At 58.1% G+C, this 55,901-nt stretch carries 58 protein-coding genes (1 of these 58 only partly in view); 26 read left to right on the top strand and 32 right to left on the bottom strand.

From position 1 onward, the window contains the following. The 6 genes from MED193_RS10150 to MED193_RS10125 all read right to left on the bottom strand — a co-directional run. Positions 1 to 77, bottom strand: the 5' end (the start) of a protein-coding gene (locus MED193_RS10150) for a 2-oxoglutarate dehydrogenase E1 component (protein ID WP_009809626.1). The gene continues 2,875 nt to the left of window position 1, outside the view; the window shows 77 of its 2,952 coding nt (coding positions 1–77); the start codon lies at positions 75 to 77; its stop codon lies beyond the left edge, outside the window. Positions 78 to 351: 274 nt separating this feature from the next. Continuing rightward, the gene (gene sucD, locus MED193_RS10145; protein WP_009809625.1) at positions 352 to 1,236 is read right to left on the bottom strand and encodes a succinate--CoA ligase subunit alpha; all 885 of its coding nucleotides are present in this window, start codon (positions 1,234 to 1,236) and stop codon (positions 352 to 354) included. A gap of 76 nt (positions 1,237 to 1,312) precedes the next feature. Then, positions 1,313 to 1,783, bottom strand: a complete 471-nt coding sequence (locus MED193_RS10140; RefSeq protein ID WP_157041327.1) for a hypothetical protein — start codon at positions 1,781 to 1,783, stop codon at positions 1,313 to 1,315. 6 nt (positions 1,784 to 1,789) lie between these two features. Further along, complete coding sequence (sucC, locus tag MED193_RS10135) at positions 1,790 to 2,983, bottom strand: ADP-forming succinate--CoA ligase subunit beta (protein WP_009809623.1); 1,194 nt, start codon at positions 2,981 to 2,983, stop codon at positions 1,790 to 1,792. Positions 2,984 to 3,337: 354 nt separating this feature from the next. After that, a complete protein-coding gene (gene mdh, locus MED193_RS10130; protein WP_009809622.1) occupies positions 3,338 to 4,300 on the bottom strand; it encodes a malate dehydrogenase in 963 nt (320 codons plus the stop codon). 574 nt (positions 4,301 to 4,874) lie between these two features. After that, a complete protein-coding gene (locus tag MED193_RS10125) occupies positions 4,875 to 5,192 on the bottom strand; it encodes a hypothetical protein (protein WP_009809621.1) in 318 nt (105 codons plus the stop codon). A 464-nt stretch (positions 5,193 to 5,656) separates the two neighbouring features. On the opposite strand from MED193_RS10125, the gene MED193_RS10120 reads away from it, so the two are divergent. From MED193_RS10120 to MED193_RS10060, 13 genes are all read left to right on the top strand, one after another. Continuing rightward, positions 5,657 to 6,511, top strand: a complete 855-nt coding sequence (locus tag MED193_RS10120) for a CoA ester lyase (protein ID WP_009809619.1) — start codon at positions 5,657 to 5,659, stop codon at positions 6,509 to 6,511. Positions 6,512 to 6,545: 34 nt separating this feature from the next. Beyond that, on the top strand, positions 6,546 to 7,094 hold the full coding sequence (locus MED193_RS10115) for an NnrU family protein (protein ID WP_009809618.1): 549 nt from the start codon (positions 6,546 to 6,548) through the stop codon (positions 7,092 to 7,094). Between the two features lie 3 nt (positions 7,095 to 7,097). Next, entirely contained in the window at positions 7,098 to 7,301 is a 204-nt protein-coding gene (locus MED193_RS10110) for a DUF1737 domain-containing protein (protein WP_009809617.1), read from the top strand. Beyond that, positions 7,301 to 8,347, top strand: coding sequence for a MaoC family dehydratase (locus tag MED193_RS10105; RefSeq protein ID WP_009809616.1), 1,047 nt, complete (start codon positions 7,301 to 7,303; stop codon positions 8,345 to 8,347). Before MED193_RS10110 ends, MED193_RS10105 begins: the two co-directional genes overlap by 1 nt. 142 nt (positions 8,348 to 8,489) lie before the next feature. Beyond that, positions 8,490 to 9,278: a DUF1194 domain-containing protein gene (locus MED193_RS10100; RefSeq protein ID WP_009809615.1), complete on the top strand. Its 789-nt coding sequence runs from the start codon at positions 8,490 to 8,492 to the stop codon at positions 9,276 to 9,278. Between the two features lie 155 nt (positions 9,279 to 9,433). Then, entirely contained in the window at positions 9,434 to 9,817 is a 384-nt protein-coding gene (sdhC, locus tag MED193_RS10095) for a succinate dehydrogenase, cytochrome b556 subunit (protein WP_009809614.1), read from the top strand. Between the two features lie 10 nt (positions 9,818 to 9,827). Then, complete coding sequence (gene sdhD / locus MED193_RS10090) at positions 9,828 to 10,199, top strand: succinate dehydrogenase, hydrophobic membrane anchor protein (protein WP_009809613.1); 372 nt, start codon at positions 9,828 to 9,830, stop codon at positions 10,197 to 10,199. A 12-nt stretch (positions 10,200 to 10,211) separates the two neighbouring features. Continuing rightward, complete coding sequence (sdhA, locus tag MED193_RS10085; RefSeq protein ID WP_009809612.1) at positions 10,212 to 12,017, top strand: succinate dehydrogenase flavoprotein subunit; 1,806 nt, start codon at positions 10,212 to 10,214, stop codon at positions 12,015 to 12,017. Between the two features lies 1 nt (position 12,018). Beyond that, positions 12,019 to 12,246: a hypothetical protein gene (locus tag MED193_RS10080; RefSeq protein ID WP_009809611.1), complete on the top strand. Its 228-nt coding sequence runs from the start codon at positions 12,019 to 12,021 to the stop codon at positions 12,244 to 12,246. A 25-nt stretch (positions 12,247 to 12,271) separates the two neighbouring features. After that, entirely contained in the window at positions 12,272 to 13,132 is an 861-nt protein-coding gene (locus MED193_RS10075) for a hypothetical protein (protein WP_254655449.1), read from the top strand. Between the two features lie 156 nt (positions 13,133 to 13,288). After that, positions 13,289 to 14,068 carry a succinate dehydrogenase iron-sulfur subunit gene (locus MED193_RS10070; RefSeq protein ID WP_009809609.1) on the top strand — a complete coding sequence of 260 codons (780 nt, stop codon included), beginning with the start codon at positions 13,289 to 13,291 and terminating at the stop codon, positions 14,066 to 14,068. 210 nt (positions 14,069 to 14,278) lie between these two features. Further along, positions 14,279 to 14,443, top strand: coding sequence for a hypothetical protein (locus MED193_RS23070; protein ID WP_198133862.1), 165 nt, complete (start codon positions 14,279 to 14,281; stop codon positions 14,441 to 14,443). 402 nt (positions 14,444 to 14,845) lie between these two features. After that, the gene (locus MED193_RS10060) at positions 14,846 to 15,730 is read left to right on the top strand and encodes a DUF1989 domain-containing protein (protein ID WP_254655448.1); all 885 of its coding nucleotides are present in this window, start codon (positions 14,846 to 14,848) and stop codon (positions 15,728 to 15,730) included. Positions 15,731 to 15,971: 241 nt separating this feature from the next. Here the strand turns inward: MED193_RS10060 and deoD are convergent, their stop codons facing one another. The 4 genes from deoD to MED193_RS10040 form a co-directional block, all read right to left on the bottom strand. Next, a complete protein-coding gene (gene deoD, locus MED193_RS10055; RefSeq protein WP_009809606.1) occupies positions 15,972 to 16,676 on the bottom strand; it encodes a purine-nucleoside phosphorylase in 705 nt (234 codons plus the stop codon). Positions 16,677 to 16,696: 20 nt separating this feature from the next. Further along, on the bottom strand, positions 16,697 to 17,014 hold the full coding sequence (locus MED193_RS10050; RefSeq protein WP_009809605.1) for an H-NS family nucleoid-associated regulatory protein: 318 nt from the start codon (positions 17,012 to 17,014) through the stop codon (positions 16,697 to 16,699). Positions 17,015 to 17,146: 132 nt separating this feature from the next. After that, positions 17,147 to 19,111 (bottom strand): protein meaA, encoded by a 1,965-nt coding sequence (locus tag MED193_RS10045; protein WP_009809604.1) that lies wholly within the window; start codon positions 19,109 to 19,111, stop codon positions 17,147 to 17,149. A gap of 196 nt (positions 19,112 to 19,307) precedes the next feature. Then, complete coding sequence (locus MED193_RS10040; RefSeq protein ID WP_157041325.1) at positions 19,308 to 19,640, bottom strand: hypothetical protein; 333 nt, start codon at positions 19,638 to 19,640, stop codon at positions 19,308 to 19,310. Between the two features lie 176 nt (positions 19,641 to 19,816). On the opposite strand from MED193_RS10040, the gene MED193_RS10035 reads away from it, so the two are divergent. The 6 genes from MED193_RS10035 to MED193_RS10010 all read left to right on the top strand — a co-directional run bounded on the left by MED193_RS10035 (position 19,817) and on the right by MED193_RS10010 (position 26,948). Continuing rightward, a complete protein-coding gene (locus MED193_RS10035; RefSeq protein ID WP_009809602.1) occupies positions 19,817 to 21,319 on the top strand; it encodes a 1-acyl-sn-glycerol-3-phosphate acyltransferase in 1,503 nt (500 codons plus the stop codon). Positions 21,320 to 21,429: 110 nt separating this feature from the next. Beyond that, positions 21,430 to 22,716 (top strand): crotonyl-CoA carboxylase/reductase, encoded by a 1,287-nt coding sequence (gene ccrA, locus MED193_RS10030; protein ID WP_009809601.1) that lies wholly within the window; start codon positions 21,430 to 21,432, stop codon positions 22,714 to 22,716. A gap of 369 nt (positions 22,717 to 23,085) precedes the next feature. Further along, entirely contained in the window at positions 23,086 to 23,805 is a 720-nt protein-coding gene (locus MED193_RS10025) for an autoinducer binding domain-containing protein (RefSeq protein ID WP_039966813.1), read from the top strand. Positions 23,806 to 23,933: 128 nt separating this feature from the next. Then, positions 23,934 to 24,575 (top strand): acyl-homoserine-lactone synthase, encoded by a 642-nt coding sequence (locus tag MED193_RS10020; RefSeq protein ID WP_009809599.1) that lies wholly within the window; start codon positions 23,934 to 23,936, stop codon positions 24,573 to 24,575. 85 nt (positions 24,576 to 24,660) lie between these two features. Beyond that, a complete protein-coding gene (locus tag MED193_RS10015) occupies positions 24,661 to 26,199 on the top strand; it encodes an ATP-dependent RecD-like DNA helicase (protein ID WP_009809598.1) in 1,539 nt (512 codons plus the stop codon). After that, a complete protein-coding gene (locus MED193_RS10010) occupies positions 26,196 to 26,948 on the top strand; it encodes an SDR family oxidoreductase (RefSeq protein WP_009809597.1) in 753 nt (250 codons plus the stop codon). Before MED193_RS10015 ends, MED193_RS10010 begins: the two co-directional genes overlap by 4 nt. A 103-nt stretch (positions 26,949 to 27,051) precedes the next feature. Here the strand turns inward: MED193_RS10010 and MED193_RS10005 are convergent, their stop codons facing one another. From MED193_RS10005 to pcaF, 21 genes are all read right to left on the bottom strand, one after another. Then, on the bottom strand, positions 27,052 to 27,837 hold the full coding sequence (locus MED193_RS10005) for a TIGR02186 family protein (RefSeq protein ID WP_009809596.1): 786 nt from the start codon (positions 27,835 to 27,837) through the stop codon (positions 27,052 to 27,054). A 2-nt stretch (positions 27,838 to 27,839) separates the two neighbouring features. Further along, positions 27,840 to 28,760: a sulfite exporter TauE/SafE family protein gene (locus tag MED193_RS10000; RefSeq protein ID WP_009809595.1), complete on the bottom strand. Its 921-nt coding sequence runs from the start codon at positions 28,758 to 28,760 to the stop codon at positions 27,840 to 27,842. 177 nt (positions 28,761 to 28,937) lie between these two features. Then, the gene (locus tag MED193_RS09995) at positions 28,938 to 29,945 is read right to left on the bottom strand and encodes an ABC transporter permease (protein WP_009809594.1); all 1,008 of its coding nucleotides are present in this window, start codon (positions 29,943 to 29,945) and stop codon (positions 28,938 to 28,940) included. Beyond that, positions 29,945 to 31,039 carry an ABC transporter permease gene (locus tag MED193_RS09990; protein WP_009809593.1) on the bottom strand — a complete coding sequence of 365 codons (1,095 nt, stop codon included), beginning with the start codon at positions 31,037 to 31,039 and terminating at the stop codon, positions 29,945 to 29,947. The genes MED193_RS09995 and MED193_RS09990 overlap by 1 nt, the downstream gene beginning before the upstream one ends. Further along, positions 31,040 to 32,569, bottom strand: coding sequence for an ABC transporter ATP-binding protein (locus tag MED193_RS09985; protein WP_009809592.1), 1,530 nt, complete (start codon positions 32,567 to 32,569; stop codon positions 31,040 to 31,042). Further along, positions 32,566 to 32,919, bottom strand: a complete 354-nt coding sequence (locus tag MED193_RS09980) for a nuclear transport factor 2 family protein (protein ID WP_039966091.1) — start codon at positions 32,917 to 32,919, stop codon at positions 32,566 to 32,568. Before MED193_RS09980 ends, MED193_RS09985 begins: the two co-directional genes overlap by 4 nt. An 18-nt stretch (positions 32,920 to 32,937) precedes the next feature. Next, positions 32,938 to 33,936, bottom strand: coding sequence for a BMP family protein (locus tag MED193_RS09975; RefSeq protein WP_009809590.1), 999 nt, complete (start codon positions 33,934 to 33,936; stop codon positions 32,938 to 32,940). 169 nt (positions 33,937 to 34,105) lie between these two features. Further along, positions 34,106 to 34,531, bottom strand: coding sequence for a ribosomal protein S18-alanine N-acetyltransferase (gene rimI / locus MED193_RS09970; RefSeq protein WP_254655447.1), 426 nt, complete (start codon positions 34,529 to 34,531; stop codon positions 34,106 to 34,108). Next, positions 34,524 to 35,129 (bottom strand): tRNA (adenosine(37)-N6)-threonylcarbamoyltransferase complex dimerization subunit type 1 TsaB, encoded by a 606-nt coding sequence (gene tsaB, locus MED193_RS09965; RefSeq protein WP_009809588.1) that lies wholly within the window; start codon positions 35,127 to 35,129, stop codon positions 34,524 to 34,526. The genes rimI and tsaB overlap by 8 nt, the downstream gene beginning before the upstream one ends. 1 nt (position 35,130) lies before the next feature. Next, positions 35,131 to 35,496 (bottom strand): GFA family protein, encoded by a 366-nt coding sequence (locus tag MED193_RS09960; RefSeq protein WP_254655446.1) that lies wholly within the window; start codon positions 35,494 to 35,496, stop codon positions 35,131 to 35,133. 70 nt (positions 35,497 to 35,566) lie between these two features. Further along, entirely contained in the window at positions 35,567 to 36,130 is a 564-nt protein-coding gene (locus MED193_RS09955; RefSeq protein WP_009809586.1) for a NifU family protein, read from the bottom strand. A 233-nt stretch (positions 36,131 to 36,363) separates the two neighbouring features. Continuing rightward, on the bottom strand, positions 36,364 to 36,819 hold the full coding sequence (locus MED193_RS09950; RefSeq protein ID WP_009809585.1) for a universal stress protein: 456 nt from the start codon (positions 36,817 to 36,819) through the stop codon (positions 36,364 to 36,366). A gap of 451 nt (positions 36,820 to 37,270) precedes the next feature. Then, positions 37,271 to 38,131, bottom strand: coding sequence for a branched-chain amino acid aminotransferase (locus MED193_RS09945; protein ID WP_039966811.1), 861 nt, complete (start codon positions 38,129 to 38,131; stop codon positions 37,271 to 37,273). A 230-nt stretch (positions 38,132 to 38,361) separates the two neighbouring features. Then, on the bottom strand, positions 38,362 to 39,123 hold the full coding sequence (locus tag MED193_RS09940) for a Phenylacetic acid catabolic protein (protein ID WP_009809582.1): 762 nt from the start codon (positions 39,121 to 39,123) through the stop codon (positions 38,362 to 38,364). A 24-nt stretch (positions 39,124 to 39,147) separates the two neighbouring features. Next, the gene (locus MED193_RS09935) at positions 39,148 to 40,221 is read right to left on the bottom strand and encodes a 2Fe-2S iron-sulfur cluster-binding protein (RefSeq protein WP_009809581.1); all 1,074 of its coding nucleotides are present in this window, start codon (positions 40,219 to 40,221) and stop codon (positions 39,148 to 39,150) included. 10 nt (positions 40,222 to 40,231) lie between these two features. Continuing rightward, positions 40,232 to 40,705: a 1,2-phenylacetyl-CoA epoxidase subunit PaaD gene (paaD, locus tag MED193_RS09930; protein WP_009809580.1), complete on the bottom strand. Its 474-nt coding sequence runs from the start codon at positions 40,703 to 40,705 to the stop codon at positions 40,232 to 40,234. Positions 40,706 to 40,836: 131 nt separating this feature from the next. Next, positions 40,837 to 41,610: a 1,2-phenylacetyl-CoA epoxidase subunit PaaC gene (gene paaC, locus MED193_RS09925; protein ID WP_009809579.1), complete on the bottom strand. Its 774-nt coding sequence runs from the start codon at positions 41,608 to 41,610 to the stop codon at positions 40,837 to 40,839. Next, positions 41,610 to 41,894: a 1,2-phenylacetyl-CoA epoxidase subunit PaaB gene (paaB, locus tag MED193_RS09920; RefSeq protein ID WP_009809578.1), complete on the bottom strand. Its 285-nt coding sequence runs from the start codon at positions 41,892 to 41,894 to the stop codon at positions 41,610 to 41,612. The genes paaC and paaB overlap by 1 nt, the downstream gene beginning before the upstream one ends. Positions 41,895 to 41,898: 4 nt before the next feature. Beyond that, positions 41,899 to 42,378: a DUF3291 domain-containing protein gene (locus MED193_RS09915; RefSeq protein ID WP_009809577.1), complete on the bottom strand. Its 480-nt coding sequence runs from the start codon at positions 42,376 to 42,378 to the stop codon at positions 41,899 to 41,901. Beyond that, entirely contained in the window at positions 42,375 to 43,352 is a 978-nt protein-coding gene (paaA, locus tag MED193_RS09910) for a 1,2-phenylacetyl-CoA epoxidase subunit PaaA (RefSeq protein WP_009809576.1), read from the bottom strand. The genes MED193_RS09915 and paaA overlap by 4 nt, the downstream gene beginning before the upstream one ends. 30 nt (positions 43,353 to 43,382) lie before the next feature. Beyond that, complete coding sequence (gene pcaF, locus MED193_RS09905) at positions 43,383 to 44,585, bottom strand: 3-oxoadipyl-CoA thiolase (protein WP_009809575.1); 1,203 nt, start codon at positions 44,583 to 44,585, stop codon at positions 43,383 to 43,385. 289 nt (positions 44,586 to 44,874) lie between these two features. On the opposite strand from pcaF, the gene MED193_RS09900 reads away from it, so the two are divergent. The 5 genes from MED193_RS09900 (at position 44,875) to MED193_RS09880 (ending at position 52,257) form a co-directional block, all read left to right on the top strand. Further along, a complete protein-coding gene (locus tag MED193_RS09900; protein ID WP_009809574.1) occupies positions 44,875 to 46,695 on the top strand; it encodes an acyclic terpene utilization AtuA family protein in 1,821 nt (606 codons plus the stop codon). A gap of 81 nt (positions 46,696 to 46,776) precedes the next feature. Next, complete coding sequence (locus tag MED193_RS09895; RefSeq protein WP_009809573.1) at positions 46,777 to 48,393, top strand: acyl-CoA carboxylase subunit beta; 1,617 nt, start codon at positions 46,777 to 46,779, stop codon at positions 48,391 to 48,393. Positions 48,394 to 48,410: 17 nt separating this feature from the next. After that, the gene (locus tag MED193_RS09890) at positions 48,411 to 50,393 is read left to right on the top strand and encodes an acetyl-CoA carboxylase biotin carboxylase subunit (RefSeq protein ID WP_009809572.1); all 1,983 of its coding nucleotides are present in this window, start codon (positions 48,411 to 48,413) and stop codon (positions 50,391 to 50,393) included. Further along, the gene (locus MED193_RS09885; protein WP_009809571.1) at positions 50,390 to 51,526 is read left to right on the top strand and encodes a nitronate monooxygenase; all 1,137 of its coding nucleotides are present in this window, start codon (positions 50,390 to 50,392) and stop codon (positions 51,524 to 51,526) included. The genes MED193_RS09890 and MED193_RS09885 overlap by 4 nt, the downstream gene beginning before the upstream one ends. An 80-nt stretch (positions 51,527 to 51,606) precedes the next feature. Further along, positions 51,607 to 52,257: a GntR family transcriptional regulator gene (locus MED193_RS09880; protein ID WP_009809570.1), complete on the top strand. Its 651-nt coding sequence runs from the start codon at positions 51,607 to 51,609 to the stop codon at positions 52,255 to 52,257. Positions 52,258 to 52,315: 58 nt separating this feature from the next. Here MED193_RS09880 and MED193_RS09875 read toward each other — a convergent pair whose 3' ends face one another. Further along, on the bottom strand, positions 52,316 to 53,032 hold the full coding sequence (locus tag MED193_RS09875; protein ID WP_009809569.1) for a type 1 glutamine amidotransferase: 717 nt from the start codon (positions 53,030 to 53,032) through the stop codon (positions 52,316 to 52,318). 79 nt (positions 53,033 to 53,111) lie between these two features. Between MED193_RS09875 and MED193_RS09870 the strand changes: the two genes are divergently transcribed. Together MED193_RS09870 and MED193_RS09865 are read left to right on the top strand one after the other, a co-directional pair. After that, positions 53,112 to 54,371 (top strand): cytochrome P450, encoded by a 1,260-nt coding sequence (locus MED193_RS09870; protein WP_009809568.1) that lies wholly within the window; start codon positions 53,112 to 53,114, stop codon positions 54,369 to 54,371. A 137-nt stretch (positions 54,372 to 54,508) separates the two neighbouring features. Next, the gene (locus MED193_RS09865; protein ID WP_009809567.1) at positions 54,509 to 55,798 is read left to right on the top strand and encodes a glutamine synthetase family protein; all 1,290 of its coding nucleotides are present in this window, start codon (positions 54,509 to 54,511) and stop codon (positions 55,796 to 55,798) included. Positions 55,799 to 55,901: the final 103 nt, after the last annotated feature.

Below are 55,901 nucleotides of genomic sequence, written 5' to 3'. Positions count from 1 at the left end.
TGCTCCAGATATTCGGCATTGTGCCCCTGCATGAAAGAGGAGGCGTGGAACAGGTCGTTGGGGGAGTTGTCTGTCATGGATGTTCTCACTGCAGAGGATCAGAGACTGGGTTGTGAAATAGAGCAGGTTTGGTTGGTCAAATGGCTTTGACCAATGGGTATAGGGCAGATGTGTTTCGCAATGCTTACGGAGTTTTTTGCAGATGGCGGGCGCGTAGCTCCACCGGTCGACAGGCCTGCAGTTACCTGTTGTTTGTATCGAAAGCCCAGAATTTTGGGTGCCTGCGTCATGTCTGCCTGCCGTTTTCGAGTGGGTAGGCCGGGGCGCGCTCTGCGCCCCGGCGGGTAGTCATTAGCCTTTGATCGCTTTCAGCACGGCTTCGCCCAGGCCCGCGGGGCTTTCGGCGACAACGATGCCAGCGGAACGCATGGCTTCGATCTTGTCCTCGGCTCCACCTTTGCCACCGGCAACAATCGCGCCAGCGTGGCCCATACGGCGGCCGGGAGGGGCTGTACGGCCGGCGATAAAGCCAGCGACAGGCTTCCAACGGCCTTTCTTCTTCTGCTCGGCGAGGAACTCAGCGGCTTCTTCTTCTGCTGAGCCACCGATCTCACCGATCATGATGATGGATTCTGTTTCATCATCATCCAGGAACAGGTCCAGCACGTCGATGTGTTCGGTGCCTTTGATGGGGTCGCCACCAATGCCCACGGCCGAAGACTGGCCCAAACCAATGTCAGAAGTCTGTTTCACAGCTTCATAGGTTAGGGTGCCGGAGCGCGATACAACACCCACGCTCCCGCGTTTGTGAATGTGGCCGGGCATGATGCCGATCTTGCAGGCGTCAGGGGTGATCACGCCGGGGCAGTTGGGGCCGATCAGGCGCGATTTGGAACCTTCCAGTGCGCGCTGCACCTTCATCATGTCCAGAACCGGGATGCCTTCGGTGATGCAGACGATCAGTTCCATCTCGGCGTCGATCGCTTCGAGGATCGAGTCGGCGGCAAAGGGGGGCGGCACGTAGATCACAGAGGCATTGGCCTCGGTCACGTGCTTGGCTTCGTGCACGGAGTTGAAGACCGGCAGGTTCAGGTGGCTCTGGCCGCCTTTGCCTGGGGTTACACCGCCAACCATTTTGGTGCCATAGGCGATGGCCTGTTCAGAATGAAAGGTGCCCTGCGAGCCGGTGAAGCCCTGACAGATGACCTTGGTGTTTTCGTCGATGAGGACTGCCATTTGGCGTTCTCCTTGTTTGTTCGTTTAGCGGAGCAAGCCGCAAATTGAGTTAGCGCCTTTACAAATCGAGGTTTGGTCAGCGCTTGCCTCGGATTACGATGATCGATGTCGGTCCCAAGCTGTCGGTAAAAAGCTCACCTAGAACACCGCTTTTCTCCAATTCAGCGGTTAGTCTTACGCCCTTTCTTTGGGCGCGAATGACGTGCACCCCCATTGAAACAAGGGCAGCTTGTGCTGCGTCAGAAAGTTCGCGGGTGCTTGATTTCAAACGAAGGTTGGCGTGGCAAAAAGGGACTGTCTCATTGCCGTCACCATTCTGAGCCTTCACAAACACTTGCTCGCTCACCCAATTCCCATCGCTGGTTGGTTCAAAGCCCAATGATACCAGTTCGTCCTGAATTTTGCTGAAGTCAGGAAATGCGGCAACACAAGTCTTTTGAAACACATCCAACAGATGCGCATACTCTGCTTTCTGCGCAGAACCCGCCAAGGCGGCGGAGGTGCACATTGCAAAAGTCAGAGCGAAACAGAGCGAGCGACGAACCAACAGTCTTTACCCTTTTACCGCTTTCACGATCTTCTCGGCGCCGTCAGACAGGTTGTCGGCTGCGATCACGTCAAGACCAGAGGTGTTGATGATCTCTTTACCGGCTTCCACATTGGTGCCTTCAAGACGGACAACCAGCGGAACCTGCAGGCCGACTTCCTTCACCGCGGCAACCACGCCCTCGGCAATCACATCACAGCGCATGATGCCGCCGAAGATGTTGACCAGGATGCCTTTGACGTTGGGGTCAGAGGTGATGATCTTGAAGGCCTCGGTGACTTTCTCTTTGGTGGCGCCGCCACCCACGTCGAGGAAGTTTGCAGGCTCAGCGCCGTAAAGCTTGATGATGTCCATTGTGGCCATCGCGAGGCCGGCACCGTTCACCATGCAGCCGATCTCACCGTCGAGCGCGATGTAGTTCAGGTCATACTTGGAGGCTTCCAGCTCTTTGGGGTCTTCTTCGGTGGTGTCGCGCAGCTCTGCCACATCAGGGTGACGGTAGATGGCGTTGCCGTCAAAGCTGACCTTGGCGTCGAGCACCTTGATGTCGCCGGAGTCGGAAACGATCAGCGGGTTGATCTCCAGCATCTCCATGTCTTTTTCGACAAAGGCCTGGTAGAGCTGACCCATCAGTTTGACGCATTGCTTGATCTGCGCGCCCTCAAGGCCGAGCGAGAAGGCGATGCGGCGGCCGTGATAGGCCTGATAGCCGGTGGCCGGATCAACGCTGAAGGAAAGAATTTTTTCAGGGGTTGCTGCCGCCACTTCCTCGATGTCCATGCCGCCCTCGGTGGAGCAGACAAAGGAGATGCGCGAGGTTTGACGATCAACCAGCAGCGCCAGGTAGAGTTCGGTCTGAATGCCGGAGCCCGCTTCGATATAGATGCGGTTCACCTGTTTGCCCACTGGGCCGGTCTGATGTGTGACCAGGGTGCGGCCCAACATCTTTTTGGCTTCTTCCGAGGCTTCCTCGACCGATTTGGTCAGGCGGACACCGCCTTTTTCACCGGCATCGGCTTCTTTGAAGGAGCCCTTGCCGCGACCGCCGGCATGGATCTGCGCCTTTACCACCCAAAGCGGGCCGTCAAGCTCGCCTGCTGCGGTTTTGGCTTCGTCGGCCTTCAGCACGACGCGGCCGTCTGAAACAGGCGCTCCGTAGCTGCGAAGGAGGGCCTTGGCCTGATATTCGTGGATGTTCATGAGAAACTGTCCCGTCTGGCTTCAATAATCTCTGTCATAACGCCGTCATATGCCAAATGTTTAAAGGCTTTTTTGACGTCTCACAGGGAAATGATGAAGATTTTCGGGTTTTGTGATCACGGCTTTCGAGCGTGTGATCACAAATTTACAAATGCCTAATTCATTTGATTCGTACCGTATCGTCCGGCCAAAAACGACATGTGCAAGAAGGCAACGACGCAGGCGACGGAGCGCGGCCGTCCTGGCCTATGCCCAAAGTCGGCCCAAGGTGGGGTCGGGGCAAATGAAAATGCACGCCCCAACTGGAGCGTGCACGATTATTTTTGGCTGCGGCGCATACCGCTGCTGGATGGGTTAGGCCAATGAACCGTCGATACCTTTGCAGGCGTCAACCAGTCCCTGAACCGCGGCAACAGAGGTGTCGAACATTTCCTGCTCTTCTTTGTTGAGCTTGATGTTGACAACCTTTTCAACGCCGCCGGCGCCAATCACGGTGGGCACGCCGACATACATGTCGTTGACGCCAAGGTCGCCGTCACAGTAGGCGGCGCAGGGCAGAACGCGTTTCTGGTCTTTCAGATAGGCTTCGGCCATTTCAATCGCCGAGGCCGCAGGCGCATAGAAGGCGGAGCCGGTTTTCAGCAGGCCAACGATTTCGGCGCCACCGTCACGGGTACGCTGAACCATAGCGTCCAGTTTCTCCTGGGTAGTCCAGCCCATGTCGATCAGATCGGGCAGCGGGATACCGGCAACGGTGGAATAACGCACTGACGGCACCATGGTGTCACCGTGGCCGCCCAGAACAAAGGCGGTTACGTCACGCATGGAGACGTTGAATTCTTCGGCCAGGAAGTGGCGGAAACGCGCAGAATCGAGCACACCAGCCATGCCGCAGACCTTGTTGGTGGGCAGGCCAGAGAATTTCTGCAGCGCCCAGACCATCGCGTCCAGCGGGTTGGTGATACAGATGACAAAGGCGTCTGGTGCGTGGGCCGCGATGCCTTCACCAACAGATTTCATCACCTTCAGGTTGATACCCAGCAGGTCATCCCGGCTCATGCCAGGCTTACGTGCGACACCGGCGGTAACGATGCAGACATCGGCGCCAGCAATGGCAGAGTAATCGCTGGAGCCAGACATGGCCGCATCGATTTTCTCAACAGGGCCGGATTGGGCGATGTCGAGCGCTTTGCCCTGGGGAAGGCCGTCCGCGATGTCAAACAGGACGACGTCGCCGAGTTCTTTGATTGCTGCGAGATGGGCGAGCGTGCCGCCGATGTTGCCTGCGCCAATTAGCGCGATCTTGGGTCTGGCCATGGGGATTTCTCTCCGGTCCGGTTGAAATTGGGGGGATGCCTACGCCCTCACGCGCGCCCGCGCAAGGGTTCTGCGCTGCGGCATATCGCAAGAGGAGAGCGAATCTCCGGGGTGGAGGAGGTCAAAAAGGCTTGCAAATAAGGGGGATGGGGCCATCAGTTTTGGCTACAGTTGTTGCTATGTTTTTCGCATTTAGCAGCAAAGGAGGCGCATTTGGGAGATGTCACCGCGGTTTCGCAGGGCAACAAAATGCGCCGCTATCCCATAGCAAGTGTCGATTCTGGGTCTGTCAGGAGGGAGGTCAGCCGCTGTTGCGGCCGCGCCACTTGTGGGGCAATGGCGGGCCATAACAGGGCATGATGAGGAATTGTGGTGAGCGTACGGTGCCTTCCTCTGGATGCACCTCTGCAAACAGGTCACAAGATCTTAGACCATGTAATCTTAGACCATGTATATGGGGGGGGATTCACCTATCGCGCCGCCCCAACTTTCGAAGGGGCATGCGAAGGTTTTAGGCCTACATTAGAGGTTGCGGCACATGTGCAGAAGGGGGGCGCCCTGTTGGAAACGGGGGTCAGGCGTCGTTATCCGTGGTGGGCACTGCTTCAGCCAGGGCTTCAAAGGATTGCCCTGATGCCATCAAGCAGGTCATGCCGGTGGGCATGGTGACAGTGATGGTCCAGCTGCCGCTTTCGGCAGAGGCGAAGGTCTCCATGACCATGCCTTGTTGGCCTATGCCGATGGCCTGACGGCTTTCGCCATATTTCTCGGCGAGACGTTCAACGACAACCTCGCGGGGGGCGCAATTGCGGCCCTGTGCAAGTGCAGGGGAGGTGGCCATGAGGCTCGCGGTAAAGCCCAGTGCAGATAGGCCAAGTACAGTTTTAAACATCGTCTTCTCCTTGGGTTTTACCCTTTGCGGAACGGCTGACCTGAGAGAGAGCGGTCTCGTGACCTCTCTTTCGAACCGACCAGATCAGGACCGGATTCAATTGACGTAATGGTTATGCAGGCCTTTGGCCCAGTCTTTCCAAAAGGGCATTTTGCCCGCGCCGAGACCTATCACTTTGTGAACCTAGGCCCTAAAAATAAGGGCTTTGATCCCGATGGGGTCTCCGGCCAACACGGCCGCTGCGATACATAAACTGTGCCAAGGACACTTTGAAAAAGAGTTAATCCGCCGGGCCTGGCTGACTGAAGTCAATGCTTAAGAAAAATATCCTTCTTTCGAGGCGGCTTAGCACTGTGTCTAATATGTGTCGCAGGGTCGATTCTGCGATGCGGCATGAATGCTCTTGAAAGTTTTCGCCCGAATCTATACCCGTTTGCGCAACAAAATAACCTGGAGGCTTCCTGATGGATCCGCGCACACGCCCTTATCGTTCGGTACTCTACATCCCTGGCTCCAAGCCTCGCGCCCTTGAAAAGGCCAAGACCCTGCCAGTGGATGCTGTGATCTTTGATCTTGAGGACGCGGTCTCGGTTGAAGAAAAGGAAAATGCGCGCGATACACTGGCCGCGGCTCTGGCCGAGGGTGGATATGGCGCGCGTGTTCGGATCGTGCGGATCAATGGCTTTGACACGCCCTGGGGCAAGGATGACGCCCGGGCGGCCGCAGCGATGGACTGTGATGCGATCCTGCTGCCAAAGGTATCGAGCCCGGCAGACCTGGACGCGCTGGCCGAAGTCACCGGCGACAAGCCTCTTTGGGCGATGATGGAGACGCCGCGCGGTATGCTGAATGCAGCTGAGATCGCGGCCCATCCCAAGTTGCAGGGGATGGTCATGGGCACCAATGACTTGGCGAAGGAGCTGCAGACACGGTTCCGTGCGGACCGTTTGCCGATGATGGCAGGCCTCGGTCTGTGCCTGTTGGCCGCCAAGGCTGAAGGGCTGATCATTGTGGATGGTGTCTATAATGCCTTCAAGGATGATGAGGGGCTGCGCCTGGAGAGCACCCAGGGCCGTGACATGGGATTCGATGGTAAGACTCTGATCCACCCGGCGCAGGTTGCAGTCGCGAATGAAGCCTTTGCCCCGAGCCAGGCAGAAATTGATCTGGCCCGCCGCCAGATTACTGCGTTCGAAGAGACCGAGGCATCGGGGCAGGGCGTGGCTGTGGTGGACGGCAAAATCGTCGAAAACCTGCATGTGGCGACCGCCCGAGAAATTCTCGCAAAAGCGGATGCAATTGCCGCGATTTCCGCCTAGGTGTTAACCAAGTTAACATCTTAGGGAGACTGACATGACACTTCTGGTTCTAGGCATCCTGCTGTGGTGGGGGGCGCATCTGTTTAAGCGCTTGTCCCCTGGTATGCGCGCATCCATGGGCGATAGGGGAAAGGGTGTGGTCGCCATTGCTATTGTGGCGAGCATCGTTTTGATGGTGCTGGGCTACCGGTCGGCTGAAAGTTTCGAGCTGGGGCTATATCCGCCGTTTTTTAAGCATATCAACAATCTTTTGGTGCTGCTGGCGCTCTATTTCACCAGCCCTGGCCCCTCCAAGGGCGCGATCTTTTACAAGATGCGCCACCCAATGTTGTTTGGTTTTTCGCTTTGGGCGATCGCTCACCTGCTGGTCAACTGGGATCCGGCCTCCTTTGTACTGTTTGGCGGTTTGCTGATCTGGGCCCTGGTCGAAATGGTGGTGATCAACCGCGCCGAGCCTGACTGGACACCGAATCCCAAGGGCAGCATTGCAAAGGATGGCATGTTCTTTGTGGCCTCTGTGGTGCTGCTGGCGGTGATTGGCTATGTGCATGGGCTGGTTGGCCCGTCGCCATTTGGGAGCTGACCTATGAAGCTTTATCGTTTCCTCAGCGAAGACGACACGTCCGCCTTTTGCCACAAGGTGACCGATGCGCTGAACAAAGGGTGGGAGCTGCATGGCGGCCCTACCCAGACCTTTGATCCTGTCAAAGGCATCATGCGCTGCGGTCAATCTGTGGTGAAGGAGGTGGATGGCACCTACACACCTGAGACAAAACTGGGAGAACACTGATGGCCAAGACCAGCGCGGCAAAGACCAATTCCGGTCGCTTTTTCGAAGACTACGCCCTGGGGGATGTAATCACCCATGCGGTGCCCCGCACCGTTTCGGGAGGAGAGCGTGCCCTGTATCACGCGCTCTACCCGGCGCGGCATGCGCTCTATTCTTCGGATGAATTTGCCCGCCGCTCTGGTCTGCCAAAAGCGCCACTGGATGATCTGGCGGCTTTCCACATCGTGTTTGGCAAAACCGTTCCTGATGTTTCGCTGAACGCGGTGGCCAACCTTGGTTATGCCGAGGGGCGCTGGCTCCTGCCGGTCTATGAGGGAGACACGCTGCGCTCGGAAAGCGAAGTGATCGGTGTCAAGCAGAACTCCAATGGCAAATCCGGCGTTGTCTATGTGCGTACCAAGGGTCTGAACCAGCGCGACGAGACGGTGATGGAATATGTCCGCTGGGTCATGGTGCGCAAAGGCAATCTGGACGCGCCCGCTCCCGAAACCGTGCTGCCGGATCTGGCAAAGGTCATTCCTGCCGATCAACTGGTGGTCCCTGCGGGTCTGGATTTCAGCGGCTATGACTTTGATCTCGCGGGGGAGGCCCACAGTTGGGGTGACTACGCAGTTGGCGAGACCATCAACCACGTGGATGGTGTCACCATCGAGGAGGCCGAGCATATGCTCGCCACGCGTCTATGGCAGAACACCGCCAAGGTGCATTTCGACAATACCGCCCGCCCTGATGGCACGCGGCTGATTTATGGTGGTCATGTGATTTCGATGGCGCGGGCGCTCTCCTTTAATGGGCTGGCCAATGCGCAGATAATTGTTGGCCTCAACGGTGGCGCCCATGCCAACCCATGCCTGTCCGGCACCACCATCCGGGCCTGGTCAGAGGTGTTGGATAAGGCCGAGACCGATGCCCCTGGCGTTGGTGCCATTCGCCTGCGTCTCGTGGCCACCAAAGGTGGCGAACCCTTTGCGTTGAAAGGCGAGGATGGCAAATACCTGCCCGAGGTCCTGCTGGATCTGGACTATTGGGCCTTGATGCCAAAGTAACGCCCATGGGGCTGAACCAGGTTTTTTAAGCAGGCCAGGCAGACAGCTGCCTGGCCTGTGGTTTTTTCGAAGGTGATCACAGCTCTGTGTTTGTCCTACATCAGGGGTGACGACAGGGCATCTTCTTGCCTAGAGTTTTTGGATGAGGTTCAAAGCCAGACTCTTTGCTGCTGTTTTACTTGCCTTGCCCTTGCCAGGTTGGGCCTGTGATCTGGCGCTGGTGCTGGCGGTGGATGTTTCGGGTTCGGTAGATGCGACTGAATACCGTATCCAGATGGACGGTCTGGCAGCGGGTCTGCGTGACGGGGTGGTGTCTGAGGCCCTGGTAAATGCCCAGGCGCAGGTGACTCTGATCCAATGGTCCGGACGGGCGCGGCAAGAGATTTCCATCCCCTGGACGCCAACCCGAACCTTTGATGAGGTCGAGGCACTGGCCAGGGCGGTGGAAACTGTCCCACGACCCTGGCGCAATTTTTCCACTGCCTTGGGTGAGGCGCTGTTACTGGGCCTGACCCAGATCACCGAGGGGCCAGACTGCAAACGCCGAGTGATTGATCTGTCCGGCGACGGACCCTCAAACGAGGGGGTGGAACCCGGCACGCTCAAACGCTTGATGCGGCAGGCGGAGGTCACGGTGAATGCCATCGCCATTGAGCAAAGCGAGCCGGAACTCACGGCCTATTTCTATGAACATGTGATCCAGGGCGAGGGCGCTTTTGTCGAAACCGCTCGCAGTTTTAGCGATTACCCAGAGAAAATTCGTCGCAAGCTGGTCCGTGAGGTAGCGCGCAAAACGGCGCAAATCCAACCCGCCCCTGAGCCGGTTAATCGCGCATCGCTTTTGCCGCTAAACCGGCCTCTAAACCGCGCGTTTCAGGGGGAAGCACAGGAAATTCGGCTAGGGAGGGCTGATTCTGCAAAACAATTTTAGTAAGACATTTTTGTGATCACTGGGTGGTTACCTGTGATCACGAAATGTGTTTTTTTGCAAAACAGGTCAAATAACCGCAGAAATTTACCCGCTGTTTGCGTGACAGGACGTAAAAATCCGCTAAAACGTCGTCAGCTAACTGGAAAGGAGCCAACATGGCCGATGTAAATCGGGGCAATCGCCCGCTTTCGCCGCATTTGTCGATCTATCGCCCGCAGATGACCTCGCTATCCTCGATCCTCACCCGGATTACAGGCAATGCGTTGATTATCTCGGTGATGCTGATTGTCTGGTGGCTCCTCGCGGCGGCGACTTCGCCTGCCTATTTTGCCACTGCCAACGGAGTGATGACCTCTTGGTTCGGCGATATCGTGCTGGCGCTGTCGACGCTTGGCATCTGGTATCACTTCCTCGCCGGGCTGCGTCACCTCTATTTTGATGCGGGCCACGGGCTGGATATCGAAACAGCCGAAAAACTGGGCTGGGGCATGATGATCGGTTCGGTCGTCCTCACCGTAATCACCGTGATCGTGGTTTAAGGAGCAAGACATGCGTTATTTGACCGCTCGTAAACGCGCTGTTGGTAAGGGCGCCGCAGGCACCGGCACCGAACATCACTGGTACATGCAGGTGAGCGCCGTGGCGCTGGCCTTTTTGGTTCCGGCCTTCATCTATATCGTTGGATCCGCCATCGGCGGCACGCAGGAAGAGGTCTTGGCCACTTTTGCACGCCCCTTTCCGGCAATCCTAACCGGGCTTACGCTGTTTGTCGGCGTGATGCATTTTAACAAGGGCGCGCAGATGATGATCGAAGACTATGCGCGTGGCTCGATGCGTAAAGCGCTGATCATGTTTGTGATCGGCCTCAGCTACGCCACAATCGCCACTGGGGTTTTTGCCCTGGCCAAGATCGCGCTGTAAGGGACAAAAGAAATGGCTGCATACGAATACGAGACGCATGACTATGACGTCGTGGTCGTGGGTGCCGGCGGTGCCGGTCTGCGCGCAACTCTTGGCATGGCCGAGCAGGGTCTGCGCACTGCCTGTGTGACCAAGGTTTTCCCAACCCGCTCTCATACGGTGGCGGCGCAGGGCGGCATCGCCGCCTCGCTGAGCAACATGGGCCCAGACAACTGGCAGTGGCACATGTATGACACCGTCAAGGGCTCTGACTGGCTGGGCGATACGGACGCAATGGAATATCTCGCCCGTGAAGCGCCAAAGGCGGTTTATGAGCTGGAGCACTACGGCGTGCCATTCAGCCGGACCGAAGAGGGCAAGATCTACCAGCGTCCCTTTGGTGGCCACACCACCGAGTTTGGCGAAGGCCCCCCAGTGCAGCGGACCTGTGCCGCGGCGGACCGGACCGGCCACGCCATCCTGCACACGCTTTATGGTCAGTCGCTGAAGAACAACGCTGAATTCTACATCGAATATTTTGCCATCGACCTGATCATGTCGGACGATGGCGAATGTCAGGGCGTCGTCTGCTGGAAGCTTGATGACGGCACCATGCATGTCTTCAACGCCAAGATGGTTGTTCTGGCTACCGGCGGCTATGGCCGTGCCTTCTTCTCGGCGACCTCTGCCCATACCTGCACCGGCGATGGCGGCGGCATGGTGGCCCGTGCTGGTCTGGCGCTGCAGGATATGGAATTTGTCCAGTTCCACCCCACTGGCATCTATGGCTCTGGCTGCCTGATCACCGAGGGCGCACGCGGCGAAGGCGGTTATCTGACTAACTCTGAAGGCGAACGGTTCATGGAGCGCTATGCGCCGCAGTACAAAGACCTCGCCCCGCGCGACTATGTTTCGCGTTCGATGACCATGGAAATTCGCGAAGGCCGTGGCGTGGGCGCTGATGGCGACCATATCCACCTGAACCTCAGCCACCTGCCGCCTGAGGCCCTGGCCGAGCGTCTGCCGGGGATCTCTGAGAGCGCCAAGATTTTTGCCGGTGTTGATGTCACCAAAGAGCCGATCCCGGTTCTGCCAACGGTGCATTACAACATGGGCGGCATCCCCACCAACTATTGGGGCGAAGTGCTGAACCCAACCGCCGAAGATCCAACCGCTGTTGTGCCTGGCCTGATGGCTGTAGGCGAAGCGGGCTGTGCCTCGGTGCATGGGGCCAACCGTTTGGGCTCAAACTCGCTGATTGACCTCGTGGTCTTTGGCCGCGCCTCGGCCATCCGCGCCGGTAAGGTGGTCGACGCCGAAGCGCCCAATGCCACCTTGAACCAGGCGTCGGTTGATAAGGCCTTCGATCGTTTCGACACTCTGCGCAACGCCAATGGTGGCATAGCTACCGCGGATCTGCGGTTGGAAATGCAGCGCACCATGCAATCCGATGCGGCGGTGTTCCGTACAGATAAATCGCTGAAAGAGGGCGTCGAGAAGATGACCGTGATTGCGAGTAAGATGGATGACCTCAAGGTCACTGATCGCTCGCTGGTCTGGAACTCGGATCTGATGGAAACGTTGGAACTGGCCAACCTGATGCCAAATGCCCTGGCTACTATCCACGGTGCCGAGGCCCGTCGCGAAAGCCGCGGTGCCCACGCGCATGAGGATTACAGCACCCGCGATGATGAAAACTGGCGGGTGCATACCGTGAGCCGGGTTGAAGGTGAAAAGGTCGATCTGAGCTATCGGCCGGTGATCCTCGACCGTCTGACCACCGAAGATGAAGGCGGTATCAGCCTGGCGAAGATCGCGCCAAAAGCGCGGACCTTCTAATATGGTTGGATCCTGGGATACCAAAATGGTGCTGCTGGGCCTTATGGCTCTGCTCTTGTCGGCTTGTGCTGATCGCCAGGCATCCCAGGTGCCACTACCATGGGACTTTCCGCTGATGCCCGGCGATGCGGCTCTTTGGGAGACCTTGACGGTTGAACAACAGCAGCGAGCCTTGGCCTTCCTGTCGGATGGCTCGACCATTCGGTCCTCATTGATTGAGGACTATTAGAGTGGCGGCTGCGCTGGATATGCCCATGCCTGCAGAATGGCAGGCGCTTGGGCTAACGCCGGGGCTGAGCCTGCGGGTCTTTGGCATGCGCAGGTCCGGCAATCACGCCATTTTGTCCTGGCTCCAACGCAATGCGCCCCGTGGCCGGTCGGTGTTTTTGAACAATTGCAAGCCTGGCACTGATCCTTTGCACAGCTCTCGTGGGATTGAGGTCAACGGCGAGCATGCGTCGCAAAAACTGGCCAAGCGCGATCTGCCAAAAGTTACCTGCGATGCAGGCGACGGCGCGCTGCTTCTTGTCTCTTACGAAGACACCAGTCCAGCGGAATTTGGCATCTCTCGTCTGCCTTCTGGGAGCTTCAATGAGACGCTATTTTCGCATAACGTTCTAATTTACCGGAGCTTTTTGAACTGGTCTGCCTCTCTGTTGAAGAAGGTTCAGGCCAATTCCGGTTACACTCTGGTTCGGCGTAACGGGATCGTTCTGCGCACCATGGACAGCTACATCCGGCTGCTGGGGTTAGTGCGTCAGGCCCAGGAATTGGGGCTGGTCGCCATCTGCTATGACCGTTGGATGCGCAGCTCGGAGTACCGCGGCGAACTGTTGCGGCAGATTGGGCTGGTTGCGCAAGATAATAGTCTTGGTGAAGTACAGTCCTATGGCGGCGGCTCTTCATTTCAGAAACAGGCGCGTTCTGCTTCGGAGTTGCAAACAGACACCCGTTGGCAGCAGATGCAGGGCGATGCGGAATATCAGGCCCTGCTCCATCTGGCTGCCCGTGATCCGGTCTTGCTGAATGAACTGGAGGCCGTGTTCCCCGAAGACGCTGCCTTTCTGAAATCCGTTGCACAACAACAGCCTCTGCCGCAGGGAGAGGGCGCATGACCTCTGCCCTCGACCTCCCGCGCCAAACATCTGCCGCAGCTGCGGCACCATTTAAGCTTCGGAGGGACCTTTGGGTCCAGCCGGTCCATCCGATCTCCTGTCAGTCCGGGGCCCTAGCCCTTGGCGTGACAGGCAGCTAAGCAAGGAGAACGATCTATGGTCGAATTCGCACTTCCGAAAAATTCCAAGATCACCACGGGGAAGACGTGGCCCAAGCCCGAAGGCGCGACCAATGTGCGCAAGTTCAAGATCTATCGCTGGAACCCGGACGACGGCAAGAACCCGCAGGTGGACACCTATTTCCTGGATATGGACAAATGTGGGCCGATGATCCTGGACGCGCTGATCAAGATCAAAAACGAGATTGATCCAACCCTGACCTTCCGCCGGTCCTGTCGCGAAGGTATCTGTGGCTCCTGCGCCATGAACGTTGACGGGATCAATACGCTGGCCTGTATCTACGGGCTGGATGAGGTGAAAGGCGATGTCAAAATCTACCCGTTGCCTCATATGCCTGTGGTCAAGGATCTCATTCCCGATCTTACCCATTTCTACGCCCAGCATGCGTCGATCATGCCCTGGCTGGAAACCAAGACCAACGCCCCCGCCAAGGAATGGCGTCAGTCCATTGAGGATCGTAAAAAGCTGGACGGTCTTTATGAGTGCGTAATGTGCGCCAGCTGCTCGACCTCTTGCCCCAGCTACTGGTGGAACGGCGACAAATACCTTGGGCCAGCAGCGCTGCTGCACGCCTACCGCTGGATCATCGACAGCCGTGACGAGGCCACACCAGAGCGTCTGGATCAGCTGGAAGATCCGTTCAAGCTCTATCGCTGCCACACGATCATGAACTGCACCAAGACCTGCCCAAAGGGTCTGAACCCTGCCGAGGCGATCGCGCATATCAAACATATGATGGTTGATCGCGCCGTCTGATCTGTCGCGGCCTTTTGCGCCGGACTGTATTTTCTCAAACCCCCGGGCAGGAAACTGTGCGGGGGTTTTCGTTTCACAAGGAAAGCAATCACGGCAATTGCCCTGCACTAAATGCATGGCGAAACTGCAGTTTTGTCCGGTGTTGTTCGGTTCTGTCGGGCCTATATTGGTCGCAAGGGAGAGGTTTCAAACCGATCAGGACATAAGACAATGAAGACCGTAGAATTTCTGCCCGATACCGCTGCCGCCGCCAAAGCCAAGGCTGCTTTGCAGGATCTGGAACAGGCCTGGGCCTATTACACGCCTGAGGCACTGACGCAGAGCAAGGGCAGTGAAACCACTGAGGGTTTTGTACCCTATTACGACGCGGCCTGATAAGGGGCTGCGCTACTCAGAAACCTCCGACCTCCCTCGGTTCGGGGGTTTTTGTTTGAGCTGAAGCCAGACTGGCGTTACAGGGCTGGCATGCCTATTCTTCTGTTGCTGCTGCTCATGGGCGTTTTTGCCTATTTCATTTACCGTCGCAAGACGACGAGCCTGACCCGAGATTGCCGCTGGCGTCAGGAACGGAGCCAGAATCGCTGGCGCTGTAACAACTGTGGTGCTGTGAAGCCCGGTTCAACGGCCCCTCATGACTGTTTGCGTCGGCGCCTGTAGGTCAATATTGACGCCTGAGAGGCGGCTGGAGCGCGTCTCATAGCCGCTGTCCTCCGCTGACAGGGTCGTGAAGGCATGCTGCGTGATCGGGCTTGCGCTGGCTTTGGGAAAAGGGCCTAGATGGACCAAATAATGGAAGGTTCATACATGGTTCAATTCACCCACCAGGCACCAGAGGATGCCGCGGCGCGCCGCGCCGTTAAACCAGTTATTTGCTATCCCAATACGACATTACCCGTCCCGGATCTTGCGCTGTACCGCGCTGCCCGAGCCGATGCCACAAAAACGGATGAGGTATTGGTCTCCGCCCGCGATGCGGCCTGTTTCGAAGTGCCTGCTGGGCATTTCTTTCGGATTACCTCGGTAGAGGGGCCGCAGGTGGGAGATTTGAACCTGTGGAACCGCGATGACCTGTCGGAGCGGTTCTATTCCGGCAAGACCCGCGCCCTGCATGGCACCCATATCAGCACAGGCGAGCGCATGTGGACGAGTTTTCCTGCCATGCGCCCTATGGCGACAATCCTTGAGGATAGTCTGGACTGGTACGGGATAGATGCGTTTGGGGGCTCGGTCCATGACGTGATCGGTACCCGCTGTGATCCCTATACAGGAAACTTGTTGGCAGGCAGCCAATACCATCATTGCTGTCATTCCAATCTGACCCGAGCGCTGGCCGATCACATGGGCGTTAGCCCTGCAGAGGCGGAACCCCATGTGCACGATGTGCTCAACGTCTTTATGTGTACCGGGTTCACCCGCGACACTGGGCAGTACTTCATGAAGCAAAGCCCGGTCCGTCCTGGTGATTTTCTCGAGTTCTTCGCCGAGATACCGCTGTTGGGCGCTTTGAGTGCCTGTCCGGGCGGGGACTGTTCGTCAGAACACTCCAGCGATACAGCGGCTTGCTATCCGCTGCTGGTTGAGGTTTTTGCACCGCTTGCCGGGGCGCTTGAGGGCTGGCAAAGCCCAGAGCTCAATGGCTACGATCAAAGCCACGGCGGGTAAGAGAGGACACGGAAAGAGGGGGCTCCCGCGCAGGGCTTGCCGCATCAATAGATGCGGCCCCCCCTTGGGCCCGGCAGCGCGTCGCCAAGGGCGACGCGCTGCGCCCTCGCAGAACGCAGGGCCTGGCGAGGGCAGAAATGAAAGGCACGGCGAGGGCAGAAATGAAAGGCACGGCGCAAAATGGGCGGCCTATGGGCCGCCCATTTGTTATCGGGTGCTAGGGATCTGTTGCCGTCGGGGGTTAGGCAAAGGCCGCCTCGAGCGCGATTTCAACCATGTCGCCAAAGCTACGTTCACGCTGGTCCGACGGCAGGGCCTCGCCGGTGCCAAGGTGGTCGGAGACCGTCAGTACAGCCAGCGCCCGGCACTGATAACGTGCGGCCAGGGTGTAGAGCTCTGCAGCTTCCATTTCGACGCCGAGAATGCCGTGCCGCACCATCTGTTCATTCAGATCAGGACGTTCATCGTAAAAGGTATCGGAGGAATAGATGCACCCCACATGGATGCCAATCTCGCGCGACTGTGCAGCCTGAACCGCCGCCTGCAAAAGGGACCAGTCCGCCGCAGGGGCAAAGTTTACTTCCTTAAAAATGCTGTGTGACGGAGAACTGAGGGTGGTTGCCGTCATCGCGAGAATAACATCGCGCAATTTGACCTGAGGCTGCATTCCACCGCATGACCCAATACGGATCAATGTCTTTGCACCGAAATCGCGGATCAATTCATTTGCGTAGATAGAAAGGGAGGGCATTCCCATGCCACTGCCCTGAATTGTCACTCGATGGCCATTCCAGCTCCCGGTATATCCCAGCATACCGCGTACTTCGTTTACCAGCTGGGCGTTTTGGAGAAAATTCTCTGCCGCCCATTTTGCCCTATAAGGGTCGCCGGGCATTAGAACAGTTTCTGCAATATCGCCCTGTTGAGCGCCGATATGAATGGTCATGGTTTTCTCCCGTTCTGGAATCAGATTTCCAGGTCAGAGATATCCATACCAGAGGTGATGGCGGAATGCACCCAATGCGGTTTACGCCCGCGGCCACTCCAGGTTTCCTCTGGATTGTTGGGATTACGGTACTTTGCGGCGGCTTTTTGCTTTTTACTGCTGGCCTTAGACTGACCTGCAATTTCATCCAGCGAGAAACCGTATTTGGCAGCGGCTTCTTCGGCAGCCTTAATGGCTTCCTTGCGCTCGCGCTGTTCGGCCTCTTTCAAGGCATCATCAATGCCGGCTTTAAGTTCCAGAAGCTCTTTTCGGGACATTTCCGAAAGATTAAGGCTCATATTGACACTCCAAAGTTCAGATATCGCACGCGAATTATTGCGTGATATGTCTTAATGCCAAATTCAATTGAGAATTCCAGCCAAATTTTCAATTTGGCTGGCTATTCTGGCAAATAGGCGTGCCGTGGCAATCTATGAGGGTTTTGATAGATTAATAATGTCCGCCATGATTGTGTTTAATTCAAAATCCTTTGGCGTATAAACACGGGCCACTCCCATTTGGCTTAGTTTTTCAGCGTCTTCATCGGGGATAATTCCGCCAACGACGACGGGAATATGGCCAAGCTCAGCCTCCTGCATGCGCTGCATCAAGTCTTCAACGAGCGGCAAATGGCTGCCCGACAAAATGGAGAGGCCAACAACATGTGCCTGGTCATCCTGTGCTTGGCTGACCAATTCTTCGGGGGTCATGCGAATACCGTCATAGGTGATGTCCATGCCACAATCGCGGGCGCGAAAAGCGATTTGCTCCGCCCCGTTCGAATGGCCGTCCAGACCGGGTTTGCCAACCACAAATTTCAGGCGCCGACCAAGCTGATCGGAGACGGCATTGACGGCCTCACGCAGGTCGTCCAAGCCTTCCGTCTTGTTGGAGGGAGAGCCGGAAACGCCGGTAGGCCCACGATAGGTCCCATGCACTTTGCGCATCTCTTCGGCCCATTCCCCAGTTGTGACGCCTGCCTTCGCGGCTTTGATGGAGGGCTCCATGATATTGCGGCCGTCCCGCGCTGCGGCGCGGAGATCTGCTAGGGCCTCGGCCACCGCGCCCGCATCACGCGATGCGCGCCAGGCATTCAGACGGGAGATCTGTTCTTGCTCGACCGCGGGGTCGACAACCATGATGCCGCCATCTTCAGTTTGCAGAGGCGAGGCCTCGCCCTCCGTCCAGCGGTTCACACCGACGACAACGGTCTCGTTGCGTTCAATGCGGTTCAGCCGTTCGGCGTTGGAATCCACCAAACGTGATTTCATATATTCGATTGAGGCAACCGCGCCTCCCATGCATTGCAGGTTTGCAAGCTCGGCGCGGGCACCTTCTTTCAAGGCTTCGACCTTTCTGTCCACCGCCGGGTTGCCTTCAAACAGGTCTTCATACTCCAAAAGGTCTGTCTCGTAGGCCAGGATCTGCTGCATCCGCATCGACCACTGTTGATCCCAGGGGCGGGGCAGACCTAAGGCTTCGTTCCAGGCCGGCAGCTGTACCGCGCGGGCACGGGCCTTTTTCGACAGGGTCACCGCCAGCATTTCGATCAGGATGCGGTAGACATTGTTTTCAGGCTGCTGTTCCGTCAGCCCCAGAGAGTTCACCTGCACCCCATAGCGGAAGCGGCGGAACTTGGGGTCTTCGACGCCATAACGATCGCGGCAGATCTCATCCCAGAGATCGACAAAGGCGCGCATCTTGCACATCTCGGTGACAAAACGGATGCCTGCATTCACGAAGAAGGAGATCCGGCCCACCAGGGCGGGGAAATCCTCGGGCGCGATGCGCGGCTTCAGCTCATCCAGAACCGCCTGGGCCGTGGCCAAGGCAAAGGCCAATTCCTGCTCCGGCGTCGCGCCGGCCTCTTGCAGGTGGTAGGAGCAGACGTTCATCGGGTTCCATTTGGGGACGTTCGTATAGCAGTACTCAGCAACATCCGCGATCATCTTGAGGCTGGGCTTGGGCGGGCAGATATAGGTGCCACGGCTCAGGTATTCCTTGATCAGATCATTTTGCACCGTGCCCTGTAGCTTGGAAACATCTGCGCCCTGTTCCTCAGCGGCCGCAATATAGAGCGACAGCAGCCAGGGCGCTGTGGCATTGATCGTCATCGAGGTGTTCATCTGCTCTAGCGGAATTTGATCGAACAGGCTGCGCATATCGCCAAGGTGACCAATGGGGACGCCGACCTTGCCGACCTCGCCACGCGCCAACACATGGTCACTATCATACCCGGTCTGAGTGGGGAGATCGAAGGCAACAGAAAGGCCTGTTTGTCCCTTGGCAAGATTAGATCGGTAAAGCGCGTTCGAGGCCTTGGCAGTGGAGTGACCGGCATAGGTCCGGATCAGCCAGGGACGATCAGTTTTGCGGTCATTCTGCATCTGCGACATGGAGAGCCTCGCGTTAGTTGGTCGGTAATTATATTTCGTCAGCGGGATCTAGACTGCAATTTTCGACCAATGTCAATTCGCTGCGTTGCGGCAATACCCCTGTCCCAACAAAAAAGCATGTCCCTGCTTAGGCAAAGACATGCTTTTCGACGGTACGTCATAGGGCGGAGGCACAAAGCTTGGGCCCGGTTGTGGGTTAGTTATAGGTATATGTGCCGATTTTGCAGACGTTGATCCCCTGTGCGACCAATACGTCGTCATCGTCAAAGATGGCCTTGAAATCGAATTTGCAGTAACCAGTTCCATCGTCAAAATCGATGCGCACAGATTGTCCGGGGCGCAACACATCGCGTCCAAGAATGTCCTCTTCCCAGGAATCGGTCCCTTTGTTGGACCCATAGAATTCCATGATGGTGTAATTTGTATTGTTCACGATGGTCACACGCCGGTCCAGCGCGGCTGCGGGCAGAGCAACGGCCGTGGATAAGATCGCAGCAAAAGCGGTTGTTAAAATAGTTCTACGGTTCATGACGGTCATTTCCCTCTTGTAGTGTGTTCTTTGGCTCTTTGACCCTTGGCGTGCACCATGGTGACGTTAGCCTATCACAAAGAGGTGATGTCGCTATAAGGGTTTTGAAAAAGTGAAATCTGTTGCTCTGTCGCAGGCTTCTTTTCCCTGCGCTGTATTCCTTGTAGGCTTTGCCCATGACGCGTAGTGTTGAGCTTCCGCTTTGGCTATTGGTGCTGATCCTGCTGTTTGCGGCAGTGACCTTTGCCTCGCATTTTCTTTTCCCATCGGTGCGCTGGTTCTTCCGCCGCCGGTTTGAGCGCGCCGTCGCACGGCTGAACAAACGCCTAGAGCGACCGATTGAGCCGTTCAAGCTGACCCGTCGCTATGACATGATCCAACGCTTGATCTATGATCCAGAGGTTGCGCGGGCGATCGCCCGCTATGCTGCGGCAGAAGGTATTCCTGAAAATGTCGCCTTTGAGCAGGCGCGCCGCTACGCCCGTGAGATCGTGCCAGCCTTTTCAGCCTTCGCCTACTTTGGCTTTGCCATTCGTGCTGCACGCTGGCTTTCAAACGCTATTTACCGTGTGCGGCTTGGCTATCAGGACCAGGCCGCCCTGCGCCAGCTTGATCCCAATGCAACGCTTGTCTTTGTGATGAATCACCGTTCCAATATGGACTATGTGCTAGTGACCTATCTGGCGGCGCGTCGTTCGGCCTTGTCTTATGCGGTGGGGGAATGGGCGCGGGTCTGGCCGTTGTCTCGGCTGATCCGGGCCATGGGCGCCTATTTCATAAGGCGAAAGTCCCGTAACGACCTCTACCGTCGCGTGTTGTCCGCCTATATGCGTCTGGCGACCCAGGGCGGCGCGGTTCAGGCCATGTTTCCAGAAGGTGGATTAAGCCTGGATGGTGCTTTGGCCGAGCCAAAACTTGGCTTGCTGAAGTACATCGTTGAGGCGGGACACACCTCTGGTGCGGACCCACAGGAGCGCGATGTCGTCTTTGTTCCGGTGGCCTTGAACTATGACTGGGTGCTGGAAGACAGGATCCTGACATCGGCTGCCCGCGCCGGGGAACGGCGGTTTAAGGCCCGAATCGGTGTCATTATGGCGCGTATCCTGCGCCAGTTCTGGTTGTGGCTGACCAGACGGTATCATCGATTTGGTTATGCTGCTGTCAACTTTGGCCGCCCTCTAAGCCTGCGTGACTTTGCGGCAATGCGCCTCAAAAAGAGTGATAGGGAACCGCGCCCTGAGGGGGAGGGTGGTGCGGCACAGGAGATATCCGTTGATCTGACAGCGGATCTAGCCGCCGAACTGTTGGCTCGGATTGGCTCGGCTGTTCCGGTTCTCCCAGTGCCGCTGGCGGCTTGGCTATTGCTGCGTCACGGGGGGATGCGGACTGAAGCACTGCAACATCACATGGAGGCGCTGCAAAAGCGGATGGCCCCGATTGTTGTGCATCATCACAGCGCCAGTTTGCGGACCTCCGCAGAGGAGGCAAAGCGCATTCTGCTGATGCGTGGGATGGTGGTAGAGCAAAATGGCATCTTGGTGCCGGTGCGGGCGAAACAGGATCTGCTGCGCTACTATGCTAATTCCATTGCACATCTGGTTCCAGAAGGGCCGTTGGGCCTCGGATTGGCGGAGAATGCTGCACTTGCATCCGATCTTTCTGCATCCGCAAGGTCATAAAATTACAAAATGACCCCAAGAGGGGTTGCAATATTACCTTGCTGTTTTTATTCCTCAGGGAGCAGCCGCGATTCTGCATCGCAGCAAGACCGTTTAAAGAGGAGGCCACCATGGCTTTGGACACACAAACCGGACCGCTGTCTTATGAGGCTCCCGAAAAGGACCTGTATGAGGTCGGTGAAATGCCCCCCATGGGCTATGTTCCCAAGAAAATGTACGCATGGACCATTCGCAAAGAGCGCCATGGTGAGCCTGACAGCGCAATGCTGCAGGAAGTGGTCGACGTCCCTGAGCTGGACAGCCACGATGTTCTGGTTTTGGTGATGGCCGCTGGCGTTAACTACAATGGCGTTTGGGCCTCGCTGGGGAAGCCGATCTCTCCTTTTGACGGGCATAAAGCCCCCTACCACATCGCTGGGTCCGATGCCTCTGGTATCGTTTGGGCGGTTGGTGACAAGGTCAAGCGCTGGAAAATCGGCGATGAGGTTGTCATTCACTGCAACCAGGATGACGGCGACGACGAGGAATGCAACGGTGGCGACCCGATGTATTCTCCCAGCCAGCGGATCTGGGGCTATGAGACACCTGATGGGTCCTTTGCCCAGTTCACCAATGTTCAGGCCCAGCAGCTGATGCCGCGCCCCAAGCACCTGACCTGGGAAGAGGCCGCCTGCTACACGCTCACACTGGCGACCGCCTACCGGATGCTGTTTGGCCACGAGCCGCATGATCTGAAGCCTGGTCAGAACGTCCTGGTCTGGGGTGCTTCGGGTGGTCTTGGCTCTTACGCAATCCAGCTGATCAACACTGCGGGCGCCAATGCCATCGGGGTGATCTCAGACGAGAGCAAGCGTGATTTCGTTATGGGGCTGGGTGCCAAGGGCGTGTTGAACCGCAAGGATTTCAACTGCTGGGGGCAGATGCCAACAGTGAATACCCCCGAATATGCGGCCTGGTTCAAAGAAGCGCGTAAGTTTGGCGCGGCCATCTGGGAAATCACCGGTAAGGGCAACAATGTCGACATGGTGTTTGAACACCCCGGCGAGGCGACCTTCCCTGTTTCGACCTTCGTTTGTAAAAAGGGCGGCATGGTTGTGATCTGTGCTGGCACCTCCGGCTTTAACCTGACCTTCGACGTGCGCTACATGTGGATGCACCAGAAGCGTTTGCAGGGCTCGCACTTTGCCCACCTGAAGCAGGCTGCGGCTGCGAACAAGCTGATGGTTGAGCGTCGTCTGGACCCCTGCATGTCCGAAGTCTTTTCTTGGGCGGATCTGCCGGATGCGCATATGAAGATGCTGCGAAACGAGCATAAGCCTGGCAATATGTCGGTTCTGGTTCAGGCGCCCAAAACTGGGCTGCGCACTCTCGAAGAAGTTCTTGAGGCGGGTAGCTAATCCATCTGTCTGGGTGAATAGCCCACAAGATTAAAAGATCCGGGCGCCGCCCTCCTATTGTACAGGGGGGCGGCGCCTGCTTTTTGAGTGCGCCCGGATCTGCCGATAACATTCAATCTGAACGCGCAGTGTTTGGTCTGCGCCTGTTGCCGCTCTGTGGTGCCCCAGAAGAGTCGGAATAGACAGATTTTCTGTGGGGATAGGACACGAGTGCCAGGATATTGTCTGTGTCATCAATGATTTCGTTGACCTGAGGCACCTTCGTACAGCAAAAGAGACACCATAGGAGGGGGAGTGGTCCCGCGCTGCCTGTGAGGGCGCGTGAATTTGGGTGATTTGCTTCCAGAAATTGATTGGCAAGTGAATCGAATGGCGACCAAAGCAGAATTGGACAAGATACTGACGGCATTAGATGCCACGCAGACCCTAGAGGGGCTGCAAAGTATCATTGAGTGTATCTGCAAGGTCTTTGCCATTGACCACGCCATGTACCATTGGGTCGATAGTGCGGGTGACCACTATTACTTTGGTACCTACTCAGAGGCTTGGACCCAGCAGTACCAAGAAAAGAACTACACGCGGATCGATCCGGTTGTTATCGGGTGTTACCAGCGTTTTCACCCGGTGGATTGGCGGCGTCTTGATTGGTCAAGCAAGCCTGCGCGCGAGTTCTTTGACGCAGCGATGGAGCATGGGGTTGGCAATCAGGGGTATTCTATTCCTATTCGCGGCCCCAATGGTCAGTTTGCCCTCTTCTCGGTTAGCCATCATTGCGACGATGCCGCCTGGGATAAGTTCTGCGACCAGAACAGCAGGGATCTGATCCTCATTGGTCACTATTTTAACCGGAAGGCTTTGGAGTTTGAACCTGACCGTGCGCCTGAACAGGCGCAGCCGCTGTCGCCGCGCGAACTGGATGCTCTGACGCTACTGGGCATTGGTTATAGCCGGGCACAGGTGGCACAAACCCTATCGATTTCCGAGCACACCCTAAGGGTCTATATCGAGAGCGCGCGTTTCAAGCTGGGTGCGCTCAATACCACCCATGCGATCGCCCGTGCGGTGAGCTGTGGTCTGATCATTATCTAGCGCCTAATTTCAAATACTTGCACTTAGCGGCGTAAACGATTCCCTCTTAGCGGTCCCATGAGACTTGGGGGGACTCGCTTTGTGAGCGTAGGCTTCCCCTGTATTTCTAGCAAAAGGGGACTAATGAAATGCTTCGTTATATCTACGCTCGTGACTTGAACGCTCATGCAGATCTGGCGCATTCGATGTTTGTGGATCGTGCCGATCAGTTCCAAACCCGGCTGGGCTGGGATGTGCATGTGGATTCCCGAGGGGAGGAGCGGGATCAGTATGACGCGCTAAATCCGCTCTATGTGATCTGGGAAATGCCTGATGGCAGACATGGGGGCTCGATGCGGTTCTTGCCGACAACGGGGCCGGTGATGGTAAATGATGTCTTTGACAACCTGACGGGCGGTAACCCGATCTGTAGCCCGTTGATCTGGGAATGTACCCGTTTCTGCCTGTCGCGCGAGGGCGGTGGCAATGTAGCCGGGGCGCTTACGTTGGCAGGGTTGGAGATCATGCGCAATCTTTCCATACCGCATTTTGCAGGGGTGTTCGACCGTCGGATGGTGCGGATCTACCGCAGCCTTGGCTTCAGCCCTGAGATTATCAAATCGGCGGGCGTGGGGCGCGATCGGATCAGCCTGGGTCTGTGGGAATATGATGCTCAGGCCTACCAGCGGGTGGCACAACGCGCGCAAATCACGCCGGAAATTTCCCAGCTGTGGTTTGACCGCTCCTTTGGCAGCACCTCCAGGGATGCTCCGATGCGCCTGACCGCATGATTGTGGCCCTGGGATGACCAATGAAGATCAGCAGAAGGGGTCGGTTGCGCTGGCGTCGCCGACCCCACCGGGATAGGGTCGCGCCATGACAGATATGACCATTCAATTCTCTGATGACCAGGCCGTTGCCTTTGACAGTGTCTCTGCTTTGTTGCGCCAGGCCGGCGTCGATATGGAGGATGGTCTGCTACAGCCCCCCATGGGGGAGGCCGGTGTTATGGCAGTGATCGGCAAGGCGGGATCCGGCAAGACACTGTTGCTGGCTGAACTGTATAAAACGCTTGAGAGGGCCGGGGTCGAGGTGGTTTCCGGCGATTATGAAAGCCGCAAAAAGACCGGGCGGCGGAGCCTTGCTATCCTCGCGCCAACCAATAAGGCGGCCAGCGTATTGCGGCTGCGCGGAGTCCCAGCCACCACTATTCACCGCATCCTTTATACCCCTGTCTATGACCCGGAATATGAGCGTATAGCCGAATGGCTGGCGGGCAATGGCGAACAGCCCGAGATTGAGGGCCTGACCGAAGAGGCTTTGGCGCGGGCGGCGGCTTTCTACGAGAAAAACAAATCTATTCCTGGCGCGCTTGCCGCAGCGGGCCTGCGGGGATCTGATTTCATTACGGGGTGGAAACGGCGCGAAGATCCATTGGATATCGGCTTTGTTGATGAGGCCTCCATGCTGGATGATCGCCAATTCGAGGATCTGAAAGAGATCTTCCCCAATCTGGTGCTCTTTGGCGACCCTGCACAGTTGGCACCAGTCAACCAATCGGGGTCAATGGTGTTTGAAACCCTACCAAAACCACGCCAATTGGTGTTGCATCGGGTGCACCGGCAGGAGGCAGATAACCCGATCTTGGATCTGGCCCATGCGTTGGCGGATCCAGAACTGGGGTTTGAAGATTTTGAACGGATGATCGAGGAGACGGCGCGCCGGGATGAACGCGTGGTTTGGGGGCAACGGGTCGAGGTAGACCTGATGGCGCGCAGCCCGGTTCTTGTCTGGCGCAATGCCACCCGTATCCGGCTGATTAATGCCTTTCGCATGGTGCATGGTGCGCCCGAGGATGCCCTGGTCGAGGGCGAGCCCTTGATCTGTGACGGGTTGGAACTGCCGCTGAAACATCGCAAAAAGCGTCTCGACCTTGAGGCGCGCGGGCTGATCAAGGGGGCGCAGGTGGTCTATCTGGGGCCGGGGCGCAAGCCGGGATTTTCACGGTTGCATGTCATGGGGGCCGAAGATCCGCAGGTCTCGGCGGCCTCGATCGTGAAAATCGAAAAGCCAGATGAGGAAGAACCCTTCATCCCCTATGCCGCCCGTATGGGGGCGACCTTTTTGCACGGGGCGGCGGTGACGATCCACAAGGCCCAGGGCTCTCAGTGGGATACGACCCAGGTCTTTGCGCCTGATATTTACGCAGCGGCCCGCATGGGGCGGGTAGAGGCTGGGCAGCCATTGTGGAAGCGTCTGGCCTATGTCGCTATCACCCGCGCCCAAGAACGGCTGATCTGGGTGGTGCGCAATCGCTTGGCCAAACCCACGGGTCCTTTGCGAGTGGATGATCTGAAGGCAGCCCCTGCGGCAGCACTGACACTGGAAATGCAAGAGGAGGCACCGCTGTTATGAACAGTTTCGGGCGTGCAAAAACCATTCTGATCACGGGTGCGAGCTCTGGCATCGGCCGGGCTGTGGCCGCGCTTTGCCTGGCGGAGGGCTGGCAGGTTGGTCTGTTGGCGCGTCGTCAGGACGCTTTGGAGCAGGTGGCGCTGGGCCACGCAAATGCAACCGTTCTTCCCGCAGACGTCACTGATGCCAACGCTGTGGATCACGCGGTGAATCAGTTTGTCATGGCCACAGGCCGCCTGGATGTGCTGTTCAACAATGCTGGTATCTTTACCCCGGCAGGCACCATTGATGAGATCTCACTTGAGGATTGGTATCAATCGGTCAGTGTGAACCTCAACGGTATGTTTTTGGCTGCCCGGGCGAGCTTTCGCCAGATGCGTCGCCAGAGTCCGCAGGGCGGACGTATCATTAACAATGGCTCTATCGCCGCCCATGTACCTCGGCCAGGATCCGCGCCCTATTCTGCGACTAAATCCGCCATCACGGGGTTGACTCGTAGCCTGTCCCTGGATGGGCGCCCGTTTGATATCGCCTGTGGCCAAATTGATATCGGCAATGCGGAAACACCGATGGTTGCTGATCTGAAAGCCCGACAGGCTGACACTGCGCCTGAGGAGGCTCCGATGCCGAGTTTTGCAGTGGAAGATGCGGCCAAGTCGGTTCTGCATATGGCGGAGCTGCCGCCAGAGGCCAATGTTCAGTTTATGACAGTGATGGCGACCAAGATGCCCTATATCGGGCGGGGTTGATTTTACAGCGGGGCGGGCCCGGCGCCGCGCTGGCGCGCGGTCGCAAAGCGGCCCTTGAGTCCGGTTCAAACCGAGGCCGTTCTTAACGGACGGGGATAACTCGCTATTGGCGCAACAGGCGGAAGGCGGCAGAGGCGCCCCAGCCGGCGACAACGGCGATGGCCAGCGACATCAGCCCATAGAGGAAGGGCTGTTCGCGCGACATACTGTAGAGAAACCTTTCCAGACCAACTTTGCGTACGTCGATGTCGGTCTCAAAACTTGAGACAACCTGACCTGAGCGGGTGAGGAAGATCCGAGCAGTGTACTGACCTTCGGTCAAATCGGATGGCATGTCGATGGCGCTGCGAAACAGGGTTTGCTGGTCCACGGCCACGGTGTTTTCACGTAGGGAATAAAGTCCCTCATCTTCGCGAATACGCACAACCGCATCGGCGAAATCCTGAGCATTTTCGATATTCATCGCAGCCCCGACTGAGCGAATGGCGCGCGTGATCGAAACCCGGTAGCGCAGATCCTCGGTGTCTGAGATCACCTCTTGAAAGGGCGCGCTTGTGGCGATGGCATAGAAGCTAGGCGCGGAGTCCACGATGACGCTGTCAGCATTGACCCAAATCCCCAGCTTTTTTTCCTTGCGCCGAACGGTCACGGGGGAACTGGGTCCCGATACGGCAACGATGACCTGAAGCGGTGGGCCCTTGGGAATGGGAGTTTCGCGCTTGACCGCGCCAAAGATCAGGATCTCTGAGCCGTCAAAGTCCGCGGTGATGGCCACGCGATCCTGGCTGAGGCCCAGAACGACTTCCTCTTCAAGGGCCTGAGCTGAGGGGGCAAGACCGAGCAGAGTAATGATGGCCAGCGAGCTAGCGAGACGTGCAAAGCGGATCATCGTCAGTGCCCTCCCGCAGCGCCGAGGGAGTAAAGCTCATCAGGCATCAATAACAGATCCAGCCCTAGTTTGGCGCAGACCAGCATCACCATCAGTGCCAGCAGGATGCGCAGCTGTTCAGCCTTGAGATAGACGCCGATCCGGGTGCCGATCTGAGCCCCAATGACGCCACCCACCAGCAATAGGACGGCCAGGACGATATCCACAGTGTAGTTGGTGGTGGCATGCAGCATGGTGGTAAAGGCAGTAACAAGAATGATCTGGAACAGCGAGGTGCCAACAACCACTTTGGTTGGCATGCCCAGGATGTAGATCATCGCGGGCACCATGATAAAGCCGCCACCGACCCCCATGATTGCGGCCAGAATACCAACGGCAACACCAACCATGATTGGCGGGATGACTGAGATATAAAGCCCAGATGTGCGAAAGCGCATCTTAAAGGGCAGGGCATGCACCCAACCGCGCTGTCGTCGGGGAGCGGGGCCGCTTCCTGCGCGTTTGGATTTGAAGATGGCATTGAGGCTCTCGATGAACATCAAGGTGCCAACAATGCCCAAAAACACCACGTAGCAAAGGGTAACCAACAGATCCACTTGGCCGAGGCTTTTGAGGTAGTTGAACACCACCACACCGAGGCCAGCACCGATCAGGCCTCCGACCTGCAAAACTACCCCCATCTTGATGTCGACTGTGCGCCTTCGGAAATGTGCCAGAACGCCGGAAAAGGACGAGGCGACAATTTGGTTGGCCTCGGTCGCAACGGCGACCACCGGCGGAATGCCGATAAAGAACAACAAAGGCGTCATAAGGAAGCCGCCTCCAACCCCGAACATGCCGGACAAAATCCCGACAATCCCTCCGAGGCCCAACAGGAGGAAGGCATTGACCGAGACTTCGGCGATGGGGAGATATACTTGCATAATTCCGTTAGAGCGCAGCGCTGCAAGAAAATCAACTCACTATGCCGCTCTGCAGCAGGCAGGACTGATTTGTCAGAAAAAACTGGACTTATCCTGCCGCCCGAACAGAGAGGTCCAGGCCGCAAAAAAGTCCGCACCTCCAGGAGGTGCGGACCTGTTAGGTTGATGATGGGTGGGTTAGCGTTCCTTTACATAGGGCTCACCACCGGCGCGTGGCGGGATCGCCTTGCCAACAAACCCAGCTAGGATCACCACGGTTAGGATATAGGGCAGAGCATCCATGACCTGTACCGGCACCACAATCGGGCCCAGTTCGATGTTCTGAAACCTGAGGGCGACAGCCTGCAGCAGGCCAAACAGCAGGCAGGCCCCCATGGCCTGCCAGGGGCGCCACTTGGCAAAGATGAGCGCTGCAAGGGCGATAAAGCCACGCCCCGCAGTCATGTCTTTCACAAAGCCCGCTTGCAATGCGGTGGCCAGGTAGGCGCCAGCAATCCCGCAGAGCAGGCCGCATATGGCAACAGCGGCAAAGCGCAATCCAACAACCGAGACACCTGCCGTGTCGACCGCCGCCGGGTTTTCACCGACAGCGCGCAGGCGCAGGCCAAACCGGGTACGATAGAGAATCCACCAGGTTGCGGGCACCGCGAGAAACGCGAGATAGACCAGGACAGAATGCCCCGAGATCAGCTCGGAGTAGACCTGTTGCACCGGGTTTGCGGCCTTCATCAGTTGGGATACGGGCTGGCCAGTGGCCTCGGCATCCTGTGGGCCAATGGCAAAGGGCCATTCCAGGCCTTCAAAGCGTCCACCGCTAAGCAGTGAGGGCGTGCGCCCCCCCTGTTTGAACCAATCCTGCGCAATCAGCACTGTCAGCCCGGCTGCCAGAAAGTTGATCGCCACGCCCGAAATCAGCTGGTTGCCTCGGAAGGTGATCGAGGCCACCCCGTGGAGCGCCGCGAGCATAAGGGATGAGCCTACCCCGGCCAGAAGTCCCAGCCAGACATTGCCAGTGCTGGCCGCAATGGCCGCCGAGAAAAAGGCCGCCATCAGCATCTTGCCTTCAAGCCCGATGTCAAAGATGCCGGCGCGTTCGGAAAAGAGCCCGGCAAGGCAGGCAAGTAACAGCGGGGTAGCCAGCCGCACGGTGCTGTCCAGCACTTGGATCAGTGTGAGGAAATCCATCAGTTTGCCTCCCGGCGGAAAGCGAGAAAGATCTTTTCAAGCGGAATCCGTACCATATTGTCCAGTGCCCCGGTGAAGAGGATCACAAGCGCCTGGATGACCACGATTAGCTCGCGTGGGATCTTGGTCCAAAGCGCCAATTCGGCGCCGCCCTGATAGAGAAACCCAAAAAGGATGGCCGCCAGAAAGACGCCAAAGGGATGATTGCGTCCCATTAGGGCCACGGCGATTCCGATAAAGCCCGCACCTTCGGTCGCATTGAGCACCAGACGTTCGGCCTCGCCCATGACATTGTTGATCGCCATCATGCCCGCCAGTGCACCAGAGATCATCATTGCGATGATGGTGATTTTGACCGGTGAGATACCAGCATAACGTGCGCCAGCTTCGGATTTGCCAAAACTGCGGATTTCGAACCCCAGGGAGGTCCGCCAAATAAGCAGCCAAACGGCTAGGCAGGCGACAATGGCCACCAGAAGCGTCACATTCGCAGGCGCGGATTTGGAGAAGGCGATGCCCAATGGGGCGAGCAACTCATGTAGCGAAGGCAGATGCACTGCCTCGCTGAAACGGGCGGATGCAGGGTCCATTGAACTTGCGGGTTTGAGCACATTAACCAGCACATAGTTCAACACGGCGGCAGCAATAAAGTTGAACATGATGGTGGTGATGACAATATGGCTGCCGCGTTTGGCCTGCAGATAGGCTGGAATTGCGGCCCAGGCGGCGCCAAATAGGCCCGCACCCAGCGTGGCAAACAGCAGGGCAATCGTCCAATGTGGCCAGGGAATAAACAGACAGATCACCGCCACGCCGAGACCGCCGAGCATGGCTTGGCCTTCGCCCCCGATATTGAACAGCCCGGCATGAGCTGCAACCGCCACGGCCAGGCCGGTGAACATGAAATTGGTGGCATAGTAGAGCGTATAGCCCCAGCCATAGCTGGACCCCAGTGCGCCATCGACCATGAGTTTCACAGCGGCGATCGGATCTTCGCCAATCGCAAGGATCACCAGCGCCGAGAGCGCAGCAGCAAGGAGCAGGCTGATCAAGGGGATCAGGACAACATCGGCCCATTTAGGCATTTTTTCCATTTACGCGGCCTCCCCCGCGATGCCGGCCATCATCAGGCCCAGCTCTTTTTCATCGGTCTGATCAGCAGCGCGTTCACCCATGATCATGCCGTCAAACATCACCGCCACGCGGTCTGCAAGCGACAAGATCTCTTCGAGCTCGACCGAGACCAGCAAAATGGCTTTGCCCTGATCACGCAGTTCGACGATCTGTTTGTGGATGAATTCAATCGCACCAATGTCAACGCCGCGAGTGGGCTGGCCGATCAGCAACAGCTCGGGGTTGCGCTCTATCTCGCGGGCGGCGACGATTTTTTGTTGATTGCCACCAGAGAAATTCTTGGCTGCAAGCCAGGGGTCCGGGGGCCGCACATCGAATTTCTGCATCTTGGCTTCGGTATCGGCGCGGATTGCCGCATTATCCATCAACAGGCCGCGCTGGTATTCAGGGGCGTGATGATAGCCAAAAGCGGTGTTTTCCCAGGCGTGAAAATCCATGATCAGACCCTCACGCTGGCGGTCTTCGGGGACATGGGCGACATGGGATGAACGACGGGCGCGGGCATCTGAGCCTGCACCGCGCAGCGGCAGATCTGCACCATTTAGGCGGATCGACCCTTCCCCACTGCGCATTCCTCCCAGCACCTCCAAGAGTTCCGACTGCCCATTGCCGGCCACTCCTGCAATGCCGAGGATCTCCCCGGCGCGCACAGTCAGATCGATGCCTTTGACACGCTCTACGCCGGCCTCATCCACCACCCGCAACTTTTCGATTTCAAGTACGGGTTTGCCAGGCTTTGCCGGAATTTTATCCACTTGCAACAGAACCTTACGTCCTACCATCAGCTCGGCTAGATGCTCGGGGTTGGTCTCAGAGGTTTTCACCGTCGCTGTCATCTGTCCCCGCCGCATCACGGAAACCGTGTCGGTGGCTTCCATAATCTCTCGCAGTTTATGGGTGATTAGGATGATGGTTTTGCCTTCGGCGCGCAGCCGGTCCAGAATGCGAAACAGTTGGTCTGCCTCAGCTGGGGTCAGCACGCCGGTTGGCTCGTCCAGGATCAGAATATCGGCCTGCCGGTAGAGCGCTTTTAGGATCTCCACCCGCTGCTGCATGCCTACGCCGATCTCATCGATGCGCTTGTCAGGATCAACGTTGAGCTCATATTCAGCAGCAAGCTCTTTCAGGATCCTGCGCGCCTTAGAGAGCGAGGGTTTAAGCAGACCACCGTCTTCTGCCCCCAAAATGATGTTTTCCAGAACGGTGAAGTTCTCCACCAGTTTGAAATGCTGAAACACCATGCCGATGCCGGCCGCGATAGCTGCCTGGCTGTCGGGGATCTCGGTCTGTTTGCCGTTGATCCAGATCTCACCTTTGTCAGCTTTGTAAAAGCCGTAAAGGATGCTCATCAGGGTAGATTTACCAGCACCGTTCTCACCAATGATACCATGAATGGTACCCGGGGCGACGCTGATAGAGATGTCTTTGTTTGCTTGAACGGGACCAAAGGATTTTGAAATGCCTTTGAGTTCAATGGCGGGGGCGGTCAATCGGGCTCTCCCATGCCTGAAAATCCGATCACACGCTGTAGCCTGCCCTCTGAAACATCAGCAAAATACTGCCCGCGCATCAAGCGCTGGCCGTCCTTTGTAAAATCGACAGTGGCGCGCAGATGTCCATGATGTTCGCTGATTGCGACCACCTCAGCCCTGGCGCCGGGCATCATTTCTGAAAACTGTGCGATATAGTCCAGATAGGCGGCCAGACCTCGGATCGGGTCCGGCGCGTTTGGATCGGAATAGTAAAAATCGGGCCCGATGGCAGCATCCGTTAGAGAGGCACGCGTATCGGGCGATGGATCGCCCCAGGCCGAAAACAATCGATGAAGACATGTCGTCATGGCCTGGGGCTTTCTTGCTTAGAACTTCAGCGCAGGGCAGCTGTTGTCCGCATAGTAAGAGACAACTTCGATCTCGCCATCGATGATCTTCTGACGGGCCGCATCCACAGCAGCCTTCATCTCGTCGTTGACCAGTGCGGCATTGTTGTCATCCAGAGCATAGCCAACACCCTCTTCGGCGAGACCCATTGCAAACACACCTGTTTCCAGATCTTCGCCAGCTTTCATGGCCTCATAGACGGCAACATCAACACGTTTGAGCATCGAGGTCAGAACTTTGCCTGGGTGCAGGTGGTTCTGGTTGCTGTCAACGCCGATCGACAGGATGTTCTCGTCGGCGGCGGTCTGCAGCACACCAACACCGGTGCCGCCAGCCGCAGCATAAATCACGTCTGCGCCCTGGCTGATTTGCGATTTGGTCAGCTCAGACCCCTTTACCGGATCGTTCCAGGCCGCCGGGGTGGTGCCGGTCATGTTGGCGATGACTGTGGCATCTGGGTTCACGGCCTTTACGCCCTGGGCATAGCCGCAGCCAAAGTGACGGATCAGAGGAATATCCATGCCGCCGATAAAGCCCACAGTGTCGGACTTTGACGCCATCGCGGCCATCATGCCCACCAGATAAGAGCCCTCGTGCTCAGCAAAACCAATTTGGCGGATGTTGGGTGCGTCCAGCCAGGTCACGTCAATGGCGACGAATTTGGTGTCAGGGTAGTCAGCCGCCACCGAGGAGAGCGGATCGGCCATTGCAAACCCCATGGTGACAACCGGGTTGGCACCAGCCTCGGCAAAGCGACGCAGGGCCTGCTCACGCTGGGCTTCGGCCTGCAGCTCGATTTCGCGGAAGGTGCCACCGGTTTCTTCAGCCCAACGCTGGGCACCACCAAAGGCGGCCTCGTTAAAGCTCTTGTCGAATTTTCCGCCCAGATCAAAGATCAGCGCAGGCTCTGCCAGTGCGGCACCTGCAGAAAGAGCCAGCGTGGCAGCGGCGCCCATCAGGGATTTCATCAGCGTCATTTGGGTACTCCCGGTTTGTTCTTCCCTGCAGTTGTCGGACATGATCAGCCAGAGGTGATCTCTTCGACCCTAGAGGGATTGTTATGATTAGGTGCGGCAATTTAGCCCTTTGCGCGGGTTGGGGGTCAACCGCTTTTTGACCGTTTGGTGCGAAATCCGCGCAGGTTGCCTAAGGTAACTCTCTTTGCATGACAATCGCATCGACAGAAGCTGCATTTCTGCGCTGGTAATAGCCAAGGCGGCGCCCGCAGGGAGCGAATCCCTCAGAGCGATAAAGATCGATAGCTGCGCTGTTGTCTGCGGCGACTTCCAGAAAACAGAACCTGGCGCCGCGGGATTGCGCCTGGGCCTGCCAGCTTTGCATCACCGCGCGGGCCAGCCCTTGCCGTTGAGAAGCTGGATCGGTGGCGATGGTAAGTAGCTCCGCCTCATCCGCGATTACTCGCACCAGGGCAAAACAGCGTGTATCGCCGCTGGCAAAGATCAGCGGGCTGTCCAGAAGGGCGGCAAATTCTTCCTCTGTCCAAGGGCGGGACTGGGCAAAAGCCGCCGAATGTATCCGGGCCATTGCCTGTGGTGACGGGACATTAGCCATCAATCAGCTGTGGTGGCAGGTCCCGTGCCGGGGCGGCATCGGCGGCGCGCAGATAGAGCGGTGCAGGTGCTACTACGCTGTCCTTATACCGCTTGCCCGCGCATTCTGCGATGCGCTGTGCCAGGTCTGCAGGGGACGCCACAGGCGCAAACTTTAGCCCTGCGCTGCGCGCGGCGTCGCAGGCCTCGGACTCTGGCATCAGACGCGGCGCCTGCCCCGGAAGGCGGCAATAGACCTGCGCACGCGGCGCAGGAATTGCCGCCAGCAATCCCTGCTGTTCACGGGCGTCAAACCCATCGATACCCACAGCGGGAATTCTGAGCCCCAGCGCAAGGCCGCGCGCTGCGGAGACGGCAATACGAATGCCAGTGAAATTGCCGGGGCCAATGCCAACGCCGATGGCGGTGAGCTGGGCCCAGGTTTTGCCTGCCTCTGACAGGATCTCTTCCAGCATCGGCATCAGCCGTTCTGCCTGTCCTCGCGAACCCTCTTCGAACCGTTGTGCCAGAACCCTGTCCCCCAGCAACAAGGCAGCCGCACAATGGGGCGCGGAGGTGTCAAAGCCCAGAACAAGGGGGGGATCAGCCCGCTGAACCATTTTAGAAATCCTTGCGTGACGCGTTCAGTCGCTCTCTGGCAGAGCTGGCGTCCCGTGGCAAGGTATCGCTCAGATGCAACCAGGGCAGCGCTGCCGCAGCATGGCTGTGGCTTTGAGGCGCGATCTGGTCGGCCTGATCGAGAATGCCGAGGGGGATATAGACCTGATCGGGCAGGTAGTCGAACCGGGCTGCGAGTGGCGAGCCGCAGGTTGGACAGTTCCAGCGCCGCACGCCAGGCGTCAGTGAAACCCCAGCACCAAGCGGCGGATCTACAGATAAGGCGGCGTCGTCAAAGGCAGCAAAGGCGCCTATGGGCGCCCCTGTCCAACGTCTGCAATCCCGGCAATGGCAAAAGGCGGCCGTCAAAGGTGCCTGGCTCAAGCGTAAGCGGGAAGCGCCGCAGTAGCAGCGCGCGGTAAAGGGGAGCTGGGCTGCCTCAGACGGCAACCGGACGCACCTCGGTCACCTCAGGGATATAGTGGCGCAGCAGGTTTTCGATGCCCATCTTTAACGTCAGGGTCGAGGACGGGCACCCAGCGCAGGCGCCTTGCATATGCAGGTAGACCACCCCGCGGTCAAAACCGTGGAAGGTGATATCCCCACCATCCTGCGCCACCGCAGGGCGCACCCGACTGTCGAGCAGATCTTTGATTTGGTCAACAATTTCGCTGTTTTCGCCGCTATGTTCCGCGTGGCCAGAAGACTGTTCGCCGCCTGCGTTTACGATCGGTTGGCCAGACTGATAATGCTCCATGATGGCGCCAAGAATGGCCGGTTTGATATGATCCCATTCCACGCTGTCAGATTTGGTGACAGTGACAAAATCATTGCCAAAGAAAACGCCTGCAACGCCAGAGACCGCAAAAATGCGTGTGGCCAATGGCGAGCTCCCTGCGGTTTCAGCGCTGGGGAAATCTGCTGTTCCGGCGTCTAGAACGGTCTGCCCTGGCAGAAATTTCAAGGTCGCTGGGTTGGGTGTGGATTCGGTCTGAATAAACATCTCGGGCCTCCAAAAGCATCAGTGGGATATGTGCCCGAAGGGGCATCAAGTCAAGGTTTAGAATTATTCTAAATTAGCGCATCCCATTGCACAATCCCCTTTGAGGATTTCAAAGGCAATGTTTTTCAAACTCCATAGGGCAAGCCTGATAACCAAATTGACCCCTGCGCAGTGGCCTTGATGGCTTGCGCGGTGAAGTCGACAGTGGGACACCCAGGCGGCGCCCGCCTGTCTTAGGTGATGGCCTCCAGGCGATCCTTGGATAGGTCACCTGGTACAATAGTTATGGGAACTGGAAGGCTACCTGAGGATTTGCTCAATTGACTGACCAGCGGTCCTGGACCCTTTCGGTCGTCTCCCGCGCCCAGGACCAAGACGCCGATTTCGGAATCGGCTTCAATCTGGCTCATGATTTCAGGGACGGCTTCCCCTTCGCGAATGATCAGCTCTGGGTCTACGCCCTGCCGATCTCGCATCCATTTGGCAAAGACTTCAAAATGGGCGTGGATACGTTCGCGGGCTTCCTCCCGCATGACTTCACCGACGCCTATCCAGTGATTAAATTCATCTGGCGGGATGACAGAGAGGATGGCGACACCGCCTCCTGTTTTTGCCGCACGCATCGCGGCAAAACGCATTGCGTTCAGACATTCACGGCTGTCATCCAGTACAACAAGGAATTTGCGCATTTTTGGCCTCTGGTTGCTCCATCAAGGATCATGACGCATTAGTCTCCGCGCAACAATAGCCCTGTTTCACTATCGCTGCGACACCGCTGGCAGATCCGAAGACTTGCAGCGCCGCTTGGCTGCAGAGGGGGGAGCTCCCGCCTGCTCCATGGGATCTGCGATCCCATTCACAGTTGGGCCCGGCGCCGCTGGCGCGGCGCGGTCCCTGCTGTGATGTTGCTGCCTTTGTTTCAGCTCGGATTCAGAGCTGAGGAGGGAGCAAGAGGCCCTTCGCGACAGTAGGAAGAGGGACGTCAGCTATTCTGCACTCAACCGCAGAAAAAGGCGCTGCCGCGCCGTGCCCTGCACGGCGCCACCCCCAACGGGATCCCTGTGCCTCAAAGAGGCATTGGGGACGGGCGGGAGCATTTGCTTCCCTGTGCCCTGCACCAAGCAAATGAAAGTGATGGTCTTACTGGCTTGCAGCCCAGTCCCAATAGAGTTCCCGCACCCGCTTTGCGACGGGGCCGATCTGGTAGCTGCGCTCATCAAACGCGGTGACCGGGGTGACCTTGCTCATATTGCCCGACATGAAAATTTCATCGGCCTCCTCAAAATCCCCTAGTCCCAGAACGGTCTCATGCACGGTGACCCCATCAGCGCGCAGGTTGGCGATATGACGGGCCCGGGTGATTCCGGCCAGAAAGGTGCCATTTGGAATCGGGGTAAAGACCTCCCCGTCACGCACCATAAAGATATTGGCGGTTGCGGTTTCTGCCACATTGCCCATGGCATCCAAGGCCAGTGCATTGCTGAAGCCCCGGCTCTGGGCCTCGCGCAGCATCCGCGCATTGTTGGGATAGAGACAGCCGGCCTTGGCATTGACGACCGCATTCTCCAGTACGGGGCGGCGAAACTGCGTGCGGGTCAGGGTTGCGCTGGCTTCGGCGGACGCCATGGGGATTTCCTCCAGGCAGAGCGCAAACTCTGTGCTCTCGGGGGCCGGAGCAATGGTTGTTGCATCCCCGCTCGTGGCCCAATACATCGGCCGGATGTAGACGGCGGCGCCCGGCGCAAAGCCCTGCAGCCCTTCCAAAGCGATCTCGACCATCGCGCGGGTCTCGAGAGTGGGGGACATCAGCAGGGCCCTGGCCGAGGCATTGGTGCGGGCGCAGTGCAGATCCAGATCCGGGGTCATCCCATCAAAGAACCGCGCCCCGTCAAAGACCGAAGAGCCCAGCCACATGGCGTGATCTGCCCCCTTCATAAGGGCGACATCGCCATCGTGCCATGTGCCCTGAAAATAGGTGCGAATGTTTCTGCCTACGGCCATCATATCCCCCATCGCTTTGTTTGCGGCAAATCTAGAAGGGAAAAGGTCATAGGGCCAGACCTTTTTTGACAGGGTGTCCTGCCTTTGGCGGGCATTTGATCTTTGGCGGCAGAGCACCAGCGCAAGCAGCAGAAATAGCTGCGCGCTCCTGTTGGAACGCGCTGAGTTGGCCTGTGTTTTGATCGGGGCTCATCCCGTTTTTGCTGGGCCAAGCGCAATCTGTCAAAGTTTTAGGCGGGCTGGGTCAGGCCCAGCTTTGCCAGTCTTGCACTGGCCTCTGCCTGCCAGCGGGTCTTCAGCTCGGCATTGGGGGTGCGGCGCAGCCCCATGGCTTTCAGACCGTCGAACTTCTCTGAGGCCTCGCTGCCAAAGCTCGCGGCGACCCGCGGCCACCAATAGTCAATCGAAGCCTGCAGATCGCCTTTGCCGACCTCTTGGATCAAGCGCTCCAGGCCTTCTTCGGCCAGCTCAGCGTGGCGGGCCTCAATCGGTGCCAGGGCGCGGAAGACTTCGGCGAGGGGCTGGTAGGAGACCAGAGAGAACTCGGCCAGCTGCACGGCAACGGCGCGGCCCATCAACAGGTTCATGACCACAGCATCTGCCCAGCCTTCCAGCGGATAGTTAAACACGGCCAGCCGCATGTCGTGGTCCGAGCGTTGCTGTCCGATATCGGCACCGCGCTCAAGTCGTGCAGTCCAGGGGTGGTGATCTGCATAGCGTTCGGTATCGGCGCCAAACTCTCCCATGATACGCAGGACGCGGTCTGCGTTGTCGCTCTTCTCCAGCACGATCTTGGCGGCTGCAATTCGGGCCTTGATGCCGGGGCCCTCGTTGATGATTTCGGCAAAACCGGCGGCACCTGCCAGTTCACTGTCAACAAAGGTGGCCATCAACTTCAGCAGCGCGGCACGGTAGCGCGGCGGCACATTGGCAGGATTGCTCAACATGCCACCCTGGGCGAGATAGCTCTCGATGCTCATGTCTTCAGGCATGAAATATCCTTCCTCTTAAACGCGTTACTGATCGTAATCGACAACAACCCTGTCGGTGACCGGGAAGGCCTGACAGGAGAGCACATAGCCCTTTTCGACCTCGTAATCTTCCAAGGCATGGTTGGCGACCATATCCACTTCGCCCTCGATTACCTTGCAGCGGCAGGTCGAGCACACCCCGGCCTTGCAGGCATAGGGCGCGTCCATGGCGTTTTCCAAAGCGGCGTCCAGAATGGTCATATCCTTGCCCATCTGCACCGTCTGGGTCGAGCCATCCAGGGTGATCGCTGCGGTGGCCTGATTGCCGGCGCTGGCAGCATCTGCATTGCCTTCTTTGCGCTTGGCGCGGCCGGGCTGGGCGCTGGCAAAAAGCTCAAACTTGATCTGGCTGTCGTCCAGACCTGCCGTGCGAAGGGCAGAGGCAATGCCCAGCATCATGGGTTCTGGCCCACAGATAAAGGCGGTATCGACGGATTTGATGTCGATCCAGTGTTCAAACAACTGAGCGCATTTCTCCTCAGTCACCAGCCCGGTGAAGAGGTCGATTTCCTGCGCGTCCGATTCCAGGATATGGATCACATTGAAGCGCCCCATATAGAGGTTTTTCAGATCCTCTAGCTCCTCACGGAACATGATGGTGTTGACGCCTTTGTTGGCATAGACAAGCGTGAAGGTGGACTCTGGTTCGGCTTCCAGCGTGGTCTTCAGGATTGATAAGACAGGGGTCACACCGGAGCCGCCTGCAAAGCCAAGATAGCTCTTGGCGGTGCTGGCATCCAAGGGGGTAAAAAAGCTGCCCATGGGTGGCATGGCGTCCAGCATGTCGCCAGCCTGGAGTTCGGTATTTGCCCAGGTGGAGAAAGCTCCGCCATCGACCCGTTTGATGCCAACCTGAAGGATGCCATCGCCTTTACCGGCGCAGATGGAATAGCTGCGACGCAGCTCTTCGCCGTCAAAATCGCGCCGGAAGGTCAGGTACTGGCCTTGGGTGAAATCAAATTCCGCTGCCGCGCCATTGACGGGCTTCAGAGAAACCACAACCGCATCGCGGATGGTGTTGCGGACATCGGTAACTTCGAGTTGGTGGAAGCGCGCCATGGAACTCTCCTCAGATGCACTTGAAATAATCAAAAGGTTCAAGACAGTCCTGGCAGCGCCAGTGAGCCTTGCAGGGGGTGGAGCCAAACTGGCTCACACGGGTGACGTTGGTGCTTTTGCAATTGGGGCAGCGCTCCGGCCCGCCTGCCGCCTGCGGCGGGGCAATGCCGAACTCTTCCAGTCTGGCGCGGCCCTTCTCGGACATCCAGTCGGTGGTCCAGGCGGGCGCGATCTGTGTTTTCAACTGGATCTTGTTCAGGCCGTGATCGCGTAGAGCGGTCTCAATATCGAGGTTGATTATCGCCGTCGCAGGGCAGCCGGAATAGGTCGGCGTGACGGAGACCACTAGGGTATCCTCTTGCCAGTCCACGCCACGAATAATGCCCAGATCCACAAGGCTGATCACCGGAATTTCAGGATCTGGCACGGCGTCAAGCCATTCCCAGATCTGGTCTACACTTGGCTGTTCATGTAATTGGCTCATGTGCGGTCCTCGTTGCGGTGTTTTTCCCGGCCGTGAGGCCGGGCAGCGCCCGACCCGCCCCACGGGAGGGCGCTTTCGCACCGACCCCAGGGTCAGGCGTTGCCCCTATTTCGTTTATTGCCAGTCCGGTTTTACCAGCTGGCGCCGGGATAGGCGCGCTGCAGCCACTGCATTTGAGTCAACAGGTGGCCCAGGTGCTCGGTATGCATCTTGCCGTTGCGCCCGCCCTTATGGGCAAAGCCACTATCGGGAATATTCAGCGTGGCCTCTGCCAGAACCCGCCCGATCAGCGCGTCATAATCGGCGCGCAGCGAGGCCGGATCAGGGGCAATGCCCGCTTTGACCATGGCGGCATCGACCTCATCGCTGGCGAACATCTCACCCACATAGGGCCACAGATAGTCCAGCGCCGACTGCATGTAGCCGTGGCTTTCCTCGGTGCCATCGCCCAGACCCACAACCGTGTCGGCAGAGCGTTCCAGGTGGTAGGCGACCTCTTTGCTGGTCTTGGCGGCGATGGCAGAAATGCGCTCATCCGAGCTTTTCATCAAATGCCCCAGCTGGATCGAATGCCAGGCGTCAAACAGGAACTGGCGCATCAGGGTGCGGCCAAAATCCTCGTTTGGAACCTCGACCAGCAGCACGTTGCGGAAATCCCAGACATCGCGCAGAAAGGCCAGATCATCAGCCGATTTATCTTCGCCCTGAACCTCGCCCGCCAGGCCCAGCCACATCTGGGTCTGACCAATCAGATCCAGCGCTGTATTCGCCAGGGCAATGTCCTCTTCTAGAACGGGCGCATGGCCGCACCATTCGCTGACCCGGTGACCCAGGATCAGGGTGTTATCGCCCATGCGCAGCAGGAACTGAAACAGGGCCTCATCTTGTGTGAGCGGGGCCGCCATTACATCGCTCCCACTTCGTCGGGAATGTCAAAGAAGGTCGGATGACGGTAGACCTTGGATTCAGATGGCTCATACAGCGGGCCTTTGTCACTGGGCGAAGAGGCCGCGATATGGTTTGCCTCAACCACCCAGATCGACACGCCTTCATTGCGGCGGGTGTAGACGTCACGGGCGTTCTTTATCGCCATTTCGGCGTCGGGTGCATGCAGTGAGCCGACGTGACGGTGGCTCATGCCATGTTGACCGCGGATGAAGATTTCCCAGAGGGGCCATTCGTTTTTCATGTGATTACTCCGCTGCTACGGTGCTGCATTGTGCGCTGCGCCAGCGCGTGGCTTGGGGGAGGTGCGACCAGCCAAAGGCGTGATCGCTGTTGCCATGGGCATCGAGATGCGCGAGGCGGTCCATTGCTTCCTCGACGCTGGGTTGGGTTCCGGGCTCGATCCACCACATTGCAAAATGCATAGAATCCAGCATGTTGAACCATTCTTCTCGGCGCTGATAAAATTGCCGATGGATGGTGCCCCAGACAAATGTCTCGAGATTTTCTACCCGGTCCCATGTCGAGACATTCACAATGACACGGGGATCATTCATCACCAATGTGTCGGTGGCATTGCCGCTGTCATCGGTATAGCGCCATTGAAACCCGGCTGAGCGTTCAGCAATGCCATTGATCTGGTCCAATGCATTCATGAAGGGCGCTACACGAAGGTCATCGGCGTCATGTTTTAGGCGGGCAATATTGATTTCGGCAAGATGCTTCATTCGGCAGCGATCTTTTTTACGGCTTTCTTGCGCGCATGGGCCAGCAGGCCATCCCGCACCCATTGGCCGTCTTTCCAGGCCTTGTTGCGGGCCGCGAGCCGGTCGGTGTTGCAGGGGCCATTGCCCTTGATCACGTCAAAGAATTCTGACCAGTCAGGGTCGGAATAGTCATAGTGACCCCGCTCCTCGTTCCATTTGATACCCTCGTCCGGCAGGTCGAGCCCGAGGTACTCGATCTGTGGCACGGTCTGATCGACAAACTTCTGACGCAGTTCGTCATTTGTGTTCATTTTGATCTTCCAGGCCATTGACTGGGTCGAATGTACGGAATCTGCATCCGAAGGACCAAACATCATCAGCGCTGGGAACCACAGGCGGTTGACCGCATCCTGGGCCATTTTCTTTTGCGCGGGCGTGCCTGTCGCCATTTTGCGGATGGCGTCAAATCCCTGACGCGCGTGGAAGCTTTCTTCCTTGCAGACCCGGATCATGGCGCGCGAGTAGGGCCCAAAGGACGTCCGCTGTAGCGGCACCTGGTTCATGATGGCGGCGCCATCGACCAGCCAGCCCACTGCGCCCATATCGGCCCAGTTCAGCGTTGGATAGTTGAAGATGGAGGAGTATTTCATCCGCCCGTCCAGCAGCATTTCGGTCAGTTCATCGCGGCTGACACCCAGGGTTTCGGCGGCGCAGTAGAGATAAAGCCCATGCCCGGCCTCATCCTGGACCTTGGCCAGCAGGATCGCCTTGCGTTCCAGCGTGGGCGCGCGGGTGATCCAGTTGCCCTCGGGCAGCTGGCCGACGATTTCCGAGTGTGCGTGCTGGCCGATCTGGCGGATCAGGGTCTTGCGATAGCCCGCAGGCATCCAGTCCTTGGGTTCGATCTTTTCTCCGGCATCAATGCGGGCCTGAAAGGCGGCCAGCTTTTCCGGATCATCGGTGCTCGCTTCGGATTGTACCATCTGTGCATACATGACTTGCTCCTCCCGTGTAGGGTTGCTGGCTTAAACGCGTTCGAGGATCAGGGCGGTTCCCTGCCCAACGCCGACACACATAGTGCACAGCGCATAGCGCCCACCTGTGCGTTGCAGTTGATAGGCGGCTGTGAGCACCAAACGGGCGCCGGACATGCCAAGAGGGTGGCCGATGGCGATGGCGCCACCGTTGGGGTTCACATGGGGCGCATCATCAGCGACACCCAATTCGCGCAGGGTGGCGATCCCCTGCGAGGCAAAGGCCTCGTTCAGCTCGATCACATCCATCTGCTCGATCGTCAGGCCGGTGCGGGCCAAAACCTTACGGGTGGCGGGCACCGGGCCAATGCCCATGATGCGGGGCTCAACCCCGGCTGCGGCCATGCCAACGATGCGGGCCATAGGCTTGAGGCCATTTTTTGCAGCAGCGGCTTCATTTGCCATCAGGATGGCGGCAGCCCCGTCATTGACGCCAGAGGCATTGCCGGCGGTCACGGTCATGTCGGGGCCATTGACGCCTTTGAGTTTGGCCAGCTTGTCGGCACCTGTGCCGGGGCGGGGGTGCTCGTCGGTGTCGACAATCAGCGGATCGCCCTTGCGCTGGGGTACGGATACAGGTGTGATTTCATCGTTAAAAATGCCTGCCTCATGGGCGGCGGCCCAGCGGGCTTGGCTGCGGGCGGCAAAGGCATCCTGATCTGCGCGATTAATGTTATAATCAGCAGCAACATTGTCGGCGGTCTGTGGCATCGAGTCGGTGCCATACATCGCTTGCATTTTTTTGTTGATAAAGCGCCAGCCGATGGTGGTGTCATAAACCGCATTTGCGCGGGTAAAGGCCGATGTCGCCTTGGGCATCACAAAGGGCGCGCGGCTCATGCTTTCAACGCCGCCTGCGATGGCCATATCATAGTCGCCAGAACGGATCCCGCGTGAGGCCATGCCAACGGCGTCCATTCCAGAAGCGCAAAGCCGGTTGATGGTGGTGCCGGGCACATCCACAGGCAGGCCTGCCAGCAGGGAGGCCATGCGGGCCACATTGCGGTTGCTTTCACCGGCCTGGTTGGCATCGCCAAAGATGACGTCATCGATGCTGGCCCAGTCTACCTGTGGGTTGCGCGCTGCCAGGGCCGCAATCGGCGCGGCTGCCAGATCGTCGGTGCGCACTTGTGACAGGGCGCCGCCGTAGCGGCCAATTGGGGTTCGGGTGGCATCGCAGATGAATGCATCCATGGTGTTCGCGTCTCCTGGTCTGGTGGCGAAATAAGCCGACCGATGGGTCGGTGTTACGCCTCTTGATGATTCGTGGCAAGCAAAACGTAACAGAAAAGATCGAATTGGCTATATTGTGTAACATGTGACTTGGCATTTGTGACTTTACGTCGTTTCAGCTGCCTTGTGGAATATACTTGCGGCTAGGGACGTGCTTTGCTCATGTAAAAAAAACAGAACGATCGGTCTGTTGGAGCGTAGTTGGGCGGACAGCCAGAATGGGCGGCATCCGCCCAGGGGAGGAGGGTACATGTCACAGGGGGTGCGCATTGGCGGCGCCAGTGGATTTTGGGGGGATGCAAGTTTGGCAACGCCTCAGCTTCTCTCTGCTCAGGGGCTGGATTTTATTGTCTATGACTACCTGGCCGAAATCACCATGGCGATACTAGCGCGGGCAAGGGCCCATGATCCCGAGGCTGGCTTTGCTACGGATTTTGTCACCTCAGCTATGGCGCCGAACCTGGCTGAAATCGCCCGACAAGGCGTCCGGATTGTTTCGAACGCAGGCGGAATGAATGCTGAGGCCTGTGCGGCAGCGCTAAGGGCTGAGATCAAAAGCCAGGGGCTTTCGCTCAAGGTTGCGGTCATAACGGGCGATGATTTGCTGACGCAACGCGAAGAGATCGCCGCCCGCGCGCCGCAGGATATGTTTGACTTTGCGCCGTTGCCGCCAGTCGAAAAGATTGCCAGCATCAATGCTTATCTTGGGGCCTTTCCGATCGCGGTGGCATTGGACCGTGGCGCTGATATCGTTGTGACCGGGCGCTGCGTCGACAGCGCGGTCACGCTTGGCGCCGTGATTCACCACTATGGCTGGGGCGCGGATGATTTGGATGCTCTGGCAGGGGGAAGTCTGGCTGGGCATATTCTCGAATGTGGGCCACAGGCCACGGGGGGGAATTTCACCGATTGGCGCGAGGCCTCTGATACCCTTTCTGAGATTGGCTACCCAATTGCCGAGGTCTTTGCGGATGGTACATTTGAAGTCAGCAAGCCCGAAGGGTCAGGTGGCAAGGTGTCGCGCGGCACGGTGGGAGAGCAGATGCTCTATGAAATCGGCGATCCGCAGGCCTATCTGTTGCCAGATGTAGCCTGTGACTTCTCGCAGGTAACGCTTAAGCAGACCGGTCCAGACCGGGTGCGGGTTGCAGGGGCGCGCGGCCTTGGCGTGCCCAACAGTTACAAAACCTGCCTGACCTGGGCCGATGGCTATCGGTCCGGTCATCTCTTTACTTTCTACGGGCTGGAGGCAGAGGCCAAGGCGCTGCATTTTGCCGAGACGGTGCTCAAACGTTGTCGTGCGACCCTGACAAAGATGCAGGCCCAGGATTACACTGATGTCAGCATTGAACTACTGGGTGCAGAGAGCCAGTTCGGCGCCATGCGACGCTCGGACCCGTCTCGAGAAGTGGTGGTTAAGATCGCAGTGCGTCACCCGGATGCCCGGGCTGTCGGACTGTTTTTGAAAGAGGCGACGGGGTTGGGGTTGGCGACGCCTCCGGGGTTGAGCGGTTTTGCCGGGGCGCGGCCGAAACCAACGCCCGTGATGGCGTTGTTTTCTTATGTGACCCCCAAGGAACAGGTTCAGGTGCGGCTACGGGATGACGCTGGAGCACTGGACTGTGTCCCAGCGATTGGGCAGCCTATTGTTACGGCGCAGAGTGTTCAGTTTCCCAGCCCGCCTGGGGCGGCGCGGACCGTCCAAGTGCCCTTGGTGGAACTCGCCTGGGCTCGCAGCGGTGACAAGGGGGATATCGCGAATATTGGCGTAATAGCGCGGGCACCGGAGCTGATGCCCTGGATCTGGGCCGCGATTACGCCCGAACACCTGCTGCGGGTCTTTGGGCATTTTCTGGATGCGGACGTGGCCAATAAGGTCGAGCGGTTTTACCTTCCCGGCTCTGCAGCGATGAATATTCTTCTGCATGGGGCCTTGGGCGGTGGCGGCACCTCTTCGTTGCGCAATGATCCCCAGGCCAAGGGGTATGCGCAGCTGTTGTTGGCTGCACCCGTTGCTGTGGATGCGGATATGCTGGCCCTGCTGCGAGGTGAGAATGATGCATCACACTAGAACGAGACAACAGGTGCTTGAGCTTGAGGAGAGCGGGAATGCAGCCTTACTTTACAAGGTCAATCCGATGAGGACATGCCAATGAAGGCCTTTGGAAGCAGAATCAACACCTCCAGTGATAGCTATGCCCAGAACAGGGTTGAAATGCTGGCCCTGGTCGAACGGATGCGCGCTCTGGAAGCCCGGGCCGCAGCCAAATCGGAACAACGCCGCCCGGTCTTTGACAAACGCGGCCAGCTGTCGCCACGCGAACGTCTGGCTGCACTGCTGGACCCGGGCATGCCCTTTGTTGAGCTCTACAATATGGCTTCTTATCTGGTGGATGATCCAAGCCCGGAGACCTCTATTCCTGGAGCTTCGATCATCTTGGGGATCGGCTATGTCTCGGGGGTGCGTTGCATGGTCTTTGTTGATGATGCAGGCATCAATGCAGGGGCAATGACTGGGAAATCGGTGGATAAGGCGCTTGGGGCTATAGAGATCGCTCTGAAGCAGAAACTCCCCTTTGTGCACCTGGTTGAGAGCGCCGGGGCCGATCTGACCCGCTACACGGTTGAGCTTTGGGCCCATGGTGGGGGTATGTTCGCCGGTCTGGCGCGGCTCTCGGCGGCGGGTAACCCGGTGATCACAGTGTTGCACGGGGCCTCGACTGCGGGGGGCGCCTATCAGCCTGGTCTGTCGGACTATGTAATCGGGGTCAAAGGCAATGGTATGGCGATGCTGGCTGGGGCTGCGCTGGTGCAGGCGGCCACGGGCGAGATTGCCAAGGACGCCGATCTGGGTGGGGCAGAGATGCACGCGGAGGTTACCGGCCTGGTAGAATATCTGGCCGAGGATGATGCCCATGGGCTGGAAATCGCCCGTGATGTGGTGGCGGGGCTTGGCTGGCAAGGCTGCGCCTCTGCGCCGGTGGACTATGACGCGCCAAAATATGATGTCGAGGAGCTGGCCGGGGCCATCCCTGTTGACTATCGCAAGCCCTATGACATGCGCGAACTGGCCGCGCGGCTGGTGGACGGCTCACGTTTGCGTGATTTCAAACCGCATTACGGCCCCGCTCTCGTCTGTTTGCAGGCGCATATCATGGGGCAGCCAGTTGGAATTCTGGGTAACAACGGCCCAATTGATCCCGATGGCGCAACCAAGGCAACACATTTCCTGCAGGCGATGGATCAGGCGGGCACCCCGGTGATCTTTCTGGGCAATACCACCGGCTATATGGTGGGTGCAGCCTATGAGCGCTCAGGCATGATCAAGCATGGCTCTAAGATGATCCAGGCCGTGACCAATCTGCGGGTGCCCAAGATCTCGCTCTATACCGGGGCCAGCTTTGGCGCGGGCAACTACGGCATGTGTGGCCATGCCTTTGGAGCGGATTTTCTGTTCACTTGGCCCAATGCCATGACCGGGGTGATGGGGGGCGAACAGGCGGCCCTGACCATGGAACAGGTGGCACGGCGCACCGCCGAGCGTAAGGGCGTTGAAGTGGACGAGGCCCGCCTTGCCAAACAGAGCGCTGGAATCGCCGCTCATTTTGACAATCAATCGGATGCGTTTTTCACCTCGGGTAGGATGCTCGACATGGGGATGATTGACCCGCGAGACAGCCGGGCGGTGATCGGCTTCTGCCTCGCCACCTGCATGGAGGCGCGCCGCCGCGATCTCAACCCCAATGCCTTTGGCGTGGGGCGGCCCTGATGGGAGGGGAGCAGTCTATGGCACAGTTTAACTCAATCCTGGTAGCCAACCGTGGCGAAATCGCCCTGCGCATCATGCGCACAGCGCGTGAGATGGGGATCAAATGCATCGCGGTCTATACAGAGGCAGACGCCCATAGCCCCCATGTTGAATTTGCCGATCAAGCCATCTGCATCGGAGAGGGGCCCGTTGGCGACAGCTACCTCGATGCGGCCAAGGTCCTGGCGGCGGCCAAGGAAACAGGGGCGCAGGCTGTGCACCCTGGCTACGGCTTCCTGTCCGAGAATGCCGATTTTGCTAAGGCGTGCACCGAGGCGGGCCTGACCTTCATTGGCCCTAGCGCCGAGGCCATTGCCCTGATGGGTAATAAGGCGGCTGCAAAACGTCGGATGATCGAGGCAGGGGTGCCTTGTGTGCCGGGCTATGAGGGGGCGGATCAATCCCCGGCTGTACTGCAGGCAAAGGCGGCGCAGATTGGCTATCCGGTTATGATCAAGGCCGCTGCCGGTGGCGGCGGGCGGGGGATGCGTTTGGTTACCCAGGCTGCGGATTTCCCAACATCTCTGGAGCTGGCCAAAAGTGAGGCTCTGTCGGCCTTTGGCTCAGAGGAGATGATCCTGGAAAAGGCGGTCCTGCACCCACGCCATGTGGAAATACAGGTCTTTGCCGATGCCACGGGTCATACCATCCATCTGGGGGAGCGCGATTGCTCGGTACAGCGCCGCCACCAAAAGGTGGTGGAGGAAGCCCCCTGTCCCGTGATGACGCCAGATCTGCGCTCTGAGATGGGCGCTGCCGCCGTAGAGGCCGCCCGGGCCATCAACTATCTGGGCGCGGGAACGGTTGAATTCCTGCTGGACGAAAGTGGTGCGTTTTACTTCCTTGAGATGAACACTCGTCTGCAGGTGGAACATCCTGTCACCGAAATGGTCACGGGGCTAGATCTGGTGGCACTGCAGATCCGTGCGGCACGCGGCGCGGCTGTGGGCCTGTCGCAGGAGGACGTGGCGCTGACGGGGCATGCCATCGAAGTGCGACTTTATGCAGAAGATCCGGGCCAGGGGTTCTTGCCACAGTCCGGGGGGATCAGCCATTGGAAGCCTCCGGTGGGGGCAGGTATTCGCGTGGATGCGGGTATCGCTACCGGGCAGGAGGTTTCAGCCTATTATGATCCGATGCTGGCCAAGGTCATTGCCCATGGCAAAAGCCGCACCGAGGCCCTCGAGCGGCTGATTGCGGCGCTGGGCGATACGGTGATTTTTGGCCCCGCCTGCAACCGGGACTTCCTGATTGATGTTCTGGGCCACGAGGTGTTTGCCAGCGGCAGCGCCACCACCAGCTTCATCGGGGATCATTTTGATCCGATGGAGGTGCCAGCTGTTACCACTGCCGATCTGGCGCTGGCGGCCTGTCTGGTCTATCGCGCCGATCAGGCCATGTTGGCCAGGCACGCTGGCACCCCGGCAGAGCTGCTGGGCTGGTCAAGCCAGGGCGCATTGCGGGCGCGAATGGTGCTTGAGGCGAGCGGCGCGCGGTCTGCTGTGTTGCTGCGCGAGAGCCGCGATGGACTGCAGGTTCAGGTTGCAGAGGCACAGCATTATCTGGAGCAGCATGGCGATTGCCTGCGGCTGGATGGCCAGCGCGTCGATCTGCGCGATCATCGGATGGTTGGGGATGATCTGTTTCTTGCCACAGGTACACGGATGCTGAAGCTCACGCGATTGCGGGCCAGTGCAGAGACCGCCACCGCCACAGGTGGTGGTGAGATGCGGGCGCCAATGCATGGCAATCTTCTGGAGCTTTGCATTGCGGTTGGGGATCGGGTTGAGGTCGGAACCCGTCTGGCTGTGCTTGAGGCCATGAAGATGCAGCACGAATTACTGGCCGAGGTGGCAGGCCGGATCAGCGAGGTGGCTGTCACCGCACCAAGCCAGGTGAAGGCAGGTGATCTGTTGGTCAGGGTTGAACAGGAAACGGACACGCAGGAGCGCAAGCCATGAATTCAGATCTCTGTAAACAACTGGGCATCGAGTTTCCGCTTTTTGCCTTTTCTCATTGTCGTGACGTGGTCGCCGCCGTCACCAATGCCGGGGGCATGGGGGTCTTTGGGGCCGCAATGATGTCGCCCGAGGAGTTGGAAGAGGAGCTCTCGTGGATTGATGCCCATGTCAATGGCAAGCCCTATGGGGTCGACCTCATCGTGCCAAACACCTTCGAGGCCAAAGGAGAGGATCTCCCGGACGCGGCGATCCTGGCGATGCTGCCTGACGGGCACAAGGATTTTGCCAGCGATGTGCTGCAACAGCATGGGGTCGAGCCTGGCGATTTGGAACCCATACGGGCTGATCGCTTGGTGTTTCGTAAGAACATCAGCTCCGACGGTGCGCGGCGCAGCCTTGACGTGGCCTTTTCCCATCCAATTGCGTTGATTGCCAATGCATTGGGCGTGCCGCCGCAGGATATGCTGGAACGGGGCAAGGCGCATGGGGTTGCTGTCGGCGCCTTGGTTGGCACTGCTGAACATGCCCGCGCACAGGTGGCGGCAGGGGTTGATCTGATCATTGCCTCAGGTGGCGAGGCTGGTGGTCATACTGGCGAGATTTCAACCATGGTTCTGGTGCCCGAGGTGGTGCAGGCCATTGCCGGTTCCGGCGTGCCGGTTTTGGCGGCAGGTGGCATCGCAACGGGAGGCCAGATGGCCGCGGCTATGGCCATGGGGGCAGCCGGGGCCTGGTGTGGGTCGGTCTGGTTGACCACGGCAGAGGCGGAAACCAATCCTGTGGTGAAGGAAAAGATGCTGGCGGCCAGTAGTCGCGACACGGTGCGCTCCCGGTCGCGTACCGGCAAGCCGTCGCGCCAGTTGGTCAGTGCCTGGACCGAGGCCTGGGAGGGAAAGGGAGCGCCCAGACCGCTGCCAATGCCGCTGCAGACCCTGGTATCGGAGCCAGCCCTGCACCGGATTGATCAGATGTCCCAGAAGGGCCATGTTGGCGCGCAGGATCTGGCCACCTATTGGGTGGGGCAGGGGGTAGGCTTGATGAACCAAGCAATGTCCGCAAGCGCTGTAGTGCAGGATTTCAAAGAGGATTTTCTGACGGCCTTTGAACGGCTTGGGGCCCTGTTGGAGGACTAGCTCGGCAGCCGCTTTGTTGCCTTGTCCCAGCCTGGCACCTATGGTCAATCCGGGACTTGTAGCGGAAAGAGGCAACACCAGTGGCAGGGCAGAGCGAAGGGCTATTGAATGCGATTCTTGCCGATATCGATGCGGGACAGTTGAACCCGGGAGATGTGCTGGACGAGATCGGACTGGCGCAGCGGCATTCGGTGTCGCGCACGCCAATCCGTGAGGTCCTTATTCAGCTGGAGGCTGCCGGCCTGATCCGGCGCCTGCCCCGCAAAGGGGCGGTGCTGTTCAAGCCGAGCCTGGAAGAGTTTCTGGCTATTCTGGAGGTGCATGCAAACCTGGAAGGTCAGGCGGCTGGCTTGGCCGCCCGGCGGATGACCCGGGGGCAACGACAGGAGTTGGAGCGGGTGGTGCAGGCCTGTGAAGCTCATGCCGCGAAGAAAGGCGATGGAGATCCCAATGGCTACTATCAGCTGAACCTGCAGTTTCATGCGGGCGTTGCCTTTGGGGCCGGGAACCCGTTCTTGGTCGAGATGATCAAGACCAATGCACGTAAGCTGATGGCCTATTACCGGGCGCGCTATCAATATCCGGGATCAATTGCGCAATCCGCAAAGGAGCACCGCGAGATAGCCGAGTTGATCTATGCCCATAACGAGCCAGAGGCGGAGCGGCGTATGATCCAGCATGTGCAATTTGATCAGGTGACCGTGATGGATCTGCTCGCGGCGCTGGGTTGAAGCGGGCTTTTGCCTCCGGCGGGCATATTTTTGGCCAAAATGAAGGGGGCTGACTTTGCTAGAGTGGCGCTCTGGATGTTTGTTCAAAGAAGCAGGCGAGGCATTCTGCAAAGGTGGTTTGATCTGCCAAGATGGCAAGGCTGGCTTTGGCCTGGGAGTAGAGATCTGGACCCAACTCGGTGCGCATCTCCTCAGTAAGGGCCGCGATGAAGTCTGGGCTCATTTCCGGGTGATGCTGGCTGGTCCAGATCTGACGTCCAATGCAAAAGCCGGCGTTGAGCCCGGTGCTGGTCGCCCATTCCTGGGCCTGTTGAGGCAGTTTGCTGACATATTCGCTATGTGAGCCATAGAGGCTGAATTCTGTCTCAAGCTGCTGCGCCCAGGGCAAGGTTGCACATGATTGATTGGGGATAAGGCCGTGCACCCAGCCATTTGGGTTTTTCGCCACAGCCCCCCCCAAAGCGAGAGCAATGGCCTGGTGTCCAAAGCAGGCGCCAAAGAGCGGAAACCGGATTTCGTGCATCTGCTGGATGAGGGTCAGCAGCGGCGCAATCCAGGGCAGGCCGCTTCGGGTGGATGCCGGACTGCCGGTGATCATGGCGCCGTCAAAGGCGGTTATGTCTGATGGGAACTGCCCTTGGTGTGTTTGAAATACCGTCGTCAACCAATCTGGTCGGACCAAATGGATCAGCCGCGTGAATTTTTCACCATCCAAAGGGTGCTGGGCGGCAAAGGGGCTTGTGTCTGTATTGGTGACCAGAATTGCTAAGTGCATGTTTGGGCTCTGAAGTTTTATATTTACATATTTATGGGGTCTAATAATATACACAAAGCAACCATTCGGGAAGCCCCTCATGACGATCTGGACACCGCAGGACGACGGCTTTGCCGATCTCAGCAGTCACGACACCTTTGCCTCTGGCGCGCCGCACAACACCTTTGCCCGGCTGCGCCGTGACGATCCCCTGCATTGGACGGAATATGAGGGGGGCGAAAATTTCTGGTCGGTGACCCGCTATGACGACATCACCCAGATGAACAAGAACACAGAGGTGTTTTCCTCGGCACGCGGAATCCGCATGGAGGATCAGAGCTATGAGGAATACCTGGCGCGCCGGACCTTTCAGGAGACCGACCCGCCGGAGCATTCCAAGGTGCGAATGAAGCTGATGAAGGCTTTCTCCAAGACCTCAATGGCGCAGTATGAGCAGGAAATTCGTGATATCTGCGCTGAGATATTGGATCCGGTGCTGGAAAGGGGCAGTTTTGATGCCACTAAGGAGATTGCTCGACAATTGCCGATGCGGATGCTGGGGCGCGTGGTCGGGCTGCCAGAAGCGGATCTGCCTTGGTTGGTCGAGAAAGGCGATGCGCTGATTGCCAATACCGACCCGGATTTCACCGCCCATGTCATGGATAAGCTGCAGACGGATGAATACCGGATGATGCCGTTTAACTCACCTGCCGGGGCGGAGCTCTATGTTTACGCCAAGGAGTTGATGGCGGATAAGGCAAAGGCGGGGGATACCTCTGGGGTGCTCAACATGATTTTGGAGCCTGCCAAGGATGGCTCTACCATCACTGAAACAGAGTTTCGCAATTTCTTTTGCCTCTTGGTGGCGGCGGGCAATGACACCACGCGCTATTCGATTGCTGCGGGCATTCAGGCCCTGTGCCATCAGCCCGAGCTTCTGGCGCAGATGCAGGCCGGGGGGGCGGTTTGGGAGACAGCGGCGGATGAGATTATCCGCTGGGCTACGCCTGCGCTCTATTTTCGCCGCACAGCGACGCGGGATGTTGAAATGCATGACAAACTGATCCGGGCGGGGGACAAGGTTTTGTATTGGTTCATCTCGGCCAATCGGGATGACAGCTATTTTCAAGATCCTTTCTGGGTCAATCTGATGCGCAGCCCCAATCGCCATCTGTCGTTTGGTCAGTTTGGTCCGCATGTTTGCCTAGGCATGTGGTTGGCCCGGCTGGAAGTCACGGTTCTGTTTCAGGAACTGGCGAAACGGATCAGCCATATCGAAGCTGCCGGAGAGCAGAAATTCCTGCGCTCCAATTTTGTTGGGGGCATAAAGTCATTGCCAGTGCGGGTCACACCGCGCTGAGTGTCGAACGGCGCTTGCCGCAGGGAAAAACCTGTCCCGCATAGGCGCTAAATATGTTAAGTAATGAGCAACAGACGCTGTGATCTCTTTATTGCAGCCGTGCCAATTCGATTTCTCCAGCCGGAAGGATTTTTGCCATGAAGACCCGCCTGCGCGCGATGTTTTGTGACCACCTCAGCATCATGCGGGGGAAATACCTGCCCAATTCCAAGATCGGCGATGGGGATACGCGCTTTTGCCGCTCTGTCTTTGGGACGCATTATGATCGCGATCTTCTGGATGCGCCGGGGTCCCTGGTCAAGCAGGGCATGCCGGATATGGAACTGCGCTGGCAGCATGATGATATTCGCGACAGCTGGCACGCCTCGACCAAGGTGGTGTTGGGGGATCTGTATGACGTTGAAGGCGAACCACTGTCTCTTTGTCCGCGGGGGGCGTTGAAACGTGCAGTTGCAGGTTGGCAGGCGCGGGGCTTGAGCCCGAAGGTGGGGATCGAGCTGGAGGCCTATGCGCTTCAAGCAGATGATCGGGGCCGTTTGATGCCCTATGACGCGCCAGGAGGCGTGGTCTACGGCACCGGGCCTTTCGCCGATCCTTTGAGGTTCAATGACCGGATCTGGGCCATGGCGGATGAGATGGGCTTTTCGCTCGATATGATCACGGCGGAGTTTGATTCACCACAGTTTGAATATACGCTGACCTTTGATGATGCGGTGAAGGCGGTGGATGATATTGTGCTGTTCCGACTGATGGCGCGTGAGATTGCGCTGGAATACGGAATTGTTCTGACCTTCATGCCAAAACCCGTGGCCGAGGCCGGTGGCTCGGGCATGCACATCAACTTTTCCTTTGTCGATGAAGCCGGGGGCAATGCGCTGTCCTCGGGGCCGCGCGGCGGACCTGAACATATGAATGATCTGGCACGGGCCTGTCTGGCTGGCGTGTTGCAGCATCACAAGGGCCTGGCTGGGCTGATCGCGCCCACCGCGAACAGCTATATGCGGCTGCAGCCTGGGTCTTTGTCTGGTTATTGGCAGAACTGGGGCGGCGACCACCGCAATGTGACCACGCGGATCAGTTCAGAAGGAGGGGCCAAAGCGCGGCTGGAGCATCGGATGGCGGATGCCTCTGCGAATCCATATACTGCGGTTGCAGCGGTTCTGCAGGCTTCCCTGTTGGGTGTTGAGCGTGGCTATGAGTTGCCAGCGATGGAAACGGGCGACGGGTTTGATCGCACGGATGCGCGGGAGGGGACGGCGATTGACCTCAAGGGCGCGGTTGCGGATTTGGAGCGCGATAGGGTTTTGTCAGAGGCAGTGGGAGCCGAGTTGGTTGCCAACCATGTGTTTATGAAGCGCAAGGAAGTGCGCAAGACCCGAGATCTGGAAGGGGACGGCATGCGGGATTTCTACGTTCATTTTGTCTGACGTAGGTTAGGAGGTGTCTCGGTTGGGCTTGGTGAGGTCGGCGGGCTCTGCGATAGCCGCCGATCTTACCATATAGAACTGGAGCGCCGCGGAAGCGGCGCTA

Source organism: Roseobacter sp. MED193, from assembly GCF_000152965.1.
Classification (GTDB): domain Bacteria; phylum Pseudomonadota; class Alphaproteobacteria; order Rhodobacterales; family Rhodobacteraceae; genus Pseudophaeobacter.
The sequence above is the reverse complement of the archived record's forward strand: the minus strand, read 5'-3'. Positions and strand labels throughout refer to the sequence as shown.

Excerpts from the sequence above, each read along its gene's own strand:
- MED193_RS10100 (WP_009809615.1), top strand. The coding sequence starts at position 8,490 with ATGAGGTTCAAAGCCAGACTCTTTGCTGCTGTTTTACTTGCCTTGCCC.
- sucC (WP_009809623.1), bottom strand. The coding sequence starts at position 2,983 with ATGAACATCCACGAATATCAGGCCAAGGCCCTCCTTCGCAGCTACGGA.
- MED193_RS09995 (WP_009809594.1), bottom strand. The coding sequence starts at position 29,945 with ATGGATTTCCTCACACTGATCCAAGTGCTGGACAGCACCGTGCGGCTG.
- MED193_RS10115 (WP_009809618.1), top strand. The coding sequence starts at position 6,546 with ATGACACTTCTGGTTCTAGGCATCCTGCTGTGGTGGGGGGCGCATCTG.
- MED193_RS10125 (WP_009809621.1), bottom strand. The coding sequence starts at position 5,192 with ATGTTTAAAACTGTACTTGGCCTATCTGCACTGGGCTTTACCGCGAGC.
- MED193_RS09885 (WP_009809571.1), top strand. The coding sequence starts at position 50,390 with ATGAATTCAGATCTCTGTAAACAACTGGGCATCGAGTTTCCGCTTTTT.
- MED193_RS10120 (WP_009809619.1), top strand. The coding sequence starts at position 5,657 with ATGGATCCGCGCACACGCCCTTATCGTTCGGTACTCTACATCCCTGGC.
- MED193_RS09915 (WP_009809577.1), bottom strand. The coding sequence starts at position 42,378 with ATGAAGCATCTTGCCGAAATCAATATTGCCCGCCTAAAACATGACGCC.
- MED193_RS23070 (WP_198133862.1), top strand. The coding sequence starts at position 14,279 with ATGAAGACCGTAGAATTTCTGCCCGATACCGCTGCCGCCGCCAAAGCC.
- MED193_RS09955 (WP_009809586.1), bottom strand. The coding sequence starts at position 36,130 with ATGTTTATTCAGACCGAATCCACACCCAACCCAGCGACCTTGAAATTT.
- MED193_RS09895 (WP_009809573.1), top strand. The coding sequence starts at position 46,777 with ATGAAGGCCTTTGGAAGCAGAATCAACACCTCCAGTGATAGCTATGCC.
- MED193_RS09975 (WP_009809590.1), bottom strand. The coding sequence starts at position 33,936 with ATGACGCTGATGAAATCCCTGATGGGCGCCGCTGCCACGCTGGCTCTT.
- deoD (WP_009809606.1), bottom strand. The coding sequence starts at position 16,676 with ATGACCATTCATATCGGCGCTCAACAGGGCGATATTGCAGAAACTGTT.
- MED193_RS10015 (WP_009809598.1), top strand. The coding sequence starts at position 24,661 with ATGACAGATATGACCATTCAATTCTCTGATGACCAGGCCGTTGCCTTT.
- sucD (WP_009809625.1), bottom strand. The coding sequence starts at position 1,236 with ATGGCAGTCCTCATCGACGAAAACACCAAGGTCATCTGTCAGGGCTTC.
- pcaF (WP_009809575.1), bottom strand. The coding sequence starts at position 44,585 with ATGGATGCATTCATCTGCGATGCCACCCGAACCCCAATTGGCCGCTAC.
- MED193_RS09900 (WP_009809574.1), top strand. The coding sequence starts at position 44,875 with ATGTCACAGGGGGTGCGCATTGGCGGCGCCAGTGGATTTTGGGGGGAT.
- MED193_RS10080 (WP_009809611.1), top strand. The coding sequence starts at position 12,019 with ATGGTTGGATCCTGGGATACCAAAATGGTGCTGCTGGGCCTTATGGCT.
- MED193_RS10075 (WP_254655449.1), top strand. The coding sequence starts at position 12,272 with ATGCCTGCAGAATGGCAGGCGCTTGGGCTAACGCCGGGGCTGAGCCTG.
- MED193_RS10050 (WP_009809605.1), bottom strand. The coding sequence starts at position 17,014 with ATGAGCCTTAATCTTTCGGAAATGTCCCGAAAAGAGCTTCTGGAACTT.
- sdhA (WP_009809612.1), top strand. The coding sequence starts at position 10,212 with ATGGCTGCATACGAATACGAGACGCATGACTATGACGTCGTGGTCGTG.
- MED193_RS09945 (WP_039966811.1), bottom strand. The coding sequence starts at position 38,131 with ATGGCCGTAGGCAGAAACATTCGCACCTATTTTCAGGGCACATGGCAC.
- mdh (WP_009809622.1), bottom strand. The coding sequence starts at position 4,300 with ATGGCCAGACCCAAGATCGCGCTAATTGGCGCAGGCAACATCGGCGGC.
- MED193_RS09890 (WP_009809572.1), top strand. The coding sequence starts at position 48,411 with ATGGCACAGTTTAACTCAATCCTGGTAGCCAACCGTGGCGAAATCGCC.
- MED193_RS09980 (WP_039966091.1), bottom strand. The coding sequence starts at position 32,919 with ATGACGACATGTCTTCATCGATTGTTTTCGGCCTGGGGCGATCCATCG.
- MED193_RS09950 (WP_009809585.1), bottom strand. The coding sequence starts at position 36,819 with ATGCGCAAATTCCTTGTTGTACTGGATGACAGCCGTGAATGTCTGAAC.
- MED193_RS10000 (WP_009809595.1), bottom strand. The coding sequence starts at position 28,760 with ATGCAAGTATATCTCCCCATCGCCGAAGTCTCGGTCAATGCCTTCCTC.
- MED193_RS10005 (WP_009809596.1), bottom strand. The coding sequence starts at position 27,837 with ATGATCCGCTTTGCACGTCTCGCTAGCTCGCTGGCCATCATTACTCTG.
- MED193_RS10105 (WP_009809616.1), top strand. The coding sequence starts at position 7,301 with ATGGCCAAGACCAGCGCGGCAAAGACCAATTCCGGTCGCTTTTTCGAA.
- MED193_RS10070 (WP_009809609.1), top strand. The coding sequence starts at position 13,289 with ATGGTCGAATTCGCACTTCCGAAAAATTCCAAGATCACCACGGGGAAG.
- ccrA (WP_009809601.1), top strand. The coding sequence starts at position 21,430 with ATGGCTTTGGACACACAAACCGGACCGCTGTCTTATGAGGCTCCCGAA.
- paaB (WP_009809578.1), bottom strand. The coding sequence starts at position 41,894 with ATGAAAAACGAATGGCCCCTCTGGGAAATCTTCATCCGCGGTCAACAT.
- MED193_RS09940 (WP_009809582.1), bottom strand. The coding sequence starts at position 39,123 with ATGCCTGAAGACATGAGCATCGAGAGCTATCTCGCCCAGGGTGGCATG.
- sdhD (WP_009809613.1), top strand. The coding sequence starts at position 9,828 with ATGCGTTATTTGACCGCTCGTAAACGCGCTGTTGGTAAGGGCGCCGCA.
- MED193_RS10025 (WP_039966813.1), top strand. The coding sequence starts at position 23,086 with ATGGCGACCAAAGCAGAATTGGACAAGATACTGACGGCATTAGATGCC.
- sdhC (WP_009809614.1), top strand. The coding sequence starts at position 9,434 with ATGGCCGATGTAAATCGGGGCAATCGCCCGCTTTCGCCGCATTTGTCG.
- paaC (WP_009809579.1), bottom strand. The coding sequence starts at position 41,610 with ATGGCGGCCCCGCTCACACAAGATGAGGCCCTGTTTCAGTTCCTGCTG.
- MED193_RS09875 (WP_009809569.1), bottom strand. The coding sequence starts at position 53,032 with ATGCACTTAGCAATTCTGGTCACCAATACAGACACAAGCCCCTTTGCC.
- tsaB (WP_009809588.1), bottom strand. The coding sequence starts at position 35,129 with ATGGTTCAGCGGGCTGATCCCCCCCTTGTTCTGGGCTTTGACACCTCC.
- MED193_RS10020 (WP_009809599.1), top strand. The coding sequence starts at position 23,934 with ATGCTTCGTTATATCTACGCTCGTGACTTGAACGCTCATGCAGATCTG.
- MED193_RS10045 (WP_009809604.1), bottom strand. The coding sequence starts at position 19,111 with ATGTCGCAGATGCAGAATGACCGCAAAACTGATCGTCCCTGGCTGATC.
- MED193_RS09865 (WP_009809567.1), top strand. The coding sequence starts at position 54,509 with ATGAAGACCCGCCTGCGCGCGATGTTTTGTGACCACCTCAGCATCATG.
- paaA (WP_009809576.1), bottom strand. The coding sequence starts at position 43,352 with ATGTATGCACAGATGGTACAATCCGAAGCGAGCACCGATGATCCGGAA.
- MED193_RS09870 (WP_009809568.1), top strand. The coding sequence starts at position 53,112 with ATGACGATCTGGACACCGCAGGACGACGGCTTTGCCGATCTCAGCAGT.
- MED193_RS10060 (WP_254655448.1), top strand. The coding sequence starts at position 14,846 with ATGGACCAAATAATGGAAGGTTCATACATGGTTCAATTCACCCACCAG.
- MED193_RS09990 (WP_009809593.1), bottom strand. The coding sequence starts at position 31,039 with ATGGAAAAAATGCCTAAATGGGCCGATGTTGTCCTGATCCCCTTGATC.
- paaD (WP_009809580.1), bottom strand. The coding sequence starts at position 40,705 with ATGAGCCAATTACATGAACAGCCAAGTGTAGACCAGATCTGGGAATGG.
- MED193_RS10035 (WP_009809602.1), top strand. The coding sequence starts at position 19,817 with ATGACGCGTAGTGTTGAGCTTCCGCTTTGGCTATTGGTGCTGATCCTG.
- MED193_RS10110 (WP_009809617.1), top strand. The coding sequence starts at position 7,098 with ATGAAGCTTTATCGTTTCCTCAGCGAAGACGACACGTCCGCCTTTTGC.
- MED193_RS10010 (WP_009809597.1), top strand. The coding sequence starts at position 26,196 with ATGAACAGTTTCGGGCGTGCAAAAACCATTCTGATCACGGGTGCGAGC.
- MED193_RS09935 (WP_009809581.1), bottom strand. The coding sequence starts at position 40,221 with ATGGCGCGCTTCCACCAACTCGAAGTTACCGATGTCCGCAACACCATC.
- MED193_RS10040 (WP_157041325.1), bottom strand. The coding sequence starts at position 19,640 with ATGAACCGTAGAACTATTTTAACAACCGCTTTTGCTGCGATCTTATCC.
- rimI (WP_254655447.1), bottom strand. The coding sequence starts at position 34,531 with ATGGCTAATGTCCCGTCACCACAGGCAATGGCCCGGATACATTCGGCG.